Below are 55229 nucleotides of genomic sequence, written 5' to 3'. Positions count from 1 at the left end.
AGCGAGTCGTGTACGCCGTCCTGTGGTGCCCGCACGATCACCGTGGTGGGCCGGGACTGTTCGTCCTCGGTGAAGGGAGCATCCTGCATCCTGACGGGCGACACCGATGACGGCGAGGGGATACCTCGGACGCCGTCATCGTGCAGAGCCGCCACCACGTGAGCTGCGGGCGTCGAGGTCGGTGGTGCTCGGCCGCCGAGGACGGCGACGATCAGCGCGCCGACCAGGGCCGTGGCCACGGTGTGTATCGGCCCGCCCCGTCGGCGTCGGCGGTGGACGCCCCCGACGGCGTGGACGGCGCTGCGGGCGACGTCGAGGAGGAAGACGCCCCAGGCCAGCCAGCACAGAACGGCGAGAACGTTCAGGAGCAGCCCGGTGGTCATCGGGCTCAGCAGCATGTCCGGAATCTCGGCGAGGCTGGGCAGGCGGTCGGGCAGCGGCCAGCCGATGTAGCGAACCAGTGCCCACGGCACTCCGCAGAGCAGCGCGATCAACGCGGCCAGGGTGCTCGTCGCGGCCAGCAGCCTCCTGAGATCGTTGCCGAGCCTGATCACATCGTGCCTCCGCCTGCCTGACCTGATACGGGATGGGTGGTCTGTTGTCAGGGCTGGAGGGCGGTGTCGCCGCGTTCGGGACGTGCGGTTCCCTCGCCGCCCACGGCCAGCTCGGAGATCCCGATCAGGCTCAGCAGCTGCGTGCGATGGGAGGCGGTGACGGTGACGGTGACCTCCGCCTCGGACGCGGAGACGACTCCGGTGGCTCCGACGTGGTCGAGGTGATCGTGGGCGTCGGCGGCGGCGCGGGCGGGGTGCAGCCGCAGGGCACCGTCGTCGCGGAAGGCCGCGAGATCCAGCGCTTGCGCGCCGGCGCGGGCGGCGGACTGGGCTTGACCGGCGGCTCGGACCTGTGCAGCCAAGGCCAGGCCGCCGTCCAAGGCCAGGCCGGCCAGGGCCAGGACGGCGAGGACGAGGGTGACGACGAAGGCGGTCACCCGACCTTCTTCTCGTGTCCACCAGCCTCGCCACCAGGTGCGGACGCGGTCCCACCAGGTCGGGCGGGCATGTCGGCCATGTCGACTCATCGGCTGTCTCCTGTGGTGTCGGTGGTGTCGGCGGCTCGCCAGGTGTCGACGACCTCGGTGGCCGACGCCGAGAGCGTTCGTGTGGGAACTCCCACGAGGGCGTCGCCGAGGTCGAGGGTGCAGGTCACCGTCGCCGTCACGGCACCACCGGCGGTCAGACCCGTGGTGTCGACGTCGACGCGCGGCGACCGGCAGACCACGTCGCCGGAGCCGAGGGCGCCTGTCACGGCGGTGCGTGCCGCTGTTCGCGCGTCGGCGGCCGACCGTTCGATGCTGGCCGCCCGTGCGGCCTGGTGGGCGGCGTCGTCGAGGCGCAGGCGAGCAGTGACGCCGCGGTGGATCACCACGGCGACGAACACGAGCAGCATGATCAGCACGGGTGTCAGCAGCGTGACCTCCACGGCCGCCGACCCTCGATCAGATCGCCACCAGCGGCTGGCCTTGGTGAGGCGTGGCGGTGGAGGTGTCCGGTCGGATTCGCGGCCATCGCGTGTCATCAGCCCTCCTCGCGGTTCGGTACTCCCAGGACGGCGGGAACGACTCGCTCGACCGGGCCGCTGGCCGCGGCGCGGACGGGCAGGTGCAGTCCGGGGACGACGCTGGCCGCCCGACCGGTGATGCGTGCGGAGGCGAGGTCGGTGTCGCGGTCGACGTCGATGGCGATCTCGGTCAGCGTGGCCGAGCCGAGGGAGTCGAGGAGATTCCTGGCGGCGTGGTGGCCTTCGGCCGCGGTGGACTCGTGGATCCGGGCGGCGGCCAGGCCCCGGGAGGCGGCGGCCTGAGCGAGATGGGTGGCGTGCGACCAGACGGTGAACTGCACGATCAGCAGCAGCACGAGTAGCAGCAGCGGGGTCGCGACGACCAGTTCCACCGACACCGCCCCGGACTCCCCGGACAAGACGTCGCGGACCCGGCGACGGAACGGCCAGAGGTTCGACTTCGGGGCCGGGGCGGAGTGCGCATCGGCGCGTGAGGAGGCAGGCACGGTGTCACGCGCCGAGATCGATGCTGGTGGCACGGTTCATGACCGCGACGGTCAGGACGGCCAGCACGGCGATGGCCAGAGCGACCAGCAGGGCGGTCACGACGACGGTCTCGGTGGAGTACCCGGCTTCGGCGTCGCGGTGGAGTTCTCGCCACCGGTCGCGCAGGTGGTCGGTGAACAGGCTGAGGTAGGTGAACATCGCTGTCTCCATTTACTAATCGGCAGGTGCGCGGGCGGTCGGGAATCGGTCAGAGTCCGGTGAGGACGTGGGTGAGCGCGGGATAGCCGATGAACACCAGGAATCCCAGGAACAGGCACATCACGGGCAGGGACATGCGTTCGGTGGCGGCCTGGGCCTGGCCTTCGGCGGCGGTGAGCTGCCGTGTGCGCAGGGCCTGGGCTTTCGCCGCGACGGAGGTGCGCACGCGGGCGCCTTCGTGGCCTGCCAGGGAGATGGTGGCGGCGAGGTCGGTCAGCTCGGTGATGTCGAGGTCGTCGCCGAGGCGCTTCAGCGTCGCCCAGGGGGTGCCGCGGAGGAGGCGGGCGTCGTCCAGTGCCCGGCGGAGACGGGTGAAGGCCCAGCCGTGGCCGATGGCGGCGCACTGATGCAGGGCGCCGTCGACGCCGGCTCCCCCGGCGAGGGTGATCCAGACCAGGTCCAGGTAGACCGACAGCGCGTGGCGGAACTCCTCGCGCCGTGCGGCGGCCTCCCGGCGGACACGCAGGTCGGGGACGACGAACCCGAGCCCGCTGAGCACAACGGCCGCCGCGATCGGCACCGGCCACGGCGGGCCCGCTCCGAGCAGCATCAGCAGAAGGTGCACGACCCCGGGGGTGAGGAGCCCGAGGACGGCCAGCACCGCCTTCTCCGCGAGGTGCCCGGATACCGGCGTGTCCAGGACACCCAGATCGCGGCGCAGCCGGGCTCCGGGAAGACCGACGCCGCGCAGCACACGCGCCGCCGGACGGCCGAGCAGCCCGGCCCATCCCAACCCCCCGTCGTCTCCTGAATCCGGGTCGACCAGACCGGCGTCCGCGCGGTGCAGGAGTGTCCCCAGCGCGGGACGCGGTGGGACGAGCCCAAGGGTGATCACCCAGAGGCCCACGCCCCCACCCAGCCCGAGCAGCAGCGCGGCGATCACGAGAACACCCCGTGCTCAGACCGAGGGCGGTCGGTCGCGGTGAGGACGCGGGCAGGTTCGCTGACGGTGGCGATCCGGGCCAGCCAGGCGAACCCGACGGCGAAGAGCCCGCCGACGCCGAGGAGGACCAGCTGTCCGGCGGTGGTGTCGTAGGCGGTGAGGTAGTCGCGGTTGAGCACGACCAGGCCGGCGGCGAACGCCAGGGTGGTGCCGACGATGACGCGGATCGAGGTGCGAGTCCGGGCGCGTCCGGCGTCGATGCGCAGTCGCATCGACACCTGATCCCGCGCCGCCAGCGCCAAGGACCCGAGGAGATCGGCGAGCCGACGGGCCTGCTGTTGCGACGCGGAGATCAACGCGGCGATCACCAGGTCGGCGGTCGGGTCGGCGAGGTCGTCGGCCAACTGCTGTAAGGCCGGTGCCAGGCGCTGTCCCGCGCGTAGCCGGTCGGTGAGCGCGGCGATCTGTGGTCGGATGGCGGCGGGGGCGAGGTCGGCGGTGGCCAGGATCGCCTGTTCCAGGCCGGCGGCGGCCGAGAGGGTGTCGCGCAGCTGCTCGGTCCAGGTCGCGATGCCCTCGACGCGGGCGACTCGCCGCTGGTGGTCGGGGTCGCGGCCGAGGAGTCGGGGGAGTGCGTAGCAGGCCAGCCCGGCCAGGACTCCGCCGACGACCCACCCGGTGACCACCGCGCCCGCGAGGGCGAGGACGGCCGCAGGCACCGCACGCCGCACCGTCGGCCCACGGTGTTCCCGTGCGCGTCGCGACGACCGGGGCGCCCGGTCGGGGGCAGGGGTGTGCCAGCCGGTGACGAGGAGAAGCACACCGAGGCCGAGGCCGATGCCGAGGAGCGCCGCCCAGGTGCTCATGCCGGTCACGTCGTCCACGTCCCGCCGCGGGTGAGAACGTCGGGGTCCAGGCCGACGGCGATCAGGTCTTCCAGGGTGTCGCCGGACAGTGCCCCGGCGACCGGTCGGGCGCGGCGGTCGGGGCCGGGCCGGTAGACCTCGTTGGAGATCACCTGGGCGCCGTCGGCGCCGACGACCTCGCGGATCGAGGACACCACCCGGGTTCTGCGGTCCGCGGCGTGGGCCAGGTGCACCACGACGTGCACGGCCGAGGCCACGAGCAGGTTCGTCGCCTCGACGGGGAGCCGTTCGGCGCCCTGGGCGGCGTAGGAGGCCAACCTTGCGAAGGCGATCTTCGAACTGGAGGCGTGCAGGGTCGCCATGCTGCCGTCGTTGCCCTGCGACATGGCGTTGCACATCGGGATGACCTCGGGGCCGCGGATCTCCCCGACGATCACCCGGTCCGGAGACATCCGCAGTCCCCACCGCACCAGCTCGGCCTGGGACACCGTGCCTTCGCCTTCGACGTTGGCCTCGCGGGCCTGCAACGCGGTGACGTCCGGGTGCCGATCGCCGTCGGCGTCCAGACCGAGCTCGAAGGCGTCCTCGATGGTGACCAGGCGCTCGCGGGGATCCATCTCGGAGGCCAACGCCCGGAGCAGCGTGGTCTTGCCGATGCCCGTGCCACCGGTGATCAGGATGTTCTTCCGCGCCCGGACCAACGCGCGAAGGAACTCGACGAGCCCGTCATCAAGGGTGCCGCTCCTCCGGAGCTGGCCGAGGGTGGCGTGGCGATGCCGGTGGCGGCGAATCGACAGCGACGTCACCCCGCCGGCGGTCAGCCCGGTCACCGCGAACAGCCGCTGACCGCCGGGCAGCTGCACGTTGACCGATGGAGAACCCCGGTCGAAGCGACGCTCCTCTCCGCCCGAGCGGGCGGCGAGCAGCCGGACGAGGTCGGTCAGCTCCTCATCGGACCCGGCGATCGGACGGACCCGCTCCCGGCTCCCGTCGGCGTACTGGACGAACACCCGATCCCACGAGTTCGCGTTGATCGTCTCGATGGACGGGTCATCCAACAGCGGCTGCAGCCCGGCCATCCCGAACACCTCGTCAAGGACCTCCGCGACGACCCGCGCCTCGACGTCGCCCGGGGCGAGTGCCCTGTTGGCCATCAGCTCGGCTTCACTGTGCGCCTGGACGGACTCGGCGAGGATCGCCTGAGCCAGCACCCGCCGCCCTTCGGGCGTGGACGGCACACCGGAGCGTTGCTGCTGGGCCGCGACCCGCTCCGGCAGCACTGCCGTCAGGTCGGCGCGCAGTCGACGGCGCAGCCGGTCCACGACACCGTGGGAGCCTGTCGGCCCGTCGTCGGGAGTAGATGGGGAAGAAGCGGGCTCGTGTCGTCGAAGCGACAGGGGTGGTCGAGAGTCGAAGGAGGTCATCAGGTCGTCCCTGTCGTGGTCAGATCGTCGGTGGCGGCGGGAAGAGCGGAGATCGTGCCTGCTGCGGACGTGATCGGAGGTCGCATCGGCACCACGGCGTGGACCGGCGCCGCCTCGGGGCGCGAGGTCGGAGGACCGTCGTCTTGGCGGGCGGCCAGGGCTCGGGCGACCTGGTGGGCGACGCGAGCGAGCCCGGAGCGGGTCACCGTCCTGCGGCTGGTGGGGCGCCCGCTGAGCGCGGCGGCGCTGCGCGGGTCGTGGGGAACCTGGGCCAGCACCGGGACGCCCAGCTCACGGGTGACCTCGCCGCTGGAATGTCCCTCGCCGACGAGGAGCAGCGCGGGATGTCGAGACCATCGGCCTGCGGTGGTCAGCCGCGCCGCGAGGTGCGCCAGCTCATCGGCATGCGCGCCGCTCATCAACAGCAACGCATCCGCGGCCGCCACGAGCGGCCACGCGGGCGAGGCGGGGTCCAGCCGCCCGCAGTCGACCAGCACCACCCCGCCCGCCCGTCCCGCAGCGGCCAGCACACCGGCCCGATCGCGTGCGGGGGCCAGCGCGGCGACGGCGGCCCTTGCCTGTTCCGCGCCCGGCGGAGCCGCGACGACGGGTACGTCCGAGGGCAACGGCCACGCATGCCGCCACACCAGCTCGGGATCGTCGTGGGTGCGTCCCGCCGCGGCGAGGCTGACCAACCCGGGTGAGGTCGGCAGCCCGAACCGCACCCCGAGATCCCCGCCCGAGGGATCGCACTCGACGAGAACCCGCCGACACCCACCCGGCCAGGTCGCTGCCAGCGCCACGGCGAACGTCGTCACCCCGGGAGAACCTTTGAGGCTGGCCAGTGCGATCAGCATCACCGATCACCGCCCAGGACGACCACCGAGATCTGCCCGTCGGCCACGGCCGCGACCTCCCGTGCGTCATCCGGGGCCAGCTCGACGCTCAAGACCGTCGTCGACGTCGTCTCGCGCGTGGTGACGCCGACGACCGTCGCCGCCCACGCCCCGGCGCCGTCGGAAGCCGACTCGTCGGGGGCCGCGACCAGGGACACCGCCGCCCCGGCGGCGACCTCCGGGGGAACACGCCCGTCGGGCACCGCCACCGCGGTCATCGCTCGATTCGCGGCGGGCACCAGGACGGTGCCCACCGCGTCCTGATGGAGCAGGGCACCCGCCGGGAGGCTGGTGCCCATCGGACGGCCGAGGACACTGTCGGCGGCGACGGCGTCGACCACGGGAAGATCGGCGTCGGCTCCGACCTGTACCTCACGCAGGTCGGCGGCCGTGAGCACGTGGCCCACCGACACCGGATGTGCCACCGCGAGCACCGCACGCCGTTCCCCGGCCGTGGTCCACATCCACACCGACCCGGCCGCGCACGCCAGGACCAGCACACCGCCCACAGCCAGATACGGCACACGCCGTCGACTTCTGCCCGGCGGCCGAGATCGCGGCCCCTTCCCTCCGCCGGCCCATTGCTCCGCCGATGCGGCGGCCGTCGAGACCGAGTCGGCCTGCGTCGTGACGTTCACGAACTACCTCCAGAGAAGTAAGGGACCCGCCGTCCGCCCGAGCAGCGACGACGAGAACGAGCAGAGGAGAGAACCGAGAAGGTGAAGCCAGCTCGGGGAAGCGATCACCGTCGAAAGGTCGCTCAGCCGGTGTTGAGGGCCTGCGACTCGGCGACGCGCACCGTGGTGGTCGCCTCCGTCGTCAGATCAGGCAACGTCCCCGCGCCGCCGCCGCCGACCCAGGTGATCTTCCACCGCACGGTCGCGGTCAGCGGGAACTCCTGATCGGGCTGGTGGTCGGAGGAGCTGCGGTAGACGTGCCCGCAGTCCGGTGAGGGAGCCTCGGGATCGCCGCCTCCGGGGAACGGGGTGCCGGGTCCGGGGCAGGTCACCGACGCGCCGTCCCCGGTGGACCAGGTCGTCGACACCGGGCGGGCCGTCGCGGTGACCGACACCCCGGGAACCGACGCCGTCGCCGACCGCGCGCCCCAGCCGGTCTCTTCCAGCCACAGCCACGTCGGCAGGTGCACGAGCTGATCCCCGGTCGGGGACGTCGCGATGCTCGGCTGCGGCAGCCGCAGCTGATCCCGCGCCAGCGCGGCCAACTCCTCCGGCGAAGGCAACAGGTCAGCCCCGGGTTCGTCGCCGTCGGGAATCCAGACCGGCGGCCGGTACAGGGCGTCGCGGTAGCCCTCCGTGGAGCACTGCCACACATACCAGGCACCCGGCTCCCCGCTGTCCTGCACCGGAACCACCGACCGCACAGCCGGAGCCGGAGCCGACGAGACAGCGGGGGACAGGCGTGCGGCAGGCACCACCGCCGGAAGCGTCGGCGACGTCCCAGACGAAGCCGAGGCCGGGATCGCACCAGGCGGTGACTGGTAGTCGCTGCGGACGTACTCGCACTCGGCCAGTCCGTCGTCCTCGCCGGGGTCGGCTTCTTGGCTTCCACCGCCTTGACCGGGCGGTTGGCCGGGGCTGCCGGGGCGAGGGAAACCGGGTGAGGGACGGTGGCCGGGCTCCTCACCAGAGCCCGCACCGAGGTCACATGCGGGGCTCGGATTCTGCCAGCATTCGACGTCGTGCCAGCTGCCTGCCGCCGACGTCGGGAGTGCACCCGCGAGCAGAAGGACGGTGGCGGATCCGACGATGACACTGAGTCGGCTCAGCATGTCCCTACCCCGTGAACTCCGAAGTCGGAGACCTTCCATGCCCCGTCGGCCTGACGTTCGACGATCGCGTTGATCTCTCGTCGCCCGCCGGGCACATCGTCAGCCAGTTGTCCGTCGGCGGTGTACTTCAGCCAGTCCGAGTCGTCGCCACAGTCGGCGACGACGACCGTGGTCGGTTCGTCCTCGGGTTCGACCGAGGACACCACCGGGTCGAGGATCGGTTCTCCTCGGGTGACCAGGCCGTTGTAGGCATCGGCGTAGAGGCCGCGCGTCAAGGTCGACAACGCCAAGCCGGTGGCGTGCGCGGCCAGGGCCGGGTCCTGCCAGTTCGCCGTCGTTCCCGCTGCGACGAACGCCGCCCACATCCCTTCATACGCCGCCACCGCCGCTGCTTCAGCGGCGTCGTGAGGAGACGACGAGGGGCTGCTCGCGGCAGAGGACTCCGGTGATGTGCTCGGGGCCGTCGAAGGTCGCGTCGGTGAGTCAGCGGTTTCCGTTGTGGTGCAGGCGGTCGCGGTGGCGACGGATAACACCGCCACCGCAAGGGCGGCCCTGCTCCGTGAATCGGGGACGAATCGGGGCTTCACTCTGACCTCCAGATCCGGGGATATCGGGGATGGCATATCTCTACCGCCCGACCTGGCACTCACCGCAAGGAGAGTAAGAACGCGTATTGATGCGCGTATGGACGCCAGCCTCGACAACCACCCGAACGGAGTACACAATCGGTGACCGGTCACTGAATGCGTCGATCACTGATCTCTGCATGGTTGAACGAGTGCCGGAGAAGAGCCCTCTCTTTTGTTCAGTGCGTGATGGAAACAATGATCGAAAGGAATTGATCTCGTGCTGATGTGGTGGGAACTCTGTGGCTGGACGCTGCTCGGCGCCGCCTGCGGAGTCGCCGGCAGCGCGGTGATACGACGGTTCTCGAACACCCGGCCGCCGACGCGACCTCGAGGCTTGACCGGGCCGGTGGCCGTCGGGACGGCCTTACTGTTCGGACTGTTGGCCTGGCGCGTCGGGGCCAGACCGGAGCTGCTCGCCTACAGTGCCCTGGTCGCCGTCGGGGTGCCGTTGGCCGTGATCGACTGGCGGGAGCGACGCCTGCCGACGGCTCTCCTGCTGCCCGCCTATCCGGTTCACCTTCTGCTGCTCGGTCTCGCCGCACTCGTCAGCGATGACCTGACGTCGCTCGGGCGCGCGGTGTCGGGGATGGTCGTCTTGTTCGTCGGCTACCTGGCCGTGGCCTTGTGTGCCCGAGGTGGACTGGGAGCAGGCGACGTCCGGCTGGCCGGTCTCCTCGGCCTCGTACTGGGCTGGGCAGGATGGCCGGTGCTGCTGGCCGGAACCGTGCTGGGGCTCGTCTTCGCCACCGTCCAGGGCGCCGTCCTGATCCTGCTGCGTGGTTCCTCCCCGCAGTCGGCGATGCCGCTGGGACCTGCCCTACTCGCCGGGGCGGTCACCGTGCTGCTCGTGGCAGGGCGGTGACAGGACGCAAGGCTGATCCGAGTGCGTCGGAGCAGCGTTCGCTGCGGTCCGCTGCGCGATCCACGCGGCCAGCGGCTGCATGACGACGATCAGGTCCTCACCCAGCGGCGTCAGGCGATACTCGACCGACGGCGGGAACACCCCAATCTGCGCCCGGCGTTCGACCAGCCCGTCGTGCTCCATCCGCTGCAGCGTCCGGGACAGGATCCCGTCGTGCAACACACCGGAACCGGTGGAGCGCCGGGTGACCTGGAGACTGTTGACCCTGCTCCGTAGTTCGCTGAAGTGCTGCGACTCACCGCGCAGGGCGACGAGGATGTCCGGCACCCACTCGCCCTTGATCAGGCTGCGGAACTCACGAAGCGCTTGAAGTTGAAGCGGGGCATACACGAGGCTCACCTCCATTGATCGAATGATGTGAGGAAGAGGTCGTGGCGTGCCCGACAGGTTCACGTCGGGCACGCCACGAGTGGAGACAGCCGTGGGGGTCGTCGTCTGTCTCCGGAGAACCCGGCGGCGGCGCCTGCGACGGGGATTCGCGGCGCGGCGCCTGGGCAGACGTCGGGGTCGCCTACCAGACCGGGTGGCGCGGACGGCTCCGCCGCCTGCACCGGAAGACGTGGATCAACAAGTGTGAATCCGGCAGCGACCTCGTCCTGCGGTCTTCGCCTCGTACAAGGCGTCGTCCGCCGTCGCCAGCAGGTCGGCCAACACGGGCGCTCGAGCGCCGGGCGGTCGCACGGCGGCGCCGATCGATGCCGACACCGGCACCGCTCGCCCGAGAATCTCGACCGGACGCGCGAGCACCTGAGTGAGCTTGTCGAGATCAACGGCATCATGCCTGGTCAGCGCGAGGAACTCGTCGCCACCGTCACCTCCCAGACGGCCGAGCACCGCCGTGGAGGGAAGCGACTCACGCAGGCGACGGGCCTGGGTATGAAGGACCACGTCTCCGCCGCGATGCCCGAAGCGATCGTTGATCCGTTTGAAGCGGTCCAGGTCGGTGATCAGCATGAGCACCTCGGCGCCGAGTCGCGGCAACGCCTCGGCGGCCTGCTGTCCCCACGGGCCGCGCCGCAGGAAACCGGTGAGATCGTCCCGGCGGAGCCGATGCACTTCTGCTTCCAGCGCCGCCTCGCGGGCGTGGGCGGCGGCGAGTGGGTCGTCTGGGGGTGTGTCCCGGGAATTTCGAGCCTCGACAGCGGTCATGATCCATCCCAACGGTTATGTACGGTTCAACGAAAACGTGTCCTCTTTCGTCGAGCGGCGTGTTCGCCTACTCTGTGGGTGTTGAGTGTTTAACGTGGTGAACACGCTGACGGGACCGACCATAGGCATGACTCGCAACGCTGTTCAACGCATTGAACAGGAAGTCTGTGTGGATGTCACCCAGGTGGGTGACGCGAGGATGGAGACATGACCGCAGAGGAGCAGCTCGCCGACAAGTTCGAGCGTCTGATCAAGGATCACATGCGGCGGGAGAAGCTATCCGCATTGAGCATGCGGGAGCTGGCGAGACGGATGACCGACGCCGGGTATCCGATCTCCCACGGGACGCTGACGGGTATCCGTAACGGCCGCTCGACCATTGATCAGCGGACTATGGAGTCGCTGTGCGCGTTCTTCGGTGTGCCGGAGTCCTACTTCTGGTTGCCGCGTCGTCAGGCGTTGCTACTCGGGCGCCTTGCCGACCTCGACGACGCCGACCTCGCCGCGGTGGATCAGCTGATCAGCGATCTGCACTCGCGGCGGACGGGCCGGGCGCAGCGATGAGGCGGCTGAGCCTGCCTGCCGCGCGGCGTCGTGCGAACGACGTCCTGCGGCGGGTGACGCTGCCGTCGCCGTGGTCGCTTGAAGACTTCATCGGCGGCGTCGCCGCGACGAGGGGCAGGCCGATCGTGGTCGAGCCGGCCACCATGAGTCACCACGCGGTCCGAGCCACCGCGCTCTGGGTCGCACAGCCCGAGCTCGATCTCATCGTCGTCGACGACACCGCCTCCGAGCTCTATCGCGAGAACGCGACGCTTCACGAGCTGGCGCACATGCTGCTGGGCCATGAGGGCCTCCCCGTCCCGCAGCAGGCGGGCGCACCTGTTCCGCCGGCCGAACCCACTCGCGTGCTGCATCGTCGGCATCACTCCGACCAGCGGGAGCTGGAGGCCGAGACCCTCGCCTACGCCATCTGGCGAGCCGCCGGACGCCGCCGGGCGCTCACCGCCGCGCACACCGGGTCGAACCGGTTGCTCACCAGTGCGTTCGAATTCCCGGGAAAGGCTCACCGATGAGGGACCTGGTCCAGCTCGCGGTCATCGCGGTGGTCCTGATCGCCGTCACCGCCAAGGCACTTCACCTCGGCCGTCCAGGAACCAACAAGCCTGCGGCGACCTTCATGCTCGCCTGCGCCGCCGTCCTCGCCTTCGGCCTCGTGCTCGAACTGCAGGCCGTCACCCCGCACCTCGACGCGGCACTGGGGGATCGCTGGTCCTACGCCCTGCGTCACACCGTCGCGATCAGCTGCGCCTTCCTGCTGCGCTCGGCGTTCCTGTGCTGGGTCTGGGAACCCGGCCCAGCGCGAGACCGGCGTCTGCGTATCCACACCGCGATCCTGGCGGGCGTCCTCACCCTGCGCTGGGTCCTGGCAGGCCTGGGAACCGACGCCGACGCCGCCGCCGCACTCCAGGACTCGGCATGGACCGCCGCGCCCTACTCGGCGGCCGCCGTGCTGCTCTATGTCGCCTACATGCTCTACAGCGCGGTCAGCGTCACCATCCTGGTCGGGATCTGGGCCCGCGACCCCGCCACCCGACCCTGGACCCGCCGAGGACTACGGCTCGTCGGCGTCGGCGTCGCAAGCATCGGTCTCTACCTGCTCCACCGCCTCACCTACCTGGCGCTGGCACTGTTCGACGCCGCACCCGCCTACGACCAGTACCTGATCGAATGGGCGCTCATCGCCCTCGGTGCGGTGTTCACCAGCCTGGGACTGGCCACACCCCTGGTCGCCACCACCGTCCCGACCGCCATCCGGCTCCTACGAGACCGCTCCGCCTACGGCCGACTGGCACCCCTGTGGGCCGCCCTCGTCACCGTCCGCCCCGACGTGATCATGAACCTTCGGCCGAGGTGGTGGCCCCCACAGCTGCACCAGATCTGGGACCGACTGTCCCTGGCCGGTCTCGATCAACGACTGCATCACCGCGTCATCGAATGCTGGGACATCATCGTCTTCCTGCACCCGCACCTCGACGCACGCATCCGAACACACGCCTACCACCAGGCCCTCACCGACGGACACGACCACGACACCGCCGACGCCCTCGCCCACACCGTCATGATCCGTACCGCACTCGAGCACTACCGCACCAACACCGCACCGATCCCCGTCGAACACCGCGCCCGCACCCTCGACACCCAGACCACCCTCGCCGCCAACGTCACCTGGTGGACCCGCATCAGCCGACACTGGACGACCGTCCGAGCCTGAGCTTGCGGACGAGACGCCCTCGACGCAGAGACGAAGGTTCTGGTCGACGGCCACCAGGGCTGCGCAGGGGGCATGCTCGTTCGACCGGATGCGGTGCCTTTCTGCCGTCGGGATCGATCACTACGCCATCATGTGTCCGAACATAGGGAGTGAGTGATTGGTCGTTGTCGGTAGTGGATTTGGTCTGACGATTTCTGTGGGCCTTCGGCCCTGTGCCGCCTGCACGGTGTTCACGGGCGGAGTTTCTCTGTGCTGCCTTCCCCTGGGCCATACGGTGCGCATCGCAGGTGCCGCTACCCACGTGTGATCACTGCTGCCATGTGGACGTATGCCTGCGCGTTGTGCTTGTCACGATGGTTACGCTCTCCGCGATCTTTCGACCGGGGCGCTGCACCTGCGGGGCACACGGTTGGCGACCCTCGAAGTCGTCGCGTGGCGACTCGAACACCGTGAACTTCGGTTGTCTGTCGGCCTCCTCCTAGGGCAGATGAAACCGGGTCGATCAGCGGACTGGATGGCATCACCCTCGGTTGCGAACCCTCCCAGGGCAGATGAAGACCTGACCACCCGCGCGCGGGGATCACGCTCGGGAGCGTGTTGCGAACCCTCCTAGGGCAGATGAAGACGACCGCTGAGGCGCCTCGGTCATCTCATGGAGTTGCGAACCCTCCTAGGGCAGATGAAGACCTCTCGGACACCCGCGCCCGCGCCTGCGGGATGGCTTGTTGCGAACCCTCCTAGGGCAGATGAAGACCTGGGTCCGTGCCGCCTCTGAACCACTCAGCTCTGGTTGCGAACCCTCCTAGGGCAGATGAAGACGTCGGCGCGGATGTCACGCGGCGCACGGGTCGTCATGTTGCGAACCCTCCTAGGGCAGATGAAGACGATCTCCCCGCACCGCTGCCCCCAGGCCGGGCGGGTGTTGCGAACCCTCCTAGGGCAGATGAAGACCCCTGCACGGTCGCCAGGGACTGGACCGAGAACCCGGGTTGCGAACCCTCCTAGGGCAGATGAAGACGCGTGCGGCTACCGCACCGCCACGCCGTCCGCCAGGGGTTGCGAACCCTCCTAGGGCAGATGAAGACCGCGGCGCTCCTGACGCGCCCGCCAACGCTCCACGTTGCGAACCCTCCTAGGGCAGATGAAGACAGGGCGATTCCAGCGGGCAGGCCATCCAGGCCGGAGGTTGCGAACCCTCCTAGGGCAGATGAAGACACCACAGCGAGGCTGCGCGCCGAGGTGCGGCTTGCCCGTTGCGAACCCTCCTAGGGCAGATGAAGACCCCTGCTCCTCGGCCTGACTGGTCCGGGTGGCGGGTTGCGAACCCTCCTAGGGCAGATGAAGACATGAGTACCGCGCCCGCTTCTCCGGCTGACCGGCTCTGTTGCGAACCCTCCTAGGGCAGATGAAGACCGGTCGCCTGGCCGGCGCGATCGACGGCCTCTACCTGTTGCGAACCCTCCTAGGGCAGATGAAGACCCGAGAGTAAAGCCGCAGGTCACCGGCGTTCCCAGTCGGGGTTTTTGTGGTGTTTTCGCAGAGGACCGGAGGTTTGACGTCCGGCCCGGGGGTTCCGCTGAAATGCGGGGGTCAGAGGATGTCGTGTGGTTGGTCGTCGGGGCCGCCCCAGGATTGGCGTCTGGGGTCGGTTCCGGGTGGGAACGTGTAGACGAGGATGTGGTCGTAGGCGCGGTCGATGCGTTGTTCGAGTTCGGTGCGGAGTCGGAGCATCTGGGCTGGGCTGAGTTCTCCCTCGAAGACGCTGCGTTGTTGGTGTCGCAGGTATTTTCGGCAGGTGCGGAGGACTGCGGCGTTGCGTTCGGTGGCGGTGTCGTAGACCAGGATGGTGTACATGGTCACCACCAGACGCGGAACGGCGTGTAGGTGCTGCCTTCGAGGCAGGTGCGGGTGAGTGCGAGGGCGTCGAGGTAGATGAGTTCGTCGTAGGAGACGTTGCGGCCGAGGGTTCGGTGTTTGACGGTCTCGGCGAGGTCGTCGCGCACGGTCTGCACGATCAGTTTCCGGCCGGATTCGCTGAGCATGGCCTGGTTGGTGTTGATGTCGAAGTGTTGTGGTTTGAGCTGGCGGCGGTTGGCCAGGCGGATCAGGATGCGTTCGGCGAAGAGGGGCTTGAAGACCTCCGCTAGGTCGAGGGCGAGGGAATGCCGGTGGCGTTGCATGGTGGCGTGGAGGAAGGCGATGCCGGTGTGCAGCGGCGTGAGGCGTAGTGCGCTGAGGATACGGGCGTAGAGGATTCCGTTGATGTAGCTGATGACGGCGTTGCCCGCGTTACGGGGTGGGCGGCGGCTGCGGCCGTCGAGTTGGAGCCAGTCGGGCAGTCGGGTGTCGAGGACTTCCCAGGCGCTTCGTCGGAAGTTGCCTTCGGCGGCCATGAGTTGTTCCCGGGTGGTGGCCTCGGCGATGGATTCCTTGAGGACGCCGTAGGAGCGGGTGAGCAGTTTCCTGTCGATGACCCAGCGGATGTTGAAGGCGGCGTTGTCGATGAGGGCTCGGGCGATGGGCAGGGCGTGTTCGTCGTCGGAGGCCAGCCGCATCTGGTTGAGGGCGACGGTTCCCGAGACGGCGGTCTCGGCGGGCAGGAACGATCCGGCGTAGTCGCCGTAGTAGCCGAGGATGTGGATCTGGATGCGGTGCTTGTTGAGCAGGCTCATCATGGAGGTGTTGAGGTCGACCTCGGCGGCGGCGATGATGTCGCGCACGTCCTCGATGGGCAGGAACGTGGGCGGGTGGCCGTCGCGTTCGACGCGGATGCTGTCGTCTTGGCGACGCAGGCGGCAGGGCGTGGTCAGCCAGTAGGTTCGAGAGGTCGCGGGCATCACTGACTCCAGCAGTAGTCGAGGTAGCTGCACCCTCGGCAGCTGGTCCGGCCGAGCCTGGGCGGGGATTCCGCATGGGCGACGATGTCGAGGACCCGATCGATGTCCTCGGTGGCTTTCTGGTGTTCGTCGTCGGTGTAAGGGAAGCGTTCGGTCTTGCGCGGGTTGCGGTAGTGCAGTACGGCGCCCTGCACGTCGACGCCGATGCGGACGAGCTGATGGCAGTAGTGGCGGGCTTGTGCGTGGTCGGCTTCCCTGCGCTTCGCGGAATGCTTGATCTCGTGGACCCACAGCTGGTTGTCGAGGTGGTCCAGGGTGGCGGCGCCGAGGTCGACGGGGCTGAAGCGGGAGTAGGACAGCTCATGGACGGCGGTGCCGAGCTGCACGGCGTCGTTGAGGTGTTCGGGGCGGAATCCGCGGGCGTACAGCCAGAGTTGACGTGGGCAGTGGTACAGGTACTTGACGTGGACGCCGCCCACATCGTCGGCGGTGATCACAGGATCTCTCCGGGTTGGTAGCGCTGGTCTTCGAGGATGCCCTTGAGTCCGAGTTCGGGATCGTAGTCGCCGTTGATGACGGTGACACCGAGGCGGCCGGCGTACTTGCTGCGGGACCGCAGGTGGTCGGGCAGCGGGATAAGGAATCGCGAGGCCAGCAGGCGGCCTTCGCCGGTCTTGCCTCGGCGTCGTTCGGCTCGGTACGCCGGGAGATCCTCGGCGAGGACGGCCTCGGTGCCGTCGAAGGTCGCGTAGAAGTCCTCCTTGAGGTGATCCCGGCTGTCGAAGGGGCTGGTGAAGTCGAGGAAGCCACTGGCGAAGCGGTGCTGCGCTCGTCGGACCTGCTGTTCCCAGTCGCGTCCCCAGTCGGAGTCGTAGACGGCGTCGAGCCAGTGTTGAGCGTGGATCTCGTCGATGCACTCTCCGTCGTGCGGGACGAGGTGTTGCCAGGCCAATCGCGTGGGCTGCTCGGCGTAGACGCCGTCGGCCCAGAGTTCGTCGGCGCTGCTGCCGCGGCGGCGTGCGCGTCGGGTGCGGTAGTCCGGCGCACAGATCCAGACGGGCGCCGGTTCTCGCTCACCGCGGCGGTTGACGCGGCCGAAGCGCTGCAGCAGGGCCTCCAGCGTGGCTCCGGAGGTGTGCAGGCCGTCGAAGTCGACATCCAGGCTGACTTCGACGACCTGGGTCGCCACGAGGAGACCTCGGCGTTGCGGCGTGCCCGCGCCGAAGCATCGGAGAATCCGTTCTTCGATCGCGGCGCGGTGATCGTTGCGAAAGCGCGCGTGCAGCAGCATCGCCGGGTCGCCCTGTTCGTGGGCGATGGGGCCGAGTCGCTGATAGAGCTCGAGGGCGTCGGCGACGTTGTTGGTGACCACCAGCGTCGCCCGCCCGGCACGCAGGTCTTCGGTGATGCGGGCGATGGAGGCCTCGGAGGTGAGGTGGTCCTGACTGATCCGCAGGCGGTGACGCAAGGGTCGGTCGTCGGCGGTGAATCCGTCGACGGTGGTCAGGGTGTCGCCGATGGTGTCGTGCAGGATCGTGCGGAATCGCCGGGGCAGGGTGGCGCTGAGAATGCCCACCCGGCCGCCCAGTCGGTGGACCCAGAGGCCGATCATCGCCAGGATCATCCCGAGCCGGTCGGGCTCGTAGGCGTGAAGTTCGTCGAAGACGAAGACGCTGTTGGCGGTGTCCAGCAGTGTCGATGACTCCGAGGCGCCGAGGAACGCCGCACGCAGCAGCTGATAGGGCGTGGTGACGCGGAGCTGCTCCCGATGATCCTTACTGGCCTGGACGTGCTCCAGTGCGGTGGCGGCATCCTCCAGTAGCAGTTCCTCGCCCGGGTCGGGCCGATCGGTGGTGCGGGCGGTGGTGAGCTCGTGCAGGTGGAAGGTGCCCGCCTTGGAGTGCACGACTCCGACGTCGGCGAGGCGATCGCCGTCGCGGAGCCGACGGACCATCGCGCTGATCGAGGCCAGGAACGGCAGGAGGTAGAACACCCGAGGGTGGCCTCCGGTGTCCGCGGCGATCTCCTGCCAGGCCCGCTCCGCCCACATCAGCCCGGCCTCGGTCTTCCCGCTGCCGGTGGGAGCCACCAGGAGCAGGTGCCACACCGTCACGGCGGTGACCTGATGCTCGGCCAGGTAGTGTCCGGCGGCGGCGAGCCGGGTGGCGACTCGGCCGCCGTAGCCAGCCAGCGGCTCGGTGAGCAGCAGCTCGCCGTGACCCGAGGCGATGTGGTCGGCGAAGGTCACCGCACCCAGCAGCAGCACGTGGGCGAGTCCGTCGTCGTCGGCGGCGGTGGCGAAGCTGAGTGGGCGCCAGCGTTTCGCGAGCCGCTGCAGCAGGTCGAGGGTCGCCGCGCGAACGTCGTCCCGGGTGGCCGTCTCCACCCGCGAGGTGTCGACCGCCAGTCCGTGGCGCGTCGCGTGATCGGCGTACCAGCGAAGCAGTCGACGTAGGGTGTCCTCGTCCTCGGCGACCGTGAACGTCTGACCCAGCGCCTGCTCGTCGTCGGTGAGGTTGATCGGCAGGATCGCCCAGTCGACGGGCCTCTCCCCGGTCCGATCGAACAGCGGCCGGTGATGGGTGACCACCGCTGCCGCGATCCGGTCTCGCTCGGCGGAGTCCGGGACGAGCAGCCCCACAAAGCCCAGCGACAGGACCTCGTGACGCTGTCCCCACGGCACGCCCTGGTGTACCAGGCACTGGAATCCGCAGTCGCACTTCCCACAGTCGTGGAGCAGCCCGGCCAACTCGGCGGCAGGCCACCACGTCTCCGGCAGCGCGCGGAGCCGGCCGACGCGCCGCCGGATCAGCGGGACGGCGGCACGGGTGTACTCGCTGTGGGTGGTGAGCCGCTCGCCGCCGGCTGCGGGATCGTGTTCGTCGGGGCTCTTGGCCCACAGGTGGTCGAGGTCGTCGGTCACGATCGCGCCTCCACCAGCGCCGGGTGGAACGCGGGCAGCAGGGCGACGCCCTGACCGGTGTCGGTGGACCAGCCGACCGGGAGCCGGTTGCCCGGTGGAGACGAGTGTTCGGTGGTCAGGGGGTCGGCATAGCGGTAGTCGTCCCAGCGGGTGTGACTGCGGTCCTCCCTGACCGCCGTGGTCAGCCGCAGGCGCGTTCCGCTGGCCTCAGGATGGTCGAGGATCACCGCGCGTCGCTGCTCACCGCGAGCCTCGTCCAGGTCGACACGACGGGTTCGCACCGACGCGAGGTCCTGGCTGCGCCCCAGGTGCAACGGCCACACGGGCCGCCGCAGTCGGGCTGCCCAGAGGTCGAGATCCTCGAGCAGCCACAGCGTCAGGGCGGTCCCCCAGAGGTAGTCTCGGTCCTTGGGATCCGGCGTGGTCTTCTCTCCGACCTCGGCCAGGGGATGGAAGGTCTCCAGGTCCTTGCCCGCCGCCTCGACGTGGAAGGCCATGGCGAACCGGGTGTGCTGCGGGACGCGGGCCCAGCTGCCCGACGCAGCGGCGAGCAGGCCCCCGACGGTGGACGGCGGTGGACACGGCAGACCGACCTGCATGTTGGGGTACAGCGGGTTACGGAAGGAGGCGACCGGCGCAGCGACGGTCACCTCCAGCGCCGGGATGCTCACGAGGGATCCTCGAACCAGCTGTCGTGGTCTCCGCTGGTCAGCGAGTCGGCAAGGTCGCGCAGGATCACCCGAGGATGACCGAAGACCACTTGGCCGTCGGCGATCAGCTCCCCGAGAGCACTACGGGCCTGCGCACGCTGATCGGGCAGATAGCCGGGCGCCCAGCCGATGAGCACCGGGCCGTCGAGCTCGTCGGCCCAGGCCGCCATCTCCTCCTTCAGCACCTCGACGTCGACCACCGTGGCCCCGAGATCGTGGCCGATCAACCGGGTGAAGGGATTATTCCCGCCCTTGACCGGGGCGAGCACGACCAGCGCCGGAGACCGTTCCCCATAGTGCAGCGACTGCTTGGCCCCGCCCCGCAGCTCCGCCAGCGTCCGCCACAGCACCGCCGCCCGCCTGCGCCGCTCCGCGATGGGCAGCCGTAGCGCCGTGCCGAACCGGAAGTCGACCTCCTCGATGCCGCCTGCGCGAACCTCCTCGACGACCTCCTCGGCGAGATCCGGCCGGTTGCCCTTGCCGTTGAGTTGGAAGGTTCCGATGCGCGGCAGGTCCAGCAGGAGCGGGCTGGACAGGTCACCGGTGTAGTGCTCGTGCTCATGGATCACCGGATCGGCACCGACCTCGAAGCCCCGGCTCATCGTGCCGAAATCCTGCGTGATCTGTCGTGGTGCCACCGACATCGCGGTGCCCACCGCCAGCACGGTGTCCCGGTTGAACGACTTCTTCTCCACCGCGACCATGTAGCCGAACAGGTCATCGTCCAGGTACAGATCCCCCCGACCCACGGTGTAGGCCTGCTGCTTCTTCCCCTTGCCCGAGCGCACCACCGGAGCGCGCTCCTCGCTCGCCGGGAGCGAGTCCCGCCACCAGCGACGCAGCGCCTGCGCGGAGACATACGGGTAGGTCTTCATCCCGACGCGGGTCGACTTGACCTTCGCGACGTTGTCCTCGCCTCGGCCGTTGTTCGGCGCCCCTGCCTTGATCTCCAGAATCAGTGTTCCCACCAGGTACGTCACTGCTCGTCCTCCTTGTCGGTGACGTCCTCGTCGAGGGCGTCCTTGATCTCTTGCGTGTCTTCGGCATCAGGTTGGTGACCAAGGCGCTGCAGTTCGGCCAGCACGGCCGTGAACAGCAGGTTCCGGAACAGCCACGCCTCGTCGCCGTACTTGAACAACCAGTGCAATTGGCTGGGTGAGATGAACGGGCGACTGGTATCGGCGATGCTGGTCAGCGCCGGATTCGCGTGTTCCAGGAGCCAGTCCACGGTGCAGCGGTTCAGCCAGCGGCGGAGGTCGCGTGACTTGCGGTGAGCCACCACGAGGGTATTCACCTTCTTCCTTGTCACGGTCATCAAGGCGGCAGCTCGGTTTCCAACTTCGACGATCTCTTGGAGCTGTTGCTCGTTCACTTGCTGAACCTCTCTCACGAATGACTGGAGCAACGCCACGAGTCCGGTGACCTCATCGGCGAGTTCCGACCCTCGGGAGTCGGCCGTTCGCGTCGAGATGTATCGAGCCACTTGCCCGGCAATCCGATGTGGCTCATGGACCAGCAGCCCGGCGAGGGCCGATGGCCCGGCGAACCGCTCAGAGTGACAGGCCCGCTCCAACGCCGACCATGCCGACTTCCGCTCCGGCTGCCGGGCGGTGGACCGCAACCAGGTCGCCAGCGGCAGACTGATCCGATACTCGCTGAACTCCTGCTCTTGGTTGCCGTTGGCGAACACGATCAGCGACACGTCCGCCGTCACCGGATGCGAGTACCGGCGGAGCCGTTCCAACGCCAGCTGCTCACGGGCATAGGCCGTCTTCGCAGGCTTCTCCGTGGACATGCTCGCGATCCGTCGACGCGTGTCGATCACTTGACCTCGGACTGCCGGGCCGAGGAAGGCCTCATCCCAGCTGTGCAGGATCGCCGCCCGCCCGCTGTGGAAATGGCAGGCATAAGGGAGGGCATAGAAGCTGGCCAAGCACCCCCGACACAGCGCCAACCCGGGGTGACCGGGCACCGTGGTGTTGCGGTACTTCACCGACATCGCCAGCGGGACGTCGACCTTCCCGAAGAACCCGCACGCCGCTCGACCACACAACACGCAGTCCGCATCGGGCCAGGAAGCAGGGCCGCGTGGTGCCCGCCATTGTTCGACCGCCTCAACCCGTTTGTCGGCCGGTAGTTTCCGGATTGCCGCGATGTTCATCTTGCAGTTCGGCCACAACCCATAGCTGGCCGCCAGCAGGAACGCACCCGGCTGTTTGGCATCCAGACGTCGGGTCGCCGCAGCGGCATCGTCGGTCATCAAGGTCCAGGCCGCGCCGAACTCCTCCTCACCGACCTCGTGCGGATGGTCTCTCCGGGCCAACGCCGCCAAGGCGAACGCGCCGGCCCGCTGCATCGGATGCGCGGTCAACTCCACGAGGCCCCCGGCGGTCGCAGCCGTCGAGATGCTCATGACGCCACTGACCCGAACCCGGCGAGATTCGCGACACCCAGCCCCCAGGACGACACCGCCCGCAGCGTCTCCGGCGCCCCGGCCAGCGTCACCCCGACTTCCGCACCGACCTTCTTGCCGTCACCCACCGCGAACGACCGCTTCGGACCGACCCGCCATACCTCCGTCAACCCCACCTCGGGATCCAGCCCCAACGACTCCGCCTTCCGTCGCAGATTCCGCAGGAAGAACACCTCCCACTCCGCCTCACCCGGCAACAACCACCGCTGCGCCCGCACCCGACCTCCCGCGTCGTCCCCCGCAGGCGGGCCCTTCACCACCACCGGCGTCACCGACGCCATCCGCGCCGTACCGGCGGAGAACTCCGGCGGCTCCACCGCCGTCACGCCCGACACCCGAAGGGCCGTCCCGCCCCAGTCCAGAACCCGGGCCTGCGACAATCCCGCAGTCAACGCCTCGACGACCTCAGGAATCGGGCTGGAGAACTCCACGACGCCAGGCCCGCCGGTCACGTAGCGGCCACGATCGCGACGCCGAGCAGCACCGGAGAATCGCGGTGCGCTGTGCCCCACCGGCACCATCCGATAGGGCCCCCAACCCGACTCGTGCAGTCGGGCCCCGAGCTCGGGCGCGAACTCGGAAAGGATCTCGTAGACGATCCCTCGCCCCGGCCGCAGCACATCCCGCCACGGGATCTCCCGAGCCGCCGTGGTCACCTCCACCCGCAGCCGCATGACACCTCCAGAACTCTGTTCACGGTGAACTAATAGCACAGCATCGGCGGCACCTTTAATGCTCAGATTTCGGTGCGGGAGAACCCGAAGACGACAGCCCTTCGTAGTGCAAGACCACACCACTGGGAACGACTCGGCATCAGCGGAACGGCACGCGACATCAGATACCAGAAAGGGGTGACACCGATCCTTCCGGTGTCACCCCGAAACCCCTACCACCAGGGGCGATGAGTACGCCTGCCGCAACACGAACAAGCATGAAAGGAGCCGCGTTGCTACCCCGAACGCGGGACGATGACCAGCCTGTGCAGGCAGGGGCAGCGTAGCCGACTCCGGTCCTGAACCTCGGCCGCCACCGGGATTCGAGCCGCCGATCATGCTGGCAAATCCCTCTGAGTTTCACCCATACAGCCCAACGATTCGGCGCCCGAGGGCCTCCGGCTGCATCGCTCACTTCAGCGGACCTACGCCTGGCGATGCATCGACAGAGGTTCGCTGAAACTACGGCTGAAAGGGACTAGCTTCCGAATACGGCGGGAAGCGGTGCGGCTGTAAACGTTCTAGCTCAGCCGCTCCGCCCACGTGAGTAGGGAACTTGACGGACGAAGGCACGTGGAGCGGCAAGCCCCGCGAGATGAGGGGCCGAGGCCGCGCCTGATAGAGAGGGTCTGAGACATCACTCGGGCTGGGGGCTGGTTCACCGCGCAGAAGGCAGGAGCCAGCCGACGCAACCGCGGAGCGCTCCAAGCAGCGCGTGCCGAAGTACGGGCGACGTAGCGGCCTGTCATGGGCGACTCGCGCTGGGTGCAGTTGTCTCCAGGCGGCTGCCGGTGGGGTGCCCTGCGGATGCTGTTTCAGCAGCGCGACTTCGACGATGGGTAGTACTGACCGCCGTTGGGTGGCGGTGTACACCGCTTCGCGGCCGACAGACATGCAGAACGCGGGGTGAACTGATCAGGTTCGTCTCGTGTGCCGGGGCGGCTCACTTCAGCACGATTGAGGCGCTCGGGTCCAAGCCGTAACATCCGTCCTGAAGAGCAACTGACCCGAGTGGGTTGTGCTGGACGTCACGAGGACCGAGCCGGTGGTCGTGACTCGGCGCGGGCGAGTACGCCCAGGTCTGGCTCGACGGCCAGCAGAGCAGTCCGGACGAGCAAGGGATGCCGTTATGCGCGTCGTGAAGAGGTCCCCACTGACGGAGAGGGGGCTGTTCACTAGCCGATGACCATCATCACCGAGACCCACTCATCTTCAGCGAACCCCCGGGCCTCCACGTCAAACCGGAGGATATCTGAAGAATCAGCCTCCAAAGCGTCGGTGACAGAGGTGCTGACCTGCGACTTTACTCTCGGGTCCTCATAGTCCCTACGAGGGTTCGCAACGCGAGGGCGGTCGCGATGGACAGGGCGGTGTAGGTGTCCTCATAGTCCCTACGAGGGTTCGCAACGCCCGAGGGCCGTCACCGTCACCGTCGCCGCGTCGGGTCCTCATAGTCCCTACGAGGGTTCGCAACTCCCGGCCCAGCCGACCGGCCCGTCCCGTCCGTCCGGGTCCTCATAGTCCCTACGAGGGTTCGCAACACGCGCACTCGGGGCAGGCATGCCCGCGCGCTCCCGGTCCTCATAGTCCCTACGAGGGTTCGCAACATGATCGACGAGACCGAGCCGGGGCAGGTGACCCCCGGTCCTCATAGTCCCTACGAGGGTTCGCAACTCGAGGGTCGGCACGTCGGGCCTGGACACCCGCGAAGTCCTCATAGTCCCTACGAGGGTTCGCAACCGAGAACGGCAGCCTGAACCGGCCCAGGAAGGTCCCGTCCTCATAGTCCCTACGAGGGTTCGCAACGGGTGCGCGCGGTCGAACGCCGCGAGGGCGTCCCGTGGGTCCGCATAGTCCCTACGAGGGTTCGCAACGCGTTGATCTGGCCGAGGCCTTGGCCCAGGACCGGGTCCTCATAGCCCCTACGAGGGTTCGCAACATCGCCGCGGTCCTGTGGTGGCGCGTCGAACGGGAGTCCTCATAGTCCCTACGAGGGTTCGCAATGAGGCCGGTGGTCGGAGGCCGCCGCCGAGGCGATCGGGTCCGCATAGTCCCTACGAGAGTTCGCAACGTGGAGACCGCCGAACTCCTACAGCAGCGGCTGCGGTCTTCATAGTCCCTACGAGGCTTCGCAACGGGCGGCCAGGATTCCAACGCTGTCCCTCTCCCCGCGTCGTCATAGCCCCTACGAGGGCCGATACAACGGTGAGAATTGCCAGGGGAGGAGATCCTCGTCGGAGAAGAGGGCGTGGTAGACACGGACGTTTTCGGGGTCGGTGAAGTCGAGGGTCATCTCCAGAGGTTGTTCGAGTTCCTGACGGGTGGGCAGGGTGATCTGGTGTGTGGTGAGGATGTCGAGCATGGCGGCTTCGATGGGGTGTAGGTCGGGCTCGGCGGGATAGAGGAGCCGATGCCACTCGTTGTGGGCGGTCCGGGCCAGGACGCCGAAGCGTCCGACCATCGACAACTCCAGCACCCAGCTGGAGGTGACGGGGGTGTCGTCGGTGATCTTGTATCCGAAGGCGACGTAGAAGTTGGGGTCGGTGAACTCGTGAAGTTGCAGACCGAGTTCGCCCAGGTCGTTGATCACGGGATCGTAGGGGCGTTGCTTGAGTTGGGTGTCGATGAAGAAGGAGACGGGTCGGGTGAGGTCGCCGCCGTAGGCCTGTCGGATCAGGGCCGTGAGGTCCTGTGTCACGGGGTCCCCTTGTGGTCTCGGGTGAAGGGCGGTCCGCACGGGTGGCCGTGGAGGCGCCCTCGGTGGTCGAGGTGTGCACGCACGCGGCTCTGGTATCTGCCGGTGTGGTCGACTCCGACGGGGCGGCCGAAGTCGTACTCCCGGATGTGAGACCTGGCGATATCGAGTGCTGTGCCACGATGCCACGCCGCGTAACACAGGCGGTCCGCTTCTTCCCGGTCGAAGAAGCACGATGAGCCCGAGGTGGTCCGTCTGCGTTGTGCGTGCTCGTGCGTACCGAGTACGTGGCGGTTCTGCTTCTGATCGCTGATCCCGGTGGGCGTGGTCGGCCGACCGCCAGTGGGTGGCGTAGGCGACGTCGCGGGAAGAGCCTGTTGCGGTGGCAGGGGTTCGTTGACGGATGCGTTCGTCATCAACCCCAGCACCTGGTTCACGTACTCGTCGATATGGTTTCCGACAGCTCCCCAGTGTCCTGCGGTGCGACGGAGGGAGTCGCGGGCACGAGTGAGCCCGTCTCGCGCTTGCCTGAGCAGCGGATTCCGTGACTCCTGCGCGAGGATCGCGACGTGCTGAAGAACCCCGTCGATACGGTCGGCCTCGGCCAAGACCTCCGCGATGGGAAGGTCTGCCTGCACCATGAACAGCTCGGTGGCGAGCGCTTCTACGGACATCATAGAACTTTCATATACTCGTGCAGTGCACGGTGGCAGTCCTGAATGTCCTGCGCACTCCTGTCGACATCACGGCGGGCCGCTGCACTGCGACGGTAAGCCTGATCAGCGGACACTGCCGCGCTCGACGCGAGAACACGTTGCAGTGTTGAGTCCGCGGTCGATGCCGCATACGTCAGCCGGTTGGCGGGGAAGGCATCCAATATCTCCATCAATCCTGCTAAGTCGTTGCGTAACTCGACGACGGACATGTCTCTCCTTGAATCGACTCGTCCAGGAAAAGCCTAGACCACGGCTCTGTGTTCTTCATTGGGGCCGGTGACATGCAGCGCGTCGACGTAGGCGATCGATGCGGCTCACGGCCGTGCACAACACGGATCGCTGAGGCATCAAGGCACGTAGCCCAGCGGCGAGCGTGCTTCCCGTCGCCTGATGCGCCGCCGCATTCCCGTTCGCCGGCGACCGCACATCCAGTCGCGTGCTGCATCTCGATTTCGTGGTCCTCTCATCGATGTCGAACCGGCATCGTGCGTGCCAGGGATCGGGTTTGAGGAGCGGCTGTCCTCCGATACCCGGTACGGGTGACGACCCGTTGATCATCGGGAACCGAATGCGCAGGTCAGCTCGGGTGACGCCGCGTCAGCGCCGTGGTCCCGTAGCGCCGACGCTCTGGTCGATCTTGATCGGGCCGGTTTAGCTCGGTTCGGTGCCGGATGCAGAGGTGGAGGAGTGCTTCCTACCTCCAGCTGAGGGCATCGAATTCGATGCTGAACCCGTGTCGGGTTCAGGGCAAGGGACTCGCTGATCTTTGGAGTTGGTGATGACGCTCTCGCAGCGATTCGCAGGACGTGAGGTTCTGCGATGCCCCAGGCATGAGCCCACGCGGCTGATGCGTGAGATGCGACTGACGGTCCGGTGTGTGCTCGGCGGCCGTGTTCGGCGGGACGGGTCTCGGTCACCTGACTTCTGACGCCTGCCATCGTCGCGGGTCTGCTCGCGGCTTGCTGCGCGGTGACGACGGCGAGCCGTCGACAGGTTTCCCGACACCGCGCACTGGCGTGCGTCCACGAACGCGCTGGACTCCGGCTTTGCGCTGATCGGTTGGTTACCGAGCTCAGTGCGACGGCGGCCTGTCCCACCCGGCTGATCACCGCGATGGCGGTCGGATCGCCGGCCGTACCGCTTGACATGCCCTCTATGGCCACGGCCGCGGTGCCGACCTCATCCGGTTGGCGGCGGCCTGCCCCGCGAAGACCCGTGGCGGGGCCGGACCGGCCCCGATGCCTCCGGCCCCGCCACGTCCCAATCTCTGCTCGTTCATCAGGGAGCCGTGACGAATGACTTCTTCTCGACAACACCTCCTGCTCGACGTGGGTCGGATGCCGAATGTCGCCCCAGGCAGCAACCCGGTGGCACCTGGTCGGCTGGTTCTGGGCGACGGTGTGGACGCGGTGACGATGCCCTCGGGCGTGGCGGCGCAGGTTGACGCCTTCCTCACCGTGCGTCTCATGCGAGCACCGATTCTGGGCGTTGACGGCGATGTCGAATGGACGCTGCTCACGGGCCCCCGTATGCCACTACGCCCTTCCATTCAGGAAGAGCTGGCGCTCGTGGGCATCCGTTTCGCACCGGTGGGAACTCTGTTCACCGTGACCGACTCGTGTGTCGGGCGGGAAGGACCGCGGTGGTGGGACGGCGCCGCCGTTGTCGCCGGGTCGCTTCCTCCGCAGAGCGTCGTGGTCGCCGCCTGCCGGTCGGTCGCCGGTGCTCGACGGGGTGGTGGCCGTGTTCGCTGAGGCCTACATGTTGCGTCCGCCTCGACATGCGGTGCTCGTCGCCTCCGGCGGATTGGACTCCACCGTGTTGGCGTACTGGCTGGTCGCCTGCAACTCCGAGGTGACGATGCTGTCCTTCGACTACGGCCAGCGCCACCGCATCGAGCTGCGCCATGCCGCAGGGATCGCCGACCTGCTCGCCGTCGAGCACCAGGTGGTCGACCTGACCAGTCTGGCGTCTCTGTTGAGTGGGTCGGCGTTGACCGATGAGGCCGTCACTGTTCCCGACGGGCACTACACCGAGGAGTCCATGAAGGCTACGGTCGTGCCGAACCGGAACGCGATCATGCTCGCCGTCGCGGTCGGCCTGGCGGTGGTGCGGCAGGCGGATGCGGTGGCCTTCGGCGCACATGCCGGGGACCACACGGTCTACCCGGACTGCCGACCGGCCTTCGTCGAGCGCTTCACCGAGGCAGCTCGTCGTGGTAACGAAGGATTCCTCCCGGAGAACTTCACCGTCCTGGCCCCGTTCCTGTCCCAGAGCAAGACCGACATCGTCAAGCTCGGTGCCGCGCTGGGTGTCCCCTTCGGGAAGACCTGGTCGTGTTATCGCGGGGCGACGGTCCACTGCGGGACGTGCGGAACCTGTGTCGAGCGTGCCGAGGCGTTCGCGTTCGCAGGCGTCGCCGACCCGACCTGCTATGCGGCAGGACGGTGCGAGGAATGAACCAACCACTGAACACCAGCGCGAACGGGCTTGGGCGGGGCCGTCGTTCTCCTGATCGCGATCCGCGTGTGTGGGATTGCGGACCGGTGACACGCGATGCAGGGATCGTTCCTGCCGCCCAAGCGATTCCCACGGTAGCGCATCACGACGAGCCACCGCAGACGATCGCCCCGCATTCCTTGATGCCGATGCTGACCGAGACGCGGCTCCGACGAGCCCTGCGGCAGTGCGGTCGGCGAACCTCCGCACCAGGGGCCGATGAGATGACCTGGGCCGAACTGCGTCGCCGCTCCCGCGAGCTGGTGCCGGAGCTGGCCGAACAGCTTCGGGAGGGAACGTGGCAGCCGGACGTCGTGCGTTCGGCGGGGATCACCACCTTCGCAGGCAAGCGGCTGGCTGCGGTGATCCCGACGGTGCGGGATCGGGTGGTGCACCGAGCGCTGCGTAATGCCCTGGAACCGATTCTGGAGAACCGGGTCTTCGTGGACTGGGCCTCCGGGTTCCGGCCGGGTCGTAGTCGTATCACGGCCGTGCGGCAGGCGGCCGTGCACATGGCCGCGGGGCGCCTATGGGTCGCCGATCTTGACGTGGCGACCGCTTCGGAGGGCGCCACCGTCGACGAGGTCGTCGACTGGGTCGCCGAGCATGTGCATGACGGCACGTTCCTGGCCCGGCTGCGCACGGCGCTCACCGGGTTGCCGCAGCCCCTGACACCGGGTTCGGGGCTGTCGCCACTGCTGCTGACGCTGCGCCTGTCCCGAGTGGATCGAGAACTTCACGGTCTCTCGGTGGTGCGGTTCGCCGACGACTACTGCGCCTTCGCACACACCCGCGAGTCCGCCGACGCGGCGTTCGCCGTGATCCGCAACGCGCTGCGCCGTCACGGTCTGAGTCCGAACACGGCCAAGAGCCGAGTCCGTGCCCGGGGCCACGCCAACCCTGAAGACCTCTTCCTGATCGGAGGCTGACCTGACATGGATCTGGAATGGATCACTGTTCGCGGGGGCGTGAGCAGATTCGGCGACCGCGCCCGTCGTGTTCGCATCCCCACCCTTCGCTGGACCCGCACCCCCATCACCTACGCCCAGCTCGACCGCATTCCGCCCTGCGGATCGCGGCACCACCCGGTGACCGACCTCGATCACGACGACGCCGTCGCTGTCGCCGCAACACTGGGCGGACGACTGCCGCGCTCGGCCGAGTGGGAGTGGATGGCGGCCGGTGCCGAACGGCGGCAGTGGCCGTGGGGCGATCAACCATGGAACCCGACCTTGGCGAACCTGCGGGACGCCGGTCACGCCTACACGGTCCCGGTCGATGCCCACTCCGATGGTGCGACGCCCGAGGGAATCCTCGATGTCGCCGGCAACGTCTGGGAATGGACCGCCACCCCGACCATGGGAGCGGGGGCAGTCATTCGGGGCGGGTCCTACGCCTCGTCGCCGTTGTACGCCCGGTGCACCTTCCTCAACGCCGCCCCGACCGATCTCCGGTCGCCGGGGATCGGCCTTCGGGTGGTGATTGCGCCATGACCACGCTGCTGGCGCCCTCGGCGACCAACAGGCGACTGACCGCCGCCGGAGGCCTGATCATCGTGGGCTGCTCCCGCCGGAAGCTCGACACCACGGACCCTGTTCCCGCGCTGAGGCTCTACCAGGGTGGATGTGTTCCCCAGCTGCGGGAACACCTCGCCGAGCGCCCCGACCTGCGGGCGCGGGTCCGCATTCTGTCCGCCGAACACGGCCTGCTCCACCCCGACCAGCCGATCACTCCCTACGACCATCGGATCACCAGCACGCTGGCCGCACGCCGACTAGGTCGCAGAGTCGGGCCGCAACTGGACACCGAACTCGCCGCCGACTCGCCGATCACCGACATCCTGACCATCGTCGAACCCCTCTACCTCGTCGCCCTGACCAGACTCTTCGATCACCTCGACCGCATCCGGCTGACCTGCCTGCCCGACCCGCGCGGCTGGGCGGCCGCCGAAGCCGTCCTCGACGACTGGGGATGGCGATGACGACCCTGCGTACCGAACTGATCCACCGCAGCAACGCCTACACCCCCAACACCGCGGGCTTCGAGGCCATCGCCGGAATCGGATGGCACCAGCCCACCCAGCCGGACTGCCGCCTCTCCGCCGCCCGCACCGTCTCGGTGGTGATCCCGGCTCACCAGGTCGGTCACAGCCTCAGCGCCGTCCTAGACGCGCTGGCGGGCCAGCACCACCCGCATCCCATCGAGGTGATCGTCGTCGACGACGCCTCCACCGACGACACCACGACCATCGCCGCCGCGCACCCGGTCGTCACCCGCGCCGTGCGGCTGCCACGTCGTCATGGCGCCGGAACCGCACGCACCCTCGGCACGCATCTCGCCACGGGGGAGACAGTGCTCTTCCTCGACGGCGACATCGTGCTGCCCCCGCACGTCGTCACCGACGTCGCCGCCCGCGCCACCGACACCGCCGTACTGGTGGGCTTCCGCCACAACCTGCCCTATTCGACACACCAGGACGGCCGACATCTTCCCGGGGAGTCGCCCGCGCTGGCAGCCGATCACCGCGTCACATGGCGACCACCTGTCGGGGTCACCCTGCCCTACTCAGGACTGATCCTCGCCGAATCGCTCGATGGCAGGCCCCTGGATCACACCCGTGACCTGCTCGACCTCGGCCACGGAGCCCGCTACCACGACTGGGACCTGCCCCGCATGGTCGTCACCGCCGTACTCGCCGTCCCGCGAGTCGCCGTCTTGGACGTCGGAGGATTCGAACCGTCTTTCGACCGGCTCGGCTGGGGCATGGAGGACACCTACCTCGGCGCGTGCCTGATCGCCGCGGGCCTTCTCGTCATCCCGCTCCGCCAGGCAGTCGGCTATCACCTCGACCCTCCCGACGCCGCCGCCCAATGGCACCGCAAGCTCGCCGCCTGGCCCGCCACCCTCGCCCACTATCGCGCGCTGCTCGACCAACCTGCGCCACGAGGTCGCACCGACCAGGTTCGGCACACCATGACCACCCTGCTCGACACCTGCGAGGATCTCCGATGAACCCACCCGGCGCTGGAAATCGAACAGTCGCCGCAGGCACGCGGGCAGGCATCGCCGTCGTGCACGACCCGCTGACCGGCCTCACTCACAGGGCCTTTCACCCACTACAGCCCGGTCGCGTCCGGCTCGACGACGCCCAGATCAACGCCTGGCCGACCATCGCTGCCCACCAACTCCGTGGCCGACTGCCGGTCAGTGTGTGCTGGTCCCCACTGACCCGCTGCAACCTCTCCTGCCCGTACTGCCTCGACGACACCCGCGTCGCAGACGTCTTTCCCGCCGCGCGCCTGCGCATCGCCGAGATCCTCGGCGGCTCCGGCGTTCTGGGCGTCGACGTCTCCGGAGGCGAACCACTGCTGCTACGCGACCTGACGGCGCTGCTCGACCGACTCTCACCGAGCACGGCGGTCAGTGTCACCACCAACGGCTGGCACCTCGCTCGCCGAGCCGTCGAGCTCGCAGGCAAGGTCGACGCCGTCCGCGTCAGCCTGGACGGACCCGATTCGGCCCGCCACGACCGGTGGCGGGGAACCGGAAGCTTCGCGCGCGCAGTCCAAGGAATCAGCGTCGCACGGGATCACGGCATTCCGCTGCGGCTCCAGACCGTCCTCCTGCGCTCCAACCAGCACCATGCCCAGGCGATGGTCGACCTCGCCGCCGAACTCGGTACCAGCGGCGTCACCTTCCTCCAGATGCTCCCCATCGGGGAAGGCCGGCACCTGGCCGCGGACGAACAACTCTCCGACCAGCGAGCTCAGGACCTCATCGACACTCTCGACGTGCCCGCGGAAGTCACGGTTCGGCTGAGGACTCGCGCGGCGGCGGGGGGATTCACCGTGATCCGCGCCGACGGACATGTCTGGCGCAACGATCCCGACAGCACCGGCATCACCACACTGCACCCGCTGCGCAGCGCAGACGACCTGGCGCTGACCGGAGAGGACGGCTCCGCATGACCCTGCATCCCGACTTCAGGCGTGGCTCCGCCGCACCCACACCGACCGGCCGAGTGTTCGAGCACCGCCGCATCTGGACCCTCGACACCGACACACACGCCTACGCCTGCCGTCGGCTGGCCGCGGCGACCCGCGAACTCGGCCAGATCTCGACGGTCATCGGCATCGCTCACGGCGGCCTGTTCCCCTCTCGGATCATCGCCGACGCCCTCGGCCTGGCCGCGCATCGGATCACCGCTCGACACAACGCCACCGACGCCGCTTTTCTCCCGGCTACCGGCAACGTCGCCTGTGACATCAGCACCCTGCCCGCAGCGCTGCGAACACCGGACGGTCTGGCGGGCACCGTCCTGCTCGTCGACGACATCTGCGGCACCGGCGCCACCCTCGACGCCGTCACCACCGCACTCACGCCGTGGACGACACCGGGGACCCGCCTGCTCACCGCCACGCTGTGCCGCAACCTCGGCGCCACCCGGGTACCCGATCTGTACTGCTGGGACGTCGCCGACTGGGTCGCCTTCCCGTGGGAACCCGCCCCACCACACGACGCGCACCTGGAAGGGCTGTCGGGACCGGCCGAGGTGATCCTGCGTGGCTGACGACCACCGACCTCGCACCGTGGCCTTCGTCCTCGCCTCCTACACACCTGACGCCCCCGCCGGGATCGAACGCGCCACGGCCGCCCTGGCACAAGGACTGCGCGACCTCGGCCACCACGCCGTCATCGTGACCGCCGCCGCCCAACCTCACCAGCGCGACGACGTGATCCGCCTGACCACACCCCGCATCGCCTTTCCCTGCGACGACATGACGCTCCGCGCCGCGATCCACGCCGACAGCGACGCGATCGCCGGCGAGCTGGAGACCGTCTTCGACACCCACGACGTCGACATCACCGTCTACTGCGACGCCCTCTGGGGTCTGGGTCGCATCGCCGTCGGACATCGAGCCGTTCCGGTACTGGCGGCTCACGTCCTCGGCCACGATGAGGACCTGCAACCCGCCCTCGGCCGCGCCCGTCACGTGATCGCACCCTCCGCGGTCGTTCCCGACCAGGCCACCGCCCGAGGCCACGACACGACCCGGTGGCGGATCGTGCCCAACGCCCTGCTTCACGACCCTGCCCCCACCGCACCGGCCCGCCGTGCACAGCTGCGCACCAGGGGCCCGATCCGAGCGCTGGCCCGGCTCGGTGCCGAGAAGAACGTCGCCGCCCTGCTGACCGCTGGGCGCCTGATCACCCGACCCGTGGATGTGATCGTGGCCGACGCCGCCTTCGAGACCCGCGACGGAGCTCAAGACGACGAGCTCGCTCGCTGCCGATTCGCCGCCGCTCACCTCCGCATCGCCTCGTTCCGACGTGGCGGCCTGGCCTGGCACGACGTGCCTGCCTGGTTGGCCGAGGCCGCCGTCGTCATCGTGCCCTCGCTGCGGGAGAGCTTCGGCCTGGTCGCCCTGGAAGCCATGGCCGTCGGCACGCCAGTCGTCGCTTTCGCCGTCGACAACCTTCCACACCTCATCGGCTCAGGTCCGGGCGCCGGGGGAGTCGTGGTGCCTCCGACACTCGGCGAAGACGCGCTCTGGAAGGCTGCGCAGGACCTGATGGCGGACCGGCTACGCTACGTCGAAACAGCCAGGGCTGCGTACTACCGCTCGCGGGACTATCTGCCCACCACAGTCGCCCAGACTTTCCTGAAGGCGGTCGGTGAGTGATGCCTGCACAACTCTGTCCATTGCTGTTCGTAGACGGCCACAATCTCTTGTGGCGCGCGGCGTTCGGCTTCCCCGCGGTGATCTCCTCCCGCGACAAGACCCGCGACCTGACAGCCGAGTTCGGCTTCTTCGCCCTTCTCCGCGTCGCCGTCCGCGACGAACTCCCCACACCACCGGAGATCCTCGTCGTCTTCGACGGCCAACACGGCACCGAGCAACGCAAGGCCGCCGACCCGGCCTACAAGTCCGGCCGCGTCCTCGATGACGGCGCGCTACGGCCCCTGCGGGCGATCCCCCGTGTGCAGGAGGCCCTGGATCTGCTCGGCATCGCCTACATCGAGATCGACACGGTCGAAGCCGACGACGTCATCGCCACCCTGGTCGCACAAAGCGCTGAGACCGAGCCCGATCGGGAGACGTGGATCATGTCCAGCGACCGCGACTACCACCAGCTCCTCACCGACCGGATCGTCGCGCTGAACACCGCGCTCCGGCGCGGTCACCGCCGCATCGACGCCGCCGACGTACACGAGCGCTACGGCGTCACTCCCGACCAATGGCCCTGCTACCGTGCCCTGACCGGCGACCCGGCCGACGACATCCCCGGTGTTCCCGGCATCGGCGCCCACACCGCCGCCCGACTCCTCGCCGGCGGCGCGCGCCTCGAGGACCTGCCCGACACGTCGTTGCTGGGCAGCAGAAGACATCGAACGCTCCTCGAGCACTGGGACGACGTCCTGCGCTGGCGGGAGCTGATCCGACTGCGCACCGACGTCGTTCTTCCCCGCACACCCACCGGACACCCGAGCCGCGCTCTGCCCGCTCCGGCGGAAGTCATCGACAAGCTGGGGCTGTGGTGATCGCCCGCCCCGCCCCCGGCCCGCTGCTGACGGTCATGGCCCATCCCGACGACGCCGAACTCTGGGCAGGCGGGACCATCGCCCGCTACACCGCCCGCGGCATCCCCACGATCATCGCTGTCCCCGAACACCACGACCCGGTCCGTAACCGGGAAGCCGCCGCCGGCGCGGCGATCCTCGGCGCCACTCTCTACCAGTACGACGCCACCGCCCCCGACGCGCTGGCTGTTCTCCTACGCGGTACGAAACCCGAGATCGTCATCACCCACCCGTTGCGCGACATGCACGCCGACCACCGCCACCTCGCGGAGAAGCTCCTCGCCGCCGTGCCCGACGTCGTCATCGCCACCGGCCGACCCCACCGCGTCTACACCTGCGACACCTACAACAGCCTCACCCTCGACGGCCCCGTCCCCGCCCACACCACCCTCGACGTCACCGACACCCAACCCGTCAAGATGCGAGCACTGACCGCGCACCGCTCCCAACCCGTCGATACACACTTCGCCCGAATGGCCGCCACTCTCAGCCGCCTCTGGGGAGCCCGTATCGGCACCTCCTACGCGGAGAACTTCGTTCCCGTCCCCGTCCTGGGTCGGCTGCCTGCGGCAAGCGGGTTGTAGACCCGCGCCGGTGCGCGGAGATACCGGTGGCAACGCGCTTCGACGGCGAAGGCGGTGATGGCTCGCCGACGTCGTCGGCGCGCGGAGGCTTTGCCGTATCGCGACTTCGAGGTGGTCAGGCCCGCCCGGCTCCGGTCGGCCAGACCACACTCACGGGCAGGCCCCGTTGTCGAGCGGCGATGACGACGTCGGCGGTGCCGCCGCTGCCTGCCGATGGTCGACCGTCCCAGACCGCGATCACCTCGTCGACGCCGTCGAGGAGACGCTCGGAGGCGGCCATGTAGGCGGCGCTGCTGGACGTGTCGAAGGGCATCGTGTGCACGGAGGACGCCCGGCCGAGCAGCCGGTCGAACCTCGCCGCGTTGTCGGGCTTGACCTTGCGTGCGCGGTAATCGGCGGCAGGCAGCACGACCTCGACGGCACCGCCCAGCTCGCAGATCACCTCGGCGAACACCTGATCGGCTCCACGCGCCAGACACGTCACCCCGACAAGACCGCCCGGAGCCCGGTCGCGGAGACGCTCTCGGATCGCCTCGGCGATCAGCGGTTCGCTGTCGGCGGTCAGATTCGAATGTCCGGTGACACCGATGCGCATCGTCGCGAGGGTTCCCTTCAGATCGTCGTCAGCTCCATCACGGCCTGGCGAACGTCGTGGACGGCGGGGACATCATCGAACACGACAGCCTCTCGGTGAAACTCTCGTAGTTTCCGGCCGACCCGGCCATGGGCCAGGGTGGGCGCTGAGGGAAGAGCCTCGGCGATGAGTTCGGCGGCCCGATCAGGCTCACGAGAGATCACGTGCGTACGCGCGAGACCGATGAGGTCGAACATGCGGGTGCGGAGGTGATCTGCTGGGCGCAGCCGCAAGGCGGTGCCGATGTAGTCCTGTGCTGTGCGCGCGTGTCGCACATCGTGCGCGGCGAGGTCGCGGTAACGGGCTCCGATGACCCCGGCCAGTTCGGCGTTGTCCAAGCCGACGATGCTCGCATGGCTGTCGTTCTCGTTCGGGCCCTCGGCGTGGTGGTCTTGAGCGGCGGTGACGCAGCGCTGGAAGGCCTTCACGTCCCCCTTCTGAGCGTGTGCCCATCCTTCCCGCGTAGCGAGAAGCGCTCGCAACCGAGGCGTCGCCTCCCGGCGTGTGAGGTATTGCGCGAGCTGAACCGCTTCCAAGGCGTCGTTCGGGCGGCCGAGGTCGCTGCACTGGCGAGCCAGTGCAGCCAGAACGACTGCGACCAGCACTCGATCGCTCCCCGCATGGGCCAGTTGAACGGCGTGAAGGAAGTAACGCTGAGCGCTGTCGTGCAGACCGGCGTCCCAGTTCAGCGATGCCACGAGTTCAGCCAGCTCGGCAGCGATCCGGAAGGCGCGTGACGTCTCCGGGGTTCCCTGCGGCGCCTCGTGCAGGCGCCGACAGAAGGCACTGAGTTGCGCTGCCACCATCCGACCGTCGAGACCGCTAGCGCGGCGGTGCAGCCGGGTCAACTGCGTCACGATCTCCTCGGCGTCCACCAGTTCGGCCGTGGCGAAGGCATGGCCCGACGTCGACGCTGTGAGGACAGGTCGAAGGACCGGTTCCAACGCCGCCGTGAACGCCGTCCCGGCGAGCGCGGCCGTAGTGGTCAACACCGTGCGTCGCGAGAACACCGTCAGGTCCTCCTCAGTGTGATCAAGGACGTCTCGCACCAGGCTGCTCGTCGCCCAGGACGCAAGACGAGGAGCCGACGATGCGCCCGAGCTCGCCACGGTGTCGTCTGGGCGACTCCGCCATGTCCCTGCATCGCGTGTCGTCGGCGATTCGTCGAGTGCCAGCAGCTGATCGAGCTCTTCCAGGGTGATCTCGAGTGCATTGGCGATTCTCTGCCTGCGCCACGGGTGTGGTGTGAGTTCGCCCCGTTCCCATCGCCCGACCGTGGAGAACTCCACTCCGACTCGGACGGCGAAAGACTCTTGCGAGTACCCCAGAATCTTCCTACGTCGGCTGAACGCTTGACGCCGCGACATCGCTCCCCCTGACGGTGATGCCTGCAGGTTAACTGCCCTCGGTGTACCACGACGGAGAAGCGGCGACGAACACCCATTATGAGTAAAGATGGGTCCGTGATCACACGACGAGTCGCGCCATCGTGGCCAGCTGGTGACGGGATGGGACGAGGCACCGATCTTCACCGATGTAGCGGATGACGTCGATCGACTCGGGGGAAGTGCTTACCGAAGCCGGTCTTGCGGTGGGCGTGTCAACCGCGGGCGCCCAGCTCATTCGTGACGGTACGAACGTGATGTATCGACTTCCCGGCGCGGTGGTGGCTCGGATCGGCCCCGCTGGCTCCCATGGTCTCGCCGAACGTCAGATCACGGCGTCGCGGTGGCTGGCCGATGCCGGCATCCCGGTCGTACAGGTTCTTGACGGTGTCGAGCAGCCGACGTTGGTCGGCGATCGGCCTGTGACGTGGTGGGTGACGCTGCCCGAGCACCGGCACGCCGAGCCTGCCGAACTCGGTGCGATGTTGCGCCGACTGCACGAGCTGGCCGTCCCCGAGTCTGCCCTGTTCCCGGAGGTGGACCCGCTCGACGGGTTGTACGAGGCCATCCGCGATGGCAGCCCCCTCCTCGCCCAAGACGACCGAAGGTGGCTTCAGGACCTCGTGGACAGCCTGCGCGCCGACTACGGCGACGTAGCGCAGGATCTGCCGAGGCATGTGATCCACGGCGACGCCTGGCAGGGCAACGTCGTCGTGGTCGATCCCGATCGTCCCGTGCTGTTGGACCTCGATCACTTCGGCATCGGGCCCTGGGAATGGGACCTGATCTCGCTTGCGGTCGACTACACCGACTTCGCGCGCATCACTCCCACGGATTATCGGGCGTTCGTCGAGGCCTACGGCGGATACGACATGACCGCCTGGCCCGGCTACCGCACCCTGGCGACCATCCGAGAAGTGCGCTGGGCGACCTTCGCCCTGAGCAAAGCCACCACCGACGACGAGGTGGCGAAACAAGCTCGACATCGGGTCGCCTGCTTGCGCGGCGTCATCGACCGGCCTTGGACGTGGACCGCTCTGTAAGGGGGCCGAACGCAGATCCGCAGTCTTCGGGCTGGGGAACCGGTTACTGAGCCGCGCGCCGGCCTTGGGCCTGGATGGCTCGCCGTTCTGAGCATCGCGACGAGTTGTTCTGATGTCGTACCGAATTCTCCTGACGTCCGGGAGTGTCGCGACGCTGTTGGAGTCTTCGACGGCGCCCCCACCGGCGGCTCGGCGCTCTTCTCGCTCGCTGTCGAAGCGAGTGATCCTGGTGAGTTCACCTGTGTTCGTCCAGATCACGACCCCTGACGCCGTCACGTCGCCGCGTGATCGCCGATGTGACGCTCTGGTAGCCGTCGCCTGCGGCCTGTTCGATCGCTGGGAGTCATCTCGAAGGCCGAACTAATGAGAAGTGTTCGGCCGTTCGGGTCCCAACATTGGAGAGGGCGTAGGGCGGTATGACGATGAAGCTGCTCGCGAGACACCGCCGTCTGGTCGGTGAAGAGCGTGACGAGGCTCGCGCCGAGCTGGCCCGGCGGTATGCGCAGGGCGCGACGCTACGGGAACTCGCGGTCGCGGTGGGGTGGTCGTACGGCGGAGTGCGGAGGCTGTTGTTGGAATCGCATGTTCCTCTCCGGCGTCGTGGCGGCAACATGCGGCGTCAACGAGTGGTCTCGCTGCCACAGTCTCTGAGCGGCGATCGGCACGCTCATGGTTGACGGCGATGCTGGAACAGGACGAGCAACGTCGAGTTGGCAGGTGCCGGCGGGCACGTACCGCATCAGTCGGCGCTTCCGCTTCGCCGCGGCGCATCGCCTGTCGGGCCTGCCCGATGGGCATAAGTGTCGACGTGTCCACGGCCATACGTGGACGGTCCGTGTCACGGTGGTCGCCCGCGATCTGGTCGATCCGGGGTGGGTGGTCGACTTCGCCGCGCTCACCCCACTGGGCCGTTACCTCGATGACAACGTCGACCATCGTGATCTCACCGAGGTCCTGCCTGTCTCGCCGACCGCCGAGCACCTGGCGGCCTGGGTCGCCGACTGGTGCCACCGACACCTCGAACCAGGCCGGGGCTGGTGGCTGGAGTCGGTGGTCGTCGATGAGGGTGGGGACTCGACGGTGGAGTTCCGACCGGACCGAGAACCGGCACGGTGATCGGCATGGCTGCTGACGGTGAGCCGTTGCTGCTCATCGCGGAGGTCTTCGGCCCTACTCTGCAAGGCGAAGGGCCGAGCACGGGCCGGCCCGCGATGTTCGTCCGTCTCTCGCGGTGCAACCTGTCCTGCACGTGGTGCGACACGCCGGAGACCTGGGACACCACTCGCTTCGACCTACGCAGACACACCACCGCACAGACATCGGCGCGGCTTGCCGAAACGGTGTTGCATGCCGACGTCGAACTGGTGGTGATCACCGGCGGGGAACCGCTGATTCAGCAACGCAGGCTCGTGGATCTACTCGATCTCCTCCTGGCGGCGGGCCGCCGCATCGAGATCGAGACCAACGGCACCATCACCCCAGAACCGGGCCTGATCCGACCAGGCGTGCGCTTCAACGTCAGCCCGAAACTCCCCGGCAGCGGCCTGCCCGCGCACCGACGGCTCGTGCCCACCGCGCTGAAGACCTTGGCCGCCGCCGACAGCGTGTGCAAATTCGTGATCGCCCCCGCCCACCAGGAGATCGACCTCGCCGAGGCCGATGCGATCGCCACCGCCTACCCCTTCCGCGAGGTCTGGCTGATGCCGGAGGCCACCACCCACACCGACGCCACCGCAGGACTACGCGCCCTGGCCGAGCCGGTACTGGCCCGTGGCTGGGCACTGAGCCCGAGACTGCACATCACGCTCTGGGAAGGGCAACCCGGCCGCTGACCGACACAGGCGAACCTGCCCACCGCGAATCTCCCGATCACTCCACCCGACGGCGACATGCCGAGCCTCCGCTCGTGCGCTCTTCCGCCGACCCTCACGACCAACCCTGAATGGAGAAGACATCGTGGACTTCCACGTGATCGAGCAGGGCATGCTGCCCCGTGCCGCGCACGCCTACCTGATGCTGTTGCCCGACGCCCCTCGATTCGGTGCCGTGTTCTTGGAGATTCAGGACGAGCCTGGTCCGTTCGACTCCGCCGCCGCAGCGCTGAACTGGCTGAAGGACGACCACGAGACACTCCGCGAGGCACTCGTCGCCGCCGCACACCATCGCGACGACCTGGTCGCGCAACTCGCGGAGACGTTGTGGGCGCTGTTCCTGCATCACCGCCAGCTGGTCCCACCTACCGTGTTCGCCGACGGCGCCGCCGCGGCCGCCCGCAGCGCCTGCATCGCCGACGACCCCGAACACGCCCGTCGACACCGACTCGGCCAGGCCAACCTCCTGCTCAAGGAGATCGCGGCTCGGGTGAAGCTCGGCGACGTCGACACCGCCGAGACCCTGCTACCGGAGGCGACCGCACTCGCCGATCGGCTCGCCTCCCCGATGCTCCAGGCCACCGCCCATGCCCAACGCGGCCACCTCGCCCACACCCGCGGCAGCCTCACCGAAGCACTGGACTCGCTGCGCACCGCCCTCCAGCTGGAAGAACACGGCGGCACCCGCCGCGGGGCCTCCATGCGACACCGAGCTCTCTCCCTCATCCTGCGCGACCTCTGCCTCTACGACCAGGCAGAAATCCACCTCTTCCTCGCTCGCGACCTCTTGGCCGCCACCGGCGATGCCAAAGACCAAGCGCGGATCAGCGAATTTCTCGGAACCCTGTACTCCCTCACCGGGCGACACGACGACGCCGTCACCGAACTGACCCGGGCCTTGACCGTCTTCGGCGAACTCGGCAGCCACTACCAAGCCACCTGCCACCACCAACTCGCCCTCGCGCTCGAGCGCCGCGCCGCGGCGAACCTCCAGGCGGGTCAGCCGCACGGGGACATCGAGACGAACCGGGAGAAGACCGGCCAGGACCGGCGTCGCGCCGCCCTCCACCGCAGCCGGGCCCGGGAACTCAGCCCGGGTCTTCATACCGGCACCGTCCCCGCAGTCTGAGTGCGATCCTTGGCTGCGGGTTCCCGCCTACGCCCCGGACCCACAAGAGACGCAGACGGACGCGGCCGGGACAGCCGCTGTCCACAGCCGCTGCAAACAACCGTGACCGACGATTCTTCCCCGACGAAGCAGGCACGGTGCGGGAACATGCCAGCGAATCCAACCCCGAGATCGATCGGCAAGCCCGTCGCGCCACTGTCTGTAGCGAGAGCAGCCGGTGCGTTCGAGCGCCAGATGTTCTGCGTTCGACGAGTCGACCGACGGCAGGCGTCCCGCCCACCACGGATCGCCGAGGCGCCGGTCACCTTCGGGAGGGAGAACATCCCGCGTCATCAGGCGCGTGTTCGCGCGGGTACGCCCTACGTGCTGTCGAGCGGGGGCGGGTGGTGAGCGTGGTGATCACGGCGGTGGTGCTGGCGACGGTGTTGCTCGTGCTTGATCTGCTCGGCGGACGACAGGCGGCGAGGTCATGACAGCGGCCCACGCCGAGGAGGTGTGGCCCGAGGAGGAACCCCTCTTCTGCGTGCTGTTGTCGATGAGCGGTCGGTGCTGTGGGTGGGGATGTTCCGTCGGTTGCGGCATACCTGGGATGGGTCCTACCGATCGATGAGAGTCGCGGTGTGCGGGGCGGTGGTCGTCCGGATCACCACCGAGCTGATCACCGTGAACGACTGCCCTGCCTGCTTCCCGTCGGCGGTGCGCCCATGACCGGAACTGCTGGACCGGCGTTCTTCGTGGTGGGTGTGCCGTTGGCTGCGGGCCTGGTGGTGGGGCACCACCGCGTCGCGGGGCAACGTCCCGGGCCTTCCTCGGTGGTCGTGGCGTTGTGCGGGCTGTCGGTGCCTGCGGTGGCTGTGCCGATGCCGCAGGTGTCGGGGGAGCGTCCTGTGGTGCTGGATCGGGACTGCTGGACGTGCGTCGCGGTGTCCGAGGGAAGAACGTCGCCGCCACCGTGTCCGTTGGAGTCCGGGGCGGTGTGGCTGGTGCAGCTCACCGCGGATCGGGCTCCGGTGTCGCGGCGGGTGGTGCACGGGTGTCCCATCCCGGCGGCCACGTCGCCCGTGCTGCGGGCGAGGTGCGGAACGCCGATTCCCGTGTCCGGTATCGACATCGTCGGTGTCGGTACGGGGATGCCGTGCGGGCCGTGTCTGGGGGCGTCGCTGTTATCGAGAACCGAGCATCGACCATCCGTGCTGTCGGCGGCGCCCACCTGCTGACAGCACGCTGCCCGGCCCGAGCTTCCCCCGATGCGGTGCCCCGGCCCGCACGCTCGGGCCGCAGGGGCGCGGGCGGGCCTGGTGATCCGGAAGGCCCGCCCGCGTCGCCCTGCCCCGGAAGAAAGCCCTGGGCACCCGAGGATGAGCGTGTCTGGTTGTGCGCCGCGTCGGCGACGGCGTTGACCAGACGGAGGACGTCGCGCGGGTCACGCCCCGGCAACGGACCTGCACGCCGAGGACAGACGACCGGGTCGAAACCCGCGGTGATGGGGTACGGGCTAGGGCGACGGCGGCGGGCGAGCCCGTTGACCAGATGGACTGTGAGAGCATCCCGTGTCGCCACTCTGGAACAGCGGCGTCCGGGTGTACGACGCACCGATCGGGCGGCGCGCGAGGTCGGCATCCCACGCGAGCTTGAGATAGACACCGCCGAGCCTGGCCGAGATGCTGCCAGCCTCGGCCAAGCGCCGGATCACGGCGCCTTCGGTCAGGATCGTGTCTAAGCGGTCCTGTGTCGCACGGTCCGTGACTCGGATCGTGGGCGCCTCGTCGAACAGCTGGCGGGCGGATACGGCGGCGATGTCCCCGGTGAGCCACCGGACCGTGTGCGGCAGCGCGGCCGTCACGTACCGGTTGGGGTCGAAGTCGAACACGGCGCTCAGCAGCGCGCGGACATCCCTAGCGGGAAGATCCCGCGCGGTCCACTCGGCGAGCGCCCCGGCCGAGGGAATCGCGAGTCCGTGCGTGGATCGGTTGAGGCGGTCGAGCTGGGCGGCGGCCTGGTCGTACAGGCGGCCCACGATGGTGGCCCGCCTGGCCATGTTGTCAATCTGCTTCGCCGCGATGGCCGACGCCGTGGCCGTCCGGTCCCACGACAACCTGGCGGCCGATGCGATCTTGCCGACCGTGGACGGTGATCGGCCGAGAGCACGAGCGATCGCGGCGCGGGCCCGCCCGGCGGCGTGCGGCGCGGCGACGCGGTCGCGTTCGGTGTCGGTGATCGGGGAGGGGCGGGGCACGGCGCGCACCTCCCCACTTGTCAGTTCCAGGGTCGGCCAGTGCCCCCGCGCGTATGCGCGGCGGGGCTGCGTCTGGACGCGGCCGAGGTGGCGTGTCAGGTGAGGGAGGCTCGCTGGCGGAGTGTGAGTGAAGGGCAGGTACGGGGACGATGCTGCACCTGCCGGTACTGCATTGTCTTGACAATCGGGACATCAGAGTGGACCCGATTTCGGCGGCAACTTGTGCCCCGTTGGTCCCGTGATAATAACTATTATCAGGGAGTGCCTGAAAAATTTCACTTCCCACCCTGTTGGGTGAACGTGGCGCATCTTCGCAGGTCAATCGGCATGCGATTTCATGCGGATGCTCCCACGGCAGTGCCGGGTCGAATGCGGCCCGGTTTCCTCGACTTCCACTGGTGTTAGCGTCTCGGTATCCGATCCGCACCCGGTTCGGGCGGTCTCAGCAGCGTGGCGGCTGCTGAGGCAGTCGCAGCCGTGCCGCAGTCGTCAAGGCTGCGGGCGCTGTGTTCGAGAGGGGTGCTCATGACCGGATCAGGGATGCCGCCGGAGCGGCACGAGGACGACTGGACGCGGTTCGCCGCAGCCGTCGATGGGAGCGCAACCGCGCTCACCGTCGCGGCTGAGGTGGCCCACGAGGTCGGCGCCGTCCTCCTGGCGACGTTTGCCAGGAGAACGGCCCTGGTGCTCCGCATTCTGGGCATGTGGATGAGGACCCGACGGCGGTAGCCCGACCGCGTGAGGGGGCTGTGCGTAGGTGCGGACACACCGCGCACAGTCTCCTCCGCAGCTGCCCAGCAAAACTGGACACCCGAACCTAACATGGCTTTGCAGAAACTCCCGCGTTCGATCGGGTGAATTGAGATTATTTCAAGCTACTTTGTATCGATTGTTTCTCGATGATTTGTTGTAACGGCAAGTCAGCCAACGCTCCATGAAGTTTCATTTTCGCAGGTAGCGGGCTTGGCTCACTTTGTCCCCACTCGATCGTGTGGACGGGGTGACGGCGGGATGAGCCGTGTTAGACCGCGTGAACCCGGGCCCGTGGAAGGGGAGCCGGGATTCGGTGGGCATAGCTCGCCCGCTGGCATCCAGCGTTGCACACCGGTCGATCGGGCTCGTTACGGCGCGGCGGGGGTGGCGATGGTGTGTCCGGTGCGGGCGCGGGTGAGGGGCGTCGGCGCGCCGGTAGCGGGCCGGGCCCAGCTCCGGGTGCGCGGGCGAGCAGACCGCGTGATGCCCAGGACCGGATCGTGCCGGCTGGGGTGGGGTGGCCGAGGGCGGAGAGTGCGTCGCGGGGACCGTGCCCGCCCGCCGCCTGATGTTCCACAAAGCCGTCGAAGACCAGACCTCCGCGACCGAGGCCATCCGCGTCGTGCAGGACGGCATCGACCGTGCATTCACGACACTCACCGAACACCCCGTGCGCCGCCGCGCGGCGTTCACCGTCACCGTGATCCCCGCCGCCGAAATCGGAAAGGGCTACGACCACGGTGACCTCTGACATCGGCGACGTGATCAGCCAACTCCGGACACTCCAGGAATCCCTCCCCATCACCTCCGCCGAGGAGTACAGCGCAGCACTCGAAGCCATACACGCCCAAGCACAGGCCGCACTGCGCACCTTCCGGGACGAGACCACGGTCCTGACCAGAATTCAGCACACCCGCGACGAAGGCGTGACGGAGATCCACACCACGCTCATCACCATCGACCAGCTGATCGGCCACGTCGTCACCTCCCTGTGACGAGCCCTTCCGACGACACAGCCCAGGGTTTGGCGCTCCTGGGCGATGCCGTGCGCCGCCGCAAGCTCATGGCCACGAGGACCACCAGGTCGTGAAGGCGAACACGAGTATTCGTTGAAGTGCGAGGTAGATGCTGGCGCGGCGGACAGGCGGATCAAGCCACCATGTTCCATGGAGCGCTTTGGCTGTTTCCGATGCGCGGCGATACCGCACCTCATAGTGCCGCGCTCGTCGCGCGCGCCTGGTGCCTGCCGCGTCACCGCCTTTCGCTGTGGTCGATCAGGATGAGAGTTCTCTCGGAGCGCGCCGCTGTGCTGCGGCTGCCGATCAGAAGGGGCGCCGGTTCGCCTCGCAAAGCGACGAGGCTGGTCGGCGCGGCCGGTCGAGAAGGCATTCCGACAAGCATCACCGGGACGCGCGGAACACAGAAGAATCACCGAATCGCTGCCGGTAGGCCGCTGTCGGATCCGCAGCGAACGCCAAGCTGTACAGCCGGGTAAGGACTTCCCCTAGGGGGCTGCAAAAGATCTTCATCGCCCGGGGGGTGGATCGGTTTAGAACTTCTAAAAGTGAGTGCGGTGTCGAAATTGTTGCCGTCTGGAGGAGTTCAGGCGTGCTGGGGCCGTTGGGATGAGGAGCTGGTGAGCACGGTGTCGGTTCTGGAGGACTCGAAGCCGCTGAGTGACGGGAGGTTCGCGGATCGGGAGGCGCCGAGTGGATGTGGTGTTGTTGACATCAGATGAGGCGATCGGGTTGTCGCGGGCGCCGACAGGTTCTGCTTGCGGCCGGGGTGCCGCCGTGTGCGGTGCACGTCGCGAAGACGTCGGTGCCTGCTCGGACGCGGACGGGACTGCGGGGCGGACAGGTTTCTCACGGTGTGAACACATACCGCTTGCTCTCTGTGGCGGTGGAAGCGGGAATAGGTGCCGACCCCGGGCCGGATTCGCGTGGGGTGGAGCGATGTCAGAGGAGGAAATGGTTGTGGCGTGGGTGGAGAAGCATGGTGGCCGGTGGCGGGTTCGCTATCCGGTTGATGGTGGTCGGTTGGCCTCGGAGTCGGGGTTCGCGACCAAGACCGCCGCGCGGGCGCGGGCTAACGATATCGAGGCACAGCAGCGGAATGAGACGTTCCGGGATCCTGCGGCGGGGTTGACGTTGCTGTCGGAGTGGATCGAGGTGTGGTCGCAGGCGCACGACGTGTCACCGGGGACGTGGGCGAAGTACCGGTCGCATCTGCGGAATCACATCGAGCCGAGGTTCGGGGACACTGCGGTGGCGGAGATTTCGCGGATCAAGGTGAAGAGCTGGGTGAAGGGCCTGCGAACTCGGTTGGCGCCAGCGACGGTGTCCGATGTGGTCACGCTGTTGTCCATGCTATTGGGCGAGGCGGTGGAGGAGGACCTGATCGGGTCGAACCCGTGTCGGCGGCTGCGCATCGGTGCCGGTGACTTCCGGGAGCGTCAGATTGCGCAGGCATGGCAGGTGCGGCGAATCACCCAACGTCTGCCAGCCGGGCTGGGCCTGCTGGTGACCACGGCCGCCTACACCGGCCTGCGGTGGGGGGAACTGGCGGGCCTGCGGTGGCCGCACGTCGACCTGGCAGGCGGGAGCGTACGGGTCGATGCCAAGACGGGCGCATTGCACGAGATCGGCGGTCGCCTGATGCTGGGGGCGCCCAAGACGCCCGCCTCGGTGCGCACCGTGCATCTGCCGAAGTTCCTCGGCGACCTGCTCCGCACTCACCGGAGTGAACAAGATCACGCGCATGTGTTCACCGGAGCAGACGGTGGGCTGTTGCGGCGGTCGAATTTCCGGGACAGGTTCTGGATGCCGGCCGTCGGAGGTAACGCCGAACGCGGCTGGGCGCCGCTCCTGCCCGGCTTCCATTTCCATGACCTACGTCACACGCATAAGACCTGGCTGATCGAGGACCACATCCCCGAGATTGCTCAGCATGTCCGCCTCGGGCACCGGATGCGCGGTGTCTCGGGGATCTATTCCCACGTCACGCAGCCCATGATCGACCGCATTCTGGCCGGCCTCACTCGGCGATGGGAGATCACCCTGGTAGAGCTCGGTTCCGGTAGTGCTCAGAACCGGTCCTCCCAGATTCCTCCCATGGACGCAGAACACCCCGCCGGTGACGAACACCGACGGGGCATCTGACCAGTGTGTATAACTGGTGGGCGATACAGGGATTGAACCTGTGACCTCTACCGTGTCAAGGTAGCGCTCTCCCACTGAGCTAATCGCCCGAGGCGGAGACGGGAATCGAACCCGTGTACAGGGCTTTGCAGGCCCTTGCCTAAGCCACTCGGCCACTCCGCCGAATCCCAGAGTCAGGCCTGACTCTGAGACGTCGACCTCGTTAAGGCCGAGTCGAGCGGACGACGGGATTCGAACCCGCGACCCTCACCTTGGCAAGGTGATGCGCTACCACTGCGCTACGTCCGCAGAAGCAAGGCGTTCGATCTCCGAGCCTCTCGGCTTTTCGACCACCGCCGTGCTGTTGGGCAGAACCTTACCCAACGCCGCGTTCCAGGATCAAATCGGGGTCCCGTTTCGCGGCGCCTCCCGCCGTCTTCCCAGGTCAGGACCGGTCGTGCGGCAGGAGTCGGGCAAGCGCGTCGTCGACGTTGACCCACAGGTTCTCGTTGCCGGGCATGACGACGTCGTAGGTGCGGTCCAGGAAGTCGGCGAGTTCCTGCGCGGAGGCCTCGAACATCGCGTGTCCGGAGGGCGAGCTGAGCTCGACCACGACGACCTCCGGGTTGTCGACCGCGGGGCGGATGCGGACATCGCCGTCGCCGACCTCGGCGATGAGGCCGTCGGCCAGCAGATCGCGGGCGAACACCCACTCCACCGAGCCGCCGCGTCCGGTCTGGAAGGCGGCCACGACCGCGTAGGGGTCGCGGGTGTCGTACCTGAGTTCGACGTTGACCGGCACCGCGGGAGTCCTCGGTGCGAGGAGGTCGAACACTGCTCGCGAACAGAGTGTTACGTGATCATTGCGCATTGTCGTCGCCCTTTCCTTCTCCCTACTGGCCATGAAACGTTCGACCACAACAGTTGTGACGCCCAGGCACCCTCGAATGCTTGCCTTTGGGCCAGACATCACCCATACGGGTCAGAACTAATTCGTTGGGCTACCGCCTCGCTGCGCTCCGTGTCCGTTCCCGGCGGCTGGGCGGTCGGCCTGAGGGCGATACTCTTCACGGTCCGCCCTGGCGGCGGGACATGAACCGAAACGTACCCGTTGGGCGAACGCCGGGTTGTGAGGGCTCTCGTAGTGGCCGATCCACCAACATCATCCTCCTCGTCCGCGGCCGAGGGGGAGTCGACGACGACGCCGCAGCGGCAACGCCGACCTGCTGATGCCGATCTGGTGGCGCTGGTGACGCAAGGTGACGCCGAGGCGTTCGCCGAGCTGTTCGACCGGTACTCCCGGCAGGCGTACTCGCTGGCGCGCAGGCTCTGCGTCGATCCCGGAATCGCCGAGGACGTCGTGCAGGAGGCGTTCCTCGATCTGTGGCGTAGGCCGCACGGCTTCCGCGCCGATCGGGGCTCCTTCTCGACGTGGCTGCTGACGCTCGTGCATCACCGCGCCGTCGACGCGGTACGCCGGGAGAGCGCCTTACGGCGCCGTACGGCGGCGGAGGCCGATGCCGCGGTCGAGGAGGCAGTGGGCGGGCCCGACGTCGACCAGGAGGCGATGGGGCGGGTCGTCGGCGGACAGGTGCAGGAGGCGCTGCGCAGGCTTCCCGACGAACAGCGCCAGGCGATCGCCCTCGCGTACTACGGCGGCTACACCCAGGGCGAGGTCGCCGCGTTCACCGGCGTGCCGCTGGGCACGGTGAAATCCCGCACCTTCGCCGGGGTGCGACGACTGCGCGGACTGCTCTCGTCTCTGCTGAACACCGAGGAGCCGCGCCGCGACGGAACAGAAAGGGGGGACGGACGTGAGTGAGCTGGAACAGGGCGAGGAGTGTGAACACCACGAGACCGCGGTCGGCTGGGCGCTGTCCTCGCTGGCGCCCGACGAGGCCGCGAGGTTCGCCGAGCACCTGCCCTCCTGCGCGCGCTGTCGCGGCACGGTGGCGGAGACCGAGGAGCTCGGTGCGCTGCTCGGCGAGGCCGTGCCTGCGGCGGAACCGCCCGCGGGCATGCGGGACAGGATGCTCGCGCGGATCGCCGAGGTCGATCAGGAGCCGGGCCCTCCGCCGCCGCATCCCCCGGCCGAGGTGCCCGTCGCGACGCGGCACCAGTCGGACGGCACCGCATCGGCGGGCGCCACGCGGCCCCCTGGCGGCCCCGGTGAGCGCGCCAGGAGGCCGGGCTGGCCGGAGAGGCCCCGACGGCGTGGGCGGGCGGCCGTGGCCCTCCTCGCCGTCGCCGTGGCCGTGCTGGCGGCCGCGTCGGCCGGGCTCGGCCTGCGGCTCGTCGAAGTGCACCGGCAGCAGGAGGTCCAAGCCCGACAGGCCGCGTCGATGGAGACCGCGCTGCGGGTGGCCGCCGACCCCGACATGCACCGGATCGTGCTGCACGACCCCGCCCAGCAGACGGCGGCGGTGCTCTTCGCCACGGGCGCGCACGGCGCCGTGGTGTCCACCGGCCTGCCCCGCAACGAGGCCGATCAGATGTACGTGCTCTGGGCGCTCCAGGGTGACCAGCCGGTCCCCATGGCGGGTTTCGAGGTCGGAGCGGAGCAGGAGCGGATGCCCACCCAGACGCTCCGGTGGTCCCATGACATGACCGAGGACATGGCTTCGGTGACGGCGTTCGCGATCTCGTCGGAGCCCGACGGGGACATGCCGGACGCCCCGTCCGGCGACATCGTCGCCAGCGGCCCGATGAGCGGCTGACCTGGAGGAAGGCGTAGAGCGACCCCCGGTGCGAGGGCCCTGCACCATCGTGATGTATGGTTTCCTCGCTGCCGGGGGACGCCCCGAAAGCCCGGGCGATTAGCTCAGGGGGAGAGCGCTTCGTTCACACCGAAGAGGTCACTGGTTCGATCCCAGTATCGCCCACAGTCGAAAGGCCCAGGTCGCAGGCTCGGAAACGAGCCGTGCACCTGGGCCTTCCGTCGTCTTGGATGCCTGTCAGTCAGCGAGAAGTCAGCGGAGCGGCGCGAGCAGGCCCGCTGTTCCCTCGTCGTCGTCAGGATCATCCAGCGCGTCGAGAAGCCGCGCGCTGTTGTCCGTCCTCCTGGTGTAGATGTCCAGCGTCGTTGATGACCGTTCATGCCCCAGGACCCTCTGGACCATGTTGATCGGCACGCCGTCGTCCACGAGCCATGTCGCGTATGAGTGCCGGAGGTCGTGGAAGGTCATCCCCTCGCCCGCGTGCCGAGCGACGTGGAGCACGGCATCACGATGAGCGTCGAACGAGGCCACGCCCTCATATCCCTCTGTGTCGGTCCAGCGCGCCTGCCATCGGTTCGCGCCGATCGGCTCCACTTCGCCCAGCAAGCCCGCACGGACGAGCGACGGGCGCCACACTCGAGCACGCCAGGTTCCACGACTTAGCGGTGTCCCGACGTCAGTGGCGAACACGAGATCTCGAGGGCCGGGCCGCATTCGGTCAACCTGATTCCGCAAAGCTTCGAGTGCCCAGCGTGGCAACGGGATGATTCGCCTTCCTGCGGCGGTCTTCGGTGTCGCCTTCACCGAGCGTCGGCCGCTGACCTCCACCACGGTCCGAGCAACCCGCACGGTGCCCGCGGTAAGGTCGACCGCATCGAACGCCAGGCCCGCGATCTCACCCCACCGCATCCCCGAGCCCGCCGCCACCGTCACGAATGCACGATGGCGGTCCGGCACAGCCGGAAGCAGTTGTGAGCGCAACACCTCGCGAGTGATGACGAACTCGTCCCGGTCGGTCTTGGTTCGCCTAGGGAGGCGGACACCCGCCGCAGGGTTCGTCACGATCAGCTTATTCCTAACCGCCGACCGCAAGACGCCCATCGCGAGGCGGTGGCACTCGGCCACGGTCGCAGCCGAGAGCCGTCCACCGAGGTCGGTGATCCAGCCCTGAACTGCGACCTCATCGATCTTGCCGAGTTGCCAGGACGACCACTGCGGCAGGACGTGCGTTCGCATGACCGACGCATCCCGTGCCCTTGTCGTCACCGCCGTATTCCACGTCGCCATCCAACGGGCGGCGTGCTCGCCGAACAGCATCCGGCCCGCATGCGGTGAGACGTAGCCGCCGTCTGCCTTCTGCGTCTCTATCCGAGCGAGGAACGCCGTCGCCTCGCGCTTGGTGCGGAAAGTCTTCGCTCTCTGTGTACCCGACGGCTCCCGCCAGTTTGCCCGGTACTTTCCGCTCGGTGTCATCACTACGTGCCCCATGATTACGCGATCTCCTCATCCAACCACTTGTGAAACTTCACCTTCGAGATCACCCACCGGTCACCAATCTGACGAGCCGGAATGACCCCGGCGCGAACCTGGTGGTAGGCCAGGCTCCGCCCAATACCCAGCAGACGCGCAACCTCCGTTACCGAGTACGCAGCACGAGCGATACTCATCGTCATACCTCTTCCTGTCGGTACTTCTGCTGGCGTTGGTCTCGTTGTCCCTCGTAGATGGCTTCGGCGAGTTCGCGTTCGGCGTCGGATTTGTATCCGGTGCCGAGGAATTCCCAGGAGTTGACGACGATGACCGATTCGGTGTTGACGCCGAGTGCGTCGAGGACTTGGGTCAGTCGCCATGCGCGTCGGTCGTCGCGGAGGCGGGTGAAGGTGGTCGAGTAGGCCTTGCTCTTGCTGAGGAAGTGGCCTCGAAATCCGAGCATGTGTGCCCACCGTCGGAGGTGGACCAGATCCGGGTGCGCGCCGAGGTCCCAGGCGGTCTGCATCATCCTGCGGTGGTGTGGTGAGACGTCGAGGGCGTCCAGATGGGCTTGGGAGCGGATCGGGCGGTCGGCTGCTTCGGACTTGTTGGTGCCCTTGGTGGCGTACTTGGCGACGTAGGCGGCCAAGCCGCCTTCGGAGATTCCGCCGTCAGGGGATTCGACCGCCGAGGCCTGGTCGGCGCGGATCGGTCGAACGTCGACCTGCTCGCCCCAGACGAGGGTGTGGCGCAAGTCCTTCGGTCGGTGCTTCGTGGTGCGGGCGGCTTCTCGTACCGCCGTGGTGAGCAGATCGGTGGTGGCCCACGATGGGGAAGGGTCGACGGCGCCGTCGGGTCCGTCGAGGCGGATCACGGCGTGGAAGTGGACCAGGCCGCGTCGTTGGTATTCGGCGACCTTGGCGAAGGACAGCCGAGCGTGGAAGCGGAAGTCTCGGACGGTCAGTCCGGCAGCGTGGGCGATGAGACGCCGAAGGCGCGTCATGGTCCGTGCCCAGAGTTCGCCGGCGTGGCCTTGCCAGAGCACCGCGCCGCGGTAGTCGTAGGTGTCCGGGTCCAGTGGTGTGCCGATCCGGGGGTCAGCCGTGTGGTGGTAGTCGCCGCAGCGGCACGGCACCGCCCGTCCGCGTGCCGAAGTCCGCCGAGAGTGCACCGGGCCGAAGCTGGGTGCGGTGAGGGTGACGAACAACCTCGGACGTTCACGGACGGAGAGGGGCACGTCCTTGGCTCCGCCGGACAGGCCCGCGCGCATCAGATGGAAGGCATCGGCCGAGTACCGGTCACTACAGCTCGGGCACACCGACTCACGGCGGTTGCCGCACGGGGTGAAGACGTCGCCGCCCCGGTGCGCCAGGACATGACCAGCATGGCTCTGGACCTGCCAGGCACCGGCCAGGCGTACCGGGGCCGAGCAGCCGCCGACCGCGACGACCTTCTCTCGCCAGTGCTGGTAGTCGACGGCCTGGACACGTCGGCTGATGCGTTCGTCCAAAGTGGACAGTGTCGTCATGGAGTGACCTTCCGTGTCAGAAGGGGTAGAGGCGGGAGAGGCGGGACACGACCGGATGTGGTCGCGCCCCGCCTCGTCGACAAGCGGTGGAACTGGCCTCAGGCGTTGAGCTGGTGCCCGTTGACCGGGTGCAGCGCCGCAGTGATCCGTTCGGCGATGGGGACGGGCACCCGTACCGCGGTACGGATGTCCTCGACCGTGACCGGGCGGGACTCCGCCGCCGCCGCATCGGCCGCTGTTTGCAGGGCCGGGATCACCGAGTCCGGCAGCCGCAGGCCGCGCACCGCAGCACCGACGTCAATCGACACCGGGTGCGGAACCGGGTCTTCTGGAGGAACCGGTGTGACCGTTTCTTCCTCGACAACCGGTTCGGGGGTCGGAGCAGGGTTCGGGTCAGGCTCGGGTGTGTGCATTCGAGCCGTCGCGTAGCAGTCGGAGATGGCTTGCCGCATTCGTCGTTGGACTACCGGCATAGCTTCCGCCAGCAGGAACACGATCACCGGGACCATGCCCTTGATGAACAGCATGCCGAAGTCGATTCCGTCGCCGCCGAACAGCGGCGGGTAGACGTTCATGAAGAACGTGCAGAACAGCAGGAATCGCTTCAGGTTGGTGGTCTGATCGCTGTCCGGTTCGATACCCCGTGACAGGATCTCTGACTCCCAGTTGAGCAGCAGAATCAGAATCCCCGCCACCATGGGTTCCACGAACCAGGCCGCCCACCACAGCGGATCGGTGATCTCGCGATCTCCCGCGATGAACTCGTGCACGCCCGCCGTGGTGAACACCAGCCCGGCCGCGAGGAACCACCACATTCCCGCGGTGATCCGGCGCCGTGTCCGTTCCAAGCGGGCCGCCACGACGTCCGGGTCGTCGGCCAGAGTGCGCAGATTCCGGGATTCCGCCTGCCGATGCCGAAGGCGGATCACCGTCTTCGTGACACCGCCTTCGACATCGACCGGCGATACCCTGGGCTTCCGACGCCAGCCCATCGGCTCACTCATCCCGAGAGCGGAACGCCGCCACGAGCGAAGCCACCTGAGCCAGCAGCAGCACCAGCAGCAGCACGGCGACACCGGGGCCGAGGTGCACCCACACCGCCCACACCACCAAGCCCATGCCGACGACATAGCCGCACAGGATCGCGACACCACGCGCCGTGATCGGGAGATGGAGAAACAACATCAGGCCACCGCCCGCAGATTCGGCGAATCCGACTCGGACGACTTGACGAAGTCCACCAGTTCCTTGATGTCGTCATCCGAGGTGTATGCAGCCCGCACGCGCCGGGGCACACGAGATCGCTGGTCGCGTCGAAAACCAATCCCCGCCGCCGACTCCTCCGCTGGGAGCTGATCGGCGATAGCGCCGCGCTCCCGTGCGCCATCGCCCAGAACCATGTCCGGGTGTGAGGCCGAGTTGACCCGCAGAC

At 68.3% G+C, this 55229-nt stretch carries 62 protein-coding genes, 4 tRNA genes and 2 CRISPR repeat arrays (2 of these 68 only partly in view); of the genes, 28 read left to right on the top strand and 38 right to left on the bottom strand.

Annotated features, from left to right (window positions below; all coding sequences use genetic code 11):
• The 12 genes from AHOG_RS20045 to AHOG_RS19990 form a co-directional block, all read right to left on the bottom strand.
• A protein-coding gene (locus AHOG_RS20045) for a BTAD domain-containing putative transcriptional regulator (protein ID WP_093942713.1) crosses the window boundary here: on the bottom strand, positions 1–554 show its 5' portion. 2281 nt of this gene lie to the left of the window's left edge; 554 of the gene's 2835 nt are visible here — the first part of the coding sequence; its start codon is at positions 552–554; its stop codon lies off the left edge, out of view.
• Between the two features lie 47 nt (positions 555–601).
• On the bottom strand, positions 602–1081 hold the full coding sequence (locus AHOG_RS20040) for a hypothetical protein (protein ID WP_221438812.1): 480 nt from the start codon (positions 1079–1081) through the stop codon (positions 602–604).
• On the bottom strand, positions 1078–1578 hold the full coding sequence (locus AHOG_RS20035; RefSeq protein ID WP_093942711.1) for a TadE/TadG family type IV pilus assembly protein: 501 nt from the start codon (positions 1576–1578) through the stop codon (positions 1078–1080). Before AHOG_RS20035 ends, AHOG_RS20040 begins: the two co-directional genes overlap by 4 nt.
• On the bottom strand, positions 1578–1979 hold the full coding sequence (locus AHOG_RS20030; RefSeq protein ID WP_221438834.1) for a TadE/TadG family type IV pilus assembly protein: 402 nt from the start codon (positions 1977–1979) through the stop codon (positions 1578–1580). The genes AHOG_RS20035 and AHOG_RS20030 overlap by 1 nt, the downstream gene beginning before the upstream one ends.
• A 91-nt stretch (positions 1980–2070) precedes the next feature.
• A complete protein-coding gene (locus AHOG_RS20025; RefSeq protein WP_093944641.1) occupies positions 2071–2265 on the bottom strand; it encodes a hypothetical protein in 195 nt (64 codons plus the stop codon).
• 49 nt (positions 2266–2314) lie between these two features.
• The gene (locus tag AHOG_RS20020) at positions 2315–3208 is read right to left on the bottom strand and encodes a type II secretion system F family protein (protein ID WP_093942709.1); all 894 of its coding nucleotides are present in this window, start codon (positions 3206–3208) and stop codon (positions 2315–2317) included.
• A complete protein-coding gene (locus AHOG_RS20015) occupies positions 3205–4074 on the bottom strand; it encodes a type II secretion system F family protein (protein ID WP_093944640.1) in 870 nt (289 codons plus the stop codon). The genes AHOG_RS20020 and AHOG_RS20015 overlap by 4 nt, the downstream gene beginning before the upstream one ends.
• A gap of 5 nt (positions 4075–4079) precedes the next feature.
• Positions 4080–5498: a TadA family conjugal transfer-associated ATPase gene (locus AHOG_RS20010; RefSeq protein WP_093942708.1), complete on the bottom strand. Its 1419-nt coding sequence runs from the start codon at positions 5496–5498 to the stop codon at positions 4080–4082.
• The gene (locus AHOG_RS29570; RefSeq protein WP_093942707.1) at positions 5498–6355 is read right to left on the bottom strand and encodes a CpaE-like family protein; all 858 of its coding nucleotides are present in this window, start codon (positions 6353–6355) and stop codon (positions 5498–5500) included. Before AHOG_RS29570 ends, AHOG_RS20010 begins: the two co-directional genes overlap by 1 nt.
• Positions 6355–6918 (bottom strand): SAF domain-containing protein, encoded by a 564-nt coding sequence (locus tag AHOG_RS20000; protein ID WP_093942706.1) that lies wholly within the window; start codon positions 6916–6918, stop codon positions 6355–6357. Before AHOG_RS20000 ends, AHOG_RS29570 begins: the two co-directional genes overlap by 1 nt.
• A gap of 236 nt (positions 6919–7154) precedes the next feature.
• The gene (locus AHOG_RS19995; RefSeq protein WP_211290455.1) at positions 7155–7757 is read right to left on the bottom strand and encodes a hypothetical protein; all 603 of its coding nucleotides are present in this window, start codon (positions 7755–7757) and stop codon (positions 7155–7157) included.
• 419 nt (positions 7758–8176) lie between these two features.
• A complete protein-coding gene (locus tag AHOG_RS19990) occupies positions 8177–8566 on the bottom strand; it encodes a hypothetical protein (protein ID WP_245856343.1) in 390 nt (129 codons plus the stop codon).
• 469 nt (positions 8567–9035) lie between these two features.
• Between AHOG_RS19990 and AHOG_RS19985 the strand changes: the two genes are divergently transcribed.
• Positions 9036–9674, top strand: coding sequence for a prepilin peptidase (locus tag AHOG_RS19985; RefSeq protein ID WP_245857034.1), 639 nt, complete (start codon positions 9036–9038; stop codon positions 9672–9674).
• Here AHOG_RS19985 and AHOG_RS19980 read toward each other — a convergent pair.
• Both AHOG_RS19980 and AHOG_RS19975 read right to left on the bottom strand, forming a co-directional pair.
• On the bottom strand, positions 9630–10079 hold the full coding sequence (locus tag AHOG_RS19980) for a winged helix-turn-helix transcriptional regulator (RefSeq protein ID WP_093942704.1): 450 nt from the start codon (positions 10077–10079) through the stop codon (positions 9630–9632). The two genes, AHOG_RS19985 and AHOG_RS19980, sit on opposite strands and share 45 nt — an antisense overlap.
• Positions 10080–10298: 219 nt before the next feature.
• A complete protein-coding gene (locus AHOG_RS19975) occupies positions 10299–10883 on the bottom strand; it encodes a GGDEF domain-containing protein (protein WP_157736939.1) in 585 nt (194 codons plus the stop codon).
• A 207-nt stretch (positions 10884–11090) separates the two neighbouring features.
• Between AHOG_RS19975 and AHOG_RS19970 the strand changes: the two genes are divergently transcribed.
• From AHOG_RS19970 to AHOG_RS19960, 3 genes are read left to right on the top strand one after another with little or no spacing between them, the layout of a single operon-like run.
• Positions 11091–11447 carry a helix-turn-helix domain-containing protein gene (locus tag AHOG_RS19970; RefSeq protein WP_093942702.1) on the top strand — a complete coding sequence of 119 codons (357 nt, stop codon included), beginning with the start codon at positions 11091–11093 and terminating at the stop codon, positions 11445–11447.
• On the top strand, positions 11444–11959 hold the full coding sequence (locus tag AHOG_RS19965; protein WP_093942701.1) for an ImmA/IrrE family metallo-endopeptidase: 516 nt from the start codon (positions 11444–11446) through the stop codon (positions 11957–11959). The genes AHOG_RS19970 and AHOG_RS19965 overlap by 4 nt, the downstream gene beginning before the upstream one ends.
• Positions 11956–13158 (top strand): MAB_1171c family putative transporter, encoded by a 1203-nt coding sequence (locus tag AHOG_RS19960; protein ID WP_093942700.1) that lies wholly within the window; start codon positions 11956–11958, stop codon positions 13156–13158. The genes AHOG_RS19965 and AHOG_RS19960 overlap by 4 nt, the downstream gene beginning before the upstream one ends.
• A gap of 529 nt (positions 13159–13687) precedes the next feature.
• Positions 13688–14637: direct repeats of the CRISPR family, unit length 30 nt; unit sequence GTTGCGAACCCTCCTAGGGCAGATGAAGAC.
• Positions 14638–14748: 111 nt separating this feature from the next.
• On the opposite strand, the gene cas2 is transcribed toward AHOG_RS19960, so the two are convergent.
• The 11 genes from cas2 to AHOG_RS28770 form a co-directional block, all read right to left on the bottom strand.
• Complete coding sequence (cas2, locus tag AHOG_RS19955; RefSeq protein WP_093944637.1) at positions 14749–15012, bottom strand: CRISPR-associated endonuclease Cas2; 264 nt, start codon at positions 15010–15012, stop codon at positions 14749–14751.
• A gap of 2 nt (positions 15013–15014) precedes the next feature.
• Positions 15015–15995, bottom strand: a complete 981-nt coding sequence (gene cas1b / locus AHOG_RS19950; RefSeq protein ID WP_093942699.1) for a type I-B CRISPR-associated endonuclease Cas1b — start codon at positions 15993–15995, stop codon at positions 15015–15017.
• Positions 15995–16492: a CRISPR-associated protein Cas4 gene (locus tag AHOG_RS19945; protein ID WP_211290454.1), complete on the bottom strand. Its 498-nt coding sequence runs from the start codon at positions 16490–16492 to the stop codon at positions 15995–15997. Before AHOG_RS19945 ends, cas1b begins: the two co-directional genes overlap by 1 nt.
• Positions 16489–18918, bottom strand: a complete 2430-nt coding sequence (locus tag AHOG_RS19940) for a CRISPR-associated helicase/endonuclease Cas3 (protein ID WP_093942698.1) — start codon at positions 18916–18918, stop codon at positions 16489–16491. The genes AHOG_RS19945 and AHOG_RS19940 overlap by 4 nt, the downstream gene beginning before the upstream one ends.
• A complete protein-coding gene (gene cas5 / locus AHOG_RS19935) occupies positions 18915–19589 on the bottom strand; it encodes a CRISPR-associated protein Cas5 (protein ID WP_093942697.1) in 675 nt (224 codons plus the stop codon). The genes AHOG_RS19940 and cas5 overlap by 4 nt, the downstream gene beginning before the upstream one ends.
• A complete protein-coding gene (gene cas7i, locus AHOG_RS19930) occupies positions 19586–20608 on the bottom strand; it encodes a type I-B CRISPR-associated protein Cas7/Cst2/DevR (RefSeq protein WP_093942696.1) in 1023 nt (340 codons plus the stop codon). The genes cas5 and cas7i overlap by 4 nt, the downstream gene beginning before the upstream one ends.
• Positions 20605–22041, bottom strand: coding sequence for a hypothetical protein (locus tag AHOG_RS19925; protein WP_157736938.1), 1437 nt, complete (start codon positions 22039–22041; stop codon positions 20605–20607). Before AHOG_RS19925 ends, cas7i begins: the two co-directional genes overlap by 4 nt.
• Positions 22038–22775, bottom strand: coding sequence for a CRISPR-associated endoribonuclease Cas6 (locus AHOG_RS19920; RefSeq protein WP_093942694.1), 738 nt, complete (start codon positions 22773–22775; stop codon positions 22038–22040). The genes AHOG_RS19925 and AHOG_RS19920 overlap by 4 nt, the downstream gene beginning before the upstream one ends.
• Before the next feature lie 1352 nt (positions 22776–24127).
• Positions 24128–24950: a CRISPR direct-repeat array (repeat unit 30 nt; unit sequence GTCCTCATAGTCCCTACGAGGGTTCGCAAC).
• Between the two features lie 49 nt (positions 24951–24999).
• The gene (locus AHOG_RS30580; RefSeq protein ID WP_425427558.1) at positions 25000–25512 is read right to left on the bottom strand and encodes a hypothetical protein; all 513 of its coding nucleotides are present in this window, start codon (positions 25510–25512) and stop codon (positions 25000–25002) included.
• Positions 25509–26186: a hypothetical protein gene (locus AHOG_RS19915; RefSeq protein WP_093942693.1), complete on the bottom strand. Its 678-nt coding sequence runs from the start codon at positions 26184–26186 to the stop codon at positions 25509–25511. The genes AHOG_RS30580 and AHOG_RS19915 overlap by 4 nt, the downstream gene beginning before the upstream one ends.
• Complete coding sequence (locus AHOG_RS28770; protein ID WP_157736937.1) at positions 26183–26434, bottom strand: hypothetical protein; 252 nt, start codon at positions 26432–26434, stop codon at positions 26183–26185. The genes AHOG_RS19915 and AHOG_RS28770 overlap by 4 nt, the downstream gene beginning before the upstream one ends.
• Before the next feature lie 1128 nt (positions 26435–27562).
• Between AHOG_RS28770 and AHOG_RS29565 the strand changes: the two genes are divergently transcribed.
• From AHOG_RS29565 to AHOG_RS19865, 11 genes are all read left to right on the top strand, one after another.
• The gene (locus AHOG_RS29565) at positions 27563–27979 is read left to right on the top strand and encodes a hypothetical protein (RefSeq protein WP_211290453.1); all 417 of its coding nucleotides are present in this window, start codon (positions 27563–27565) and stop codon (positions 27977–27979) included.
• Entirely contained in the window at positions 27969–28685 is a 717-nt protein-coding gene (gene queC, locus AHOG_RS19910; RefSeq protein WP_311770181.1) for a 7-cyano-7-deazaguanine synthase QueC, read from the top strand. The genes AHOG_RS29565 and queC overlap by 11 nt, the downstream gene beginning before the upstream one ends.
• 263 nt (positions 28686–28948) lie before the next feature.
• Positions 28949–29653 carry a reverse transcriptase domain-containing protein gene (locus AHOG_RS19905; protein WP_245856341.1) on the top strand — a complete coding sequence of 235 codons (705 nt, stop codon included), beginning with the start codon at positions 28949–28951 and terminating at the stop codon, positions 29651–29653.
• Positions 29654–29659: 6 nt separating this feature from the next.
• Positions 29660–30217, top strand: a complete 558-nt coding sequence (locus AHOG_RS19900) for a formylglycine-generating enzyme family protein (protein ID WP_093942691.1) — start codon at positions 29660–29662, stop codon at positions 30215–30217.
• The gene (locus AHOG_RS19895; protein WP_093942690.1) at positions 30214–30705 is read left to right on the top strand and encodes a DUF6884 domain-containing protein; all 492 of its coding nucleotides are present in this window, start codon (positions 30214–30216) and stop codon (positions 30703–30705) included. The genes AHOG_RS19900 and AHOG_RS19895 overlap by 4 nt, the downstream gene beginning before the upstream one ends.
• Positions 30702–31736 (top strand): glycosyltransferase family 2 protein, encoded by a 1035-nt coding sequence (locus tag AHOG_RS19890; protein ID WP_245856340.1) that lies wholly within the window; start codon positions 30702–30704, stop codon positions 31734–31736. The genes AHOG_RS19895 and AHOG_RS19890 overlap by 4 nt, the downstream gene beginning before the upstream one ends.
• The gene (locus tag AHOG_RS19885; RefSeq protein WP_093942688.1) at positions 31733–32692 is read left to right on the top strand and encodes a radical SAM protein; all 960 of its coding nucleotides are present in this window, start codon (positions 31733–31735) and stop codon (positions 32690–32692) included. Before AHOG_RS19890 ends, AHOG_RS19885 begins: the two co-directional genes overlap by 4 nt.
• Positions 32689–33294: a phosphoribosyltransferase gene (locus tag AHOG_RS19880; protein WP_093942687.1), complete on the top strand. Its 606-nt coding sequence runs from the start codon at positions 32689–32691 to the stop codon at positions 33292–33294. The genes AHOG_RS19885 and AHOG_RS19880 overlap by 4 nt, the downstream gene beginning before the upstream one ends.
• Positions 33287–34408, top strand: coding sequence for a glycosyltransferase family 4 protein (locus AHOG_RS19875; RefSeq protein ID WP_093942686.1), 1122 nt, complete (start codon positions 33287–33289; stop codon positions 34406–34408). The genes AHOG_RS19880 and AHOG_RS19875 overlap by 8 nt, the downstream gene beginning before the upstream one ends.
• Positions 34408–35268: a 5'-3' exonuclease gene (locus tag AHOG_RS19870; protein WP_184451020.1), complete on the top strand. Its 861-nt coding sequence runs from the start codon at positions 34408–34410 to the stop codon at positions 35266–35268. Before AHOG_RS19875 ends, AHOG_RS19870 begins: the two co-directional genes overlap by 1 nt.
• Positions 35269–35303: 35 nt before the next feature.
• Positions 35304–35891 carry a PIG-L deacetylase family protein gene (locus AHOG_RS19865; RefSeq protein ID WP_093944634.1) on the top strand — a complete coding sequence of 196 codons (588 nt, stop codon included), beginning with the start codon at positions 35304–35306 and terminating at the stop codon, positions 35889–35891.
• A 115-nt stretch (positions 35892–36006) separates the two neighbouring features.
• Here the strand turns inward: AHOG_RS19865 and AHOG_RS19860 are convergent, their stop codons facing one another.
• Both AHOG_RS19860 and AHOG_RS30675 read right to left on the bottom strand, forming a co-directional pair.
• Positions 36007–36486 carry a hypothetical protein gene (locus AHOG_RS19860; RefSeq protein WP_093942684.1) on the bottom strand — a complete coding sequence of 160 codons (480 nt, stop codon included), beginning with the start codon at positions 36484–36486 and terminating at the stop codon, positions 36007–36009.
• A 17-nt stretch (positions 36487–36503) separates the two neighbouring features.
• A complete protein-coding gene (locus tag AHOG_RS30675) occupies positions 36504–37892 on the bottom strand; it encodes a helix-turn-helix domain-containing protein (RefSeq protein ID WP_093942683.1) in 1389 nt (462 codons plus the stop codon).
• Positions 37893–38116: 224 nt separating this feature from the next.
• Here AHOG_RS30675 and AHOG_RS19850 point away from each other — a divergent pair, with 224 nt between their 5' ends.
• The 6 genes from AHOG_RS19850 (at position 38117) to AHOG_RS28765 (ending at position 43170) form a co-directional block, all read left to right on the top strand.
• Positions 38117–38953 (top strand): phosphotransferase enzyme family protein, encoded by an 837-nt coding sequence (locus tag AHOG_RS19850; RefSeq protein WP_245856337.1) that lies wholly within the window; start codon positions 38117–38119, stop codon positions 38951–38953.
• A 422-nt stretch (positions 38954–39375) separates the two neighbouring features.
• Complete coding sequence (locus tag AHOG_RS19845; protein WP_093944633.1) at positions 39376–39630, top strand: helix-turn-helix domain-containing protein; 255 nt, start codon at positions 39376–39378, stop codon at positions 39628–39630.
• Positions 39623–40069, top strand: coding sequence for a 6-pyruvoyl trahydropterin synthase family protein (locus tag AHOG_RS19840; protein ID WP_093942681.1), 447 nt, complete (start codon positions 39623–39625; stop codon positions 40067–40069). Before AHOG_RS19845 ends, AHOG_RS19840 begins: the two co-directional genes overlap by 8 nt.
• A 5-nt stretch (positions 40070–40074) precedes the next feature.
• A complete protein-coding gene (locus AHOG_RS19835; protein ID WP_093944632.1) occupies positions 40075–40785 on the top strand; it encodes a 7-carboxy-7-deazaguanine synthase QueE in 711 nt (236 codons plus the stop codon).
• A gap of 124 nt (positions 40786–40909) precedes the next feature.
• Positions 40910–41953: a tetratricopeptide repeat protein gene (locus tag AHOG_RS19830; RefSeq protein ID WP_093942680.1), complete on the top strand. Its 1044-nt coding sequence runs from the start codon at positions 40910–40912 to the stop codon at positions 41951–41953.
• Between the two features lie 704 nt (positions 41954–42657).
• A complete protein-coding gene (locus tag AHOG_RS28765) occupies positions 42658–43170 on the top strand; it encodes a hypothetical protein (RefSeq protein ID WP_157736935.1) in 513 nt (170 codons plus the stop codon).
• Positions 43171–43448: 278 nt separating this feature from the next.
• Here AHOG_RS28765 and AHOG_RS19820 read toward each other — a convergent pair whose 3' ends face one another.
• Positions 43449–44189: a hypothetical protein gene (locus tag AHOG_RS19820; protein WP_157736934.1), complete on the bottom strand. Its 741-nt coding sequence runs from the start codon at positions 44187–44189 to the stop codon at positions 43449–43451.
• 525 nt (positions 44190–44714) lie between these two features.
• Here AHOG_RS19820 and AHOG_RS19815 point away from each other — a divergent pair.
• The 4 genes from AHOG_RS19815 to AHOG_RS19800 all read left to right on the top strand — a co-directional run bounded on the left by AHOG_RS19815 (position 44715) and on the right by AHOG_RS19800 (position 48103).
• A complete protein-coding gene (locus AHOG_RS19815; protein ID WP_157736933.1) occupies positions 44715–44918 on the top strand; it encodes a hypothetical protein in 204 nt (67 codons plus the stop codon).
• Positions 44919–45459: 541 nt separating this feature from the next.
• The gene (locus AHOG_RS19810) at positions 45460–45693 is read left to right on the top strand and encodes a hypothetical protein (protein ID WP_093942676.1); all 234 of its coding nucleotides are present in this window, start codon (positions 45460–45462) and stop codon (positions 45691–45693) included.
• The gene (locus AHOG_RS19805) at positions 45683–45937 is read left to right on the top strand and encodes a hypothetical protein (protein WP_093942675.1); all 255 of its coding nucleotides are present in this window, start codon (positions 45683–45685) and stop codon (positions 45935–45937) included. Before AHOG_RS19810 ends, AHOG_RS19805 begins: the two co-directional genes overlap by 11 nt.
• Before the next feature lie 960 nt (positions 45938–46897).
• Positions 46898–48103: a tyrosine-type recombinase/integrase gene (locus AHOG_RS19800; protein ID WP_211290451.1), complete on the top strand. Its 1206-nt coding sequence runs from the start codon at positions 46898–46900 to the stop codon at positions 48101–48103.
• Between the two features lie 14 nt (positions 48104–48117).
• Here AHOG_RS19800 and AHOG_RS19795 read toward each other — a convergent pair.
• The 4 genes from AHOG_RS19795 to AHOG_RS19780 form a co-directional block, all read right to left on the bottom strand.
• A tRNA-Val gene (locus AHOG_RS19795) sits at positions 48118–48192 on the bottom strand.
• A gap of 1 nt (position 48193) precedes the next feature.
• Positions 48194–48265: transfer RNA gene (locus tag AHOG_RS19790), tRNA-Cys, on the bottom strand.
• Positions 48266–48319: 54 nt separating this feature from the next.
• Positions 48320–48391, bottom strand: a tRNA-Gly gene (locus AHOG_RS19785).
• A 136-nt stretch (positions 48392–48527) separates the two neighbouring features.
• Positions 48528–48953, bottom strand: a complete 426-nt coding sequence (locus tag AHOG_RS19780; protein ID WP_075741952.1) for an SsgA family sporulation/cell division regulator — start codon at positions 48951–48953, stop codon at positions 48528–48530.
• Positions 48954–49331: 378 nt separating this feature from the next.
• Here AHOG_RS19780 and AHOG_RS19775 point away from each other — a divergent pair, with 378 nt between their 5' ends.
• The 3 genes from AHOG_RS19775 to AHOG_RS19765 all read left to right on the top strand — a co-directional run bounded on the left by AHOG_RS19775 (position 49332) and on the right by AHOG_RS19765 (position 50964).
• Positions 49332–49904, top strand: coding sequence for an RNA polymerase sigma factor (locus AHOG_RS19775; protein WP_245856336.1), 573 nt, complete (start codon positions 49332–49334; stop codon positions 49902–49904).
• Positions 49897–50799, top strand: coding sequence for an anti-sigma factor domain-containing protein (locus tag AHOG_RS19770; protein ID WP_093942673.1), 903 nt, complete (start codon positions 49897–49899; stop codon positions 50797–50799). The genes AHOG_RS19775 and AHOG_RS19770 overlap by 8 nt, the downstream gene beginning before the upstream one ends.
• Positions 50800–50892: 93 nt before the next feature.
• Positions 50893–50964, top strand: a tRNA-Val gene (locus AHOG_RS19765).
• 87 nt (positions 50965–51051) lie between these two features.
• Here AHOG_RS19765 and AHOG_RS19760 read toward each other — a convergent pair.
• The 6 genes from AHOG_RS19760 to AHOG_RS19735 all read right to left on the bottom strand — a co-directional run.
• A complete protein-coding gene (locus AHOG_RS19760; protein WP_157736932.1) occupies positions 51052–52287 on the bottom strand; it encodes a tyrosine-type recombinase/integrase in 1236 nt (411 codons plus the stop codon).
• 2 nt (positions 52288–52289) lie between these two features.
• On the bottom strand, positions 52290–52466 hold the full coding sequence (locus AHOG_RS19755; protein WP_093944630.1) for a helix-turn-helix domain-containing protein: 177 nt from the start codon (positions 52464–52466) through the stop codon (positions 52290–52292).
• Positions 52467–52468: 2 nt separating this feature from the next.
• Positions 52469–53788 carry a replication initiator gene (locus tag AHOG_RS19750; protein WP_093944629.1) on the bottom strand — a complete coding sequence of 440 codons (1320 nt, stop codon included), beginning with the start codon at positions 53786–53788 and terminating at the stop codon, positions 52469–52471.
• A gap of 107 nt (positions 53789–53895) precedes the next feature.
• Positions 53896–54801: a hypothetical protein gene (locus AHOG_RS19745; RefSeq protein WP_157736931.1), complete on the bottom strand. Its 906-nt coding sequence runs from the start codon at positions 54799–54801 to the stop codon at positions 53896–53898.
• Positions 54794–54982, bottom strand: a complete 189-nt coding sequence (locus AHOG_RS19740; protein ID WP_093942670.1) for a hypothetical protein — start codon at positions 54980–54982, stop codon at positions 54794–54796. Before AHOG_RS19740 ends, AHOG_RS19745 begins: the two co-directional genes overlap by 8 nt.
• Positions 54982–55229, bottom strand: partial view of a cell division protein FtsK gene (locus AHOG_RS19735; RefSeq protein WP_184451018.1) — the 3' end only. It continues 1132 nt past the right edge of the window; the window shows 248 of its 1380 coding nt (coding positions 1133–1380); its start codon lies beyond the right edge, outside the window; its stop codon occupies positions 54982–54984. Before AHOG_RS19735 ends, AHOG_RS19740 begins: the two co-directional genes overlap by 1 nt.

It is taken from the genome of Actinoalloteichus hoggarensis (assembly GCF_002234535.1).
In the GTDB taxonomy this organism is placed as follows: domain Bacteria; phylum Actinomycetota; class Actinomycetes; order Mycobacteriales; family Pseudonocardiaceae; genus Actinoalloteichus_A; species Actinoalloteichus_A hoggarensis.
This window is presented reverse-complemented; position numbering and strand designations above follow the sequence as displayed.

Bases quoted from the DNA above. Each gene is read 5' to 3' on its own strand.
- AHOG_RS20040 (WP_221438812.1), bottom strand. From the start codon at position 1,081: ATGAGTCGACATGGCCGACATGCCCGCCCGACCTGGTGGGACCGCGTC.
- AHOG_RS20035 (WP_093942711.1), bottom strand. From the start codon at position 1,578: ATGACACGCGATGGCCGCGAATCCGACCGGACACCTCCACCGCCACGC.
- AHOG_RS20025 (WP_093944641.1), bottom strand. From the start codon at position 2,265: ATGTTCACCTACCTCAGCCTGTTCACCGACCACCTGCGCGACCGGTGG.
- AHOG_RS20015 (WP_093944640.1), bottom strand. From the start codon at position 4,074: ATGAGCACCTGGGCGGCGCTCCTCGGCATCGGCCTCGGCCTCGGTGTG.
- AHOG_RS20010 (WP_093942708.1), bottom strand. From the start codon at position 5,498: ATGACCTCCTTCGACTCTCGACCACCCCTGTCGCTTCGACGACACGAG.
- AHOG_RS29570 (WP_093942707.1), bottom strand. From the start codon at position 6,355: ATGCTGATCGCACTGGCCAGCCTCAAAGGTTCTCCCGGGGTGACGACG.
- AHOG_RS19985 (WP_245857034.1), top strand. From the start codon at position 9,036: ATGTGGTGGGAACTCTGTGGCTGGACGCTGCTCGGCGCCGCCTGCGGA.
- AHOG_RS19980 (WP_093942704.1), bottom strand. From the start codon at position 10,079: ATGGAGGTGAGCCTCGTGTATGCCCCGCTTCAACTTCAAGCGCTTCGT.
- AHOG_RS19975 (WP_157736939.1), bottom strand. From the start codon at position 10,883: ATGACCGCTGTCGAGGCTCGAAATTCCCGGGACACACCCCCAGACGAC.
- AHOG_RS19970 (WP_093942702.1), top strand. From the start codon at position 11,091: ATGACCGCAGAGGAGCAGCTCGCCGACAAGTTCGAGCGTCTGATCAAG.
- AHOG_RS19965 (WP_093942701.1), top strand. From the start codon at position 11,444: ATGAGGCGGCTGAGCCTGCCTGCCGCGCGGCGTCGTGCGAACGACGTC.
- AHOG_RS19960 (WP_093942700.1), top strand. From the start codon at position 11,956: ATGAGGGACCTGGTCCAGCTCGCGGTCATCGCGGTGGTCCTGATCGCC.
- cas2 (WP_093944637.1), bottom strand. From the start codon at position 15,012: ATGTACACCATCCTGGTCTACGACACCGCCACCGAACGCAACGCCGCA.
- cas1b (WP_093942699.1), bottom strand. From the start codon at position 15,995: ATGCCCGCGACCTCTCGAACCTACTGGCTGACCACGCCCTGCCGCCTG.
- AHOG_RS19925 (WP_157736938.1), bottom strand. From the start codon at position 22,041: ATGAGCATCTCGACGGCTGCGACCGCCGGGGGCCTCGTGGAGTTGACC.
- AHOG_RS19920 (WP_093942694.1), bottom strand. From the start codon at position 22,775: ATGCGGCTGCGGGTGGAGGTGACCACGGCGGCTCGGGAGATCCCGTGG.
- AHOG_RS19915 (WP_093942693.1), bottom strand. From the start codon at position 26,186: ATGATGTCCGTAGAAGCGCTCGCCACCGAGCTGTTCATGGTGCAGGCA.
- AHOG_RS28770 (WP_157736937.1), bottom strand. From the start codon at position 26,434: ATGTCCGTCGTCGAGTTACGCAACGACTTAGCAGGATTGATGGAGATA.
- AHOG_RS29565 (WP_211290453.1), top strand. From the start codon at position 27,563: ATGCCGAATGTCGCCCCAGGCAGCAACCCGGTGGCACCTGGTCGGCTG.
- AHOG_RS19905 (WP_245856341.1), top strand. From the start codon at position 28,949: ATGACCTGGGCCGAACTGCGTCGCCGCTCCCGCGAGCTGGTGCCGGAG.
- AHOG_RS19900 (WP_093942691.1), top strand. From the start codon at position 29,660: ATGGATCTGGAATGGATCACTGTTCGCGGGGGCGTGAGCAGATTCGGC.
- AHOG_RS19895 (WP_093942690.1), top strand. From the start codon at position 30,214: ATGACCACGCTGCTGGCGCCCTCGGCGACCAACAGGCGACTGACCGCC.
- AHOG_RS19890 (WP_245856340.1), top strand. From the start codon at position 30,702: ATGACGACCCTGCGTACCGAACTGATCCACCGCAGCAACGCCTACACC.
- AHOG_RS19885 (WP_093942688.1), top strand. From the start codon at position 31,733: ATGAACCCACCCGGCGCTGGAAATCGAACAGTCGCCGCAGGCACGCGG.
- AHOG_RS19880 (WP_093942687.1), top strand. From the start codon at position 32,689: ATGACCCTGCATCCCGACTTCAGGCGTGGCTCCGCCGCACCCACACCG.
- AHOG_RS19870 (WP_184451020.1), top strand. From the start codon at position 34,408: ATGCCTGCACAACTCTGTCCATTGCTGTTCGTAGACGGCCACAATCTC.
- AHOG_RS19865 (WP_093944634.1), top strand. From the start codon at position 35,304: ATGGCCCATCCCGACGACGCCGAACTCTGGGCAGGCGGGACCATCGCC.
- AHOG_RS19860 (WP_093942684.1), bottom strand. From the start codon at position 36,486: ATGCGCATCGGTGTCACCGGACATTCGAATCTGACCGCCGACAGCGAA.
- AHOG_RS30675 (WP_093942683.1), bottom strand. From the start codon at position 37,892: ATGTCGCGGCGTCAAGCGTTCAGCCGACGTAGGAAGATTCTGGGGTAC.
- AHOG_RS19845 (WP_093944633.1), top strand. From the start codon at position 39,376: ATGAAGCTGCTCGCGAGACACCGCCGTCTGGTCGGTGAAGAGCGTGAC.
- AHOG_RS19840 (WP_093942681.1), top strand. From the start codon at position 39,623: ATGGTTGACGGCGATGCTGGAACAGGACGAGCAACGTCGAGTTGGCAG.
- AHOG_RS19835 (WP_093944632.1), top strand. From the start codon at position 40,075: ATGGCTGCTGACGGTGAGCCGTTGCTGCTCATCGCGGAGGTCTTCGGC.
- AHOG_RS28765 (WP_157736935.1), top strand. From the start codon at position 42,658: ATGACCGGAACTGCTGGACCGGCGTTCTTCGTGGTGGGTGTGCCGTTG.
- AHOG_RS19815 (WP_157736933.1), top strand. From the start codon at position 44,715: ATGACCGGATCAGGGATGCCGCCGGAGCGGCACGAGGACGACTGGACG.
- AHOG_RS19800 (WP_211290451.1), top strand. From the start codon at position 46,898: ATGTCAGAGGAGGAAATGGTTGTGGCGTGGGTGGAGAAGCATGGTGGC.
- AHOG_RS19780 (WP_075741952.1), bottom strand. From the start codon at position 48,953: ATGCGCAATGATCACGTAACACTCTGTTCGCGAGCAGTGTTCGACCTC.
- AHOG_RS19760 (WP_157736932.1), bottom strand. From the start codon at position 52,287: ATGGGGCACGTAGTGATGACACCGAGCGGAAAGTACCGGGCAAACTGG.
- AHOG_RS19755 (WP_093944630.1), bottom strand. From the start codon at position 52,466: ATGAGTATCGCTCGTGCTGCGTACTCGGTAACGGAGGTTGCGCGTCTG.
- AHOG_RS19745 (WP_157736931.1), bottom strand. From the start codon at position 54,801: ATGAGTGAGCCGATGGGCTGGCGTCGGAAGCCCAGGGTATCGCCGGTC.
- AHOG_RS19740 (WP_093942670.1), bottom strand. From the start codon at position 54,982: ATGTTGTTTCTCCATCTCCCGATCACGGCGCGTGGTGTCGCGATCCTG.